This is a genomic window from Pseudomonas sp. NPDC085632 (assembly GCF_044541255.1).
Lineage (GTDB): Bacteria > Pseudomonadota > Gammaproteobacteria > Pseudomonadales > Pseudomonadaceae > Aquipseudomonas.
On record NZ_JBITSX010000032.1, the window covers coordinates 1 to 55,873 of the forward strand.

The 55,873-nt window shown below is 60.7% G+C and carries 52 protein-coding genes and 2 pseudogenes (1 of these 54 cut by a window edge); 23 read left to right on the forward strand and 31 right to left on the reverse strand.

The window, feature by feature from the left end:
• Positions 1-261 precede the first annotated feature (261 nt).
• Positions 262-555, reverse strand: a complete 294-nt coding sequence (locus tag ACIF4X_RS19120; RefSeq protein ID WP_007914623.1) for a hypothetical protein — start codon at positions 553-555, stop codon at positions 262-264.
• Between the two features lie 129 nt (positions 556-684).
• Between ACIF4X_RS19120 and ACIF4X_RS19125 the strand changes: the two genes are divergently transcribed.
• From ACIF4X_RS19125 to ACIF4X_RS19145, 5 genes are all read left to right on the forward strand, one after another.
• Complete coding sequence (locus ACIF4X_RS19125; RefSeq protein ID WP_397483322.1) at positions 685-987, forward strand: MazG-like family protein; 303 nt, start codon at positions 685-687, stop codon at positions 985-987.
• Entirely contained in the window at positions 987-1,736 is a 750-nt protein-coding gene (locus tag ACIF4X_RS19130; RefSeq protein ID WP_397483323.1) for a methyltransferase, read from the forward strand. The genes ACIF4X_RS19125 and ACIF4X_RS19130 overlap by 1 nt, the downstream gene beginning before the upstream one ends.
• Positions 1,737-1,748: 12 nt before the next feature.
• Complete coding sequence (locus tag ACIF4X_RS19135) at positions 1,749-2,363, forward strand: DUF4136 domain-containing protein (protein WP_397483324.1); 615 nt, start codon at positions 1,749-1,751, stop codon at positions 2,361-2,363.
• 54 nt (positions 2,364-2,417) lie between these two features.
• On the forward strand, positions 2,418-2,975 hold the full coding sequence (locus ACIF4X_RS19140) for a DUF4136 domain-containing protein (protein WP_397483325.1): 558 nt from the start codon (positions 2,418-2,420) through the stop codon (positions 2,973-2,975).
• A 204-nt stretch (positions 2,976-3,179) separates the two neighbouring features.
• Positions 3,180-5,168: a pilus assembly protein TadG-related protein gene (locus ACIF4X_RS19145; RefSeq protein WP_397483326.1), complete on the forward strand. Its 1,989-nt coding sequence runs from the start codon at positions 3,180-3,182 to the stop codon at positions 5,166-5,168.
• Here the strand turns inward: ACIF4X_RS19145 and ACIF4X_RS19150 are convergent.
• Together ACIF4X_RS19150 and ACIF4X_RS19155 are read right to left on the reverse strand one after the other, a co-directional pair.
• Complete coding sequence (locus ACIF4X_RS19150) at positions 5,165-7,918, reverse strand: PAS domain-containing protein (RefSeq protein ID WP_397483327.1); 2,754 nt, start codon at positions 7,916-7,918, stop codon at positions 5,165-5,167. The genes ACIF4X_RS19145 and ACIF4X_RS19150 overlap by 4 nt on opposite strands.
• Complete coding sequence (locus ACIF4X_RS19155; protein WP_397483328.1) at positions 7,915-8,358, reverse strand: TadE/TadG family type IV pilus assembly protein; 444 nt, start codon at positions 8,356-8,358, stop codon at positions 7,915-7,917. Before ACIF4X_RS19155 ends, ACIF4X_RS19150 begins: the two co-directional genes overlap by 4 nt.
• 75 nt (positions 8,359-8,433) lie before the next feature.
• Here ACIF4X_RS19155 and ACIF4X_RS19160 point away from each other — a divergent pair, with 75 nt between their 5' ends.
• From ACIF4X_RS19160 to ACIF4X_RS19170, 3 genes and pseudogenes are all read left to right on the forward strand, one after another.
• On the forward strand, positions 8,434-8,904 hold the full coding sequence (locus tag ACIF4X_RS19160; protein ID WP_397483366.1) for a prepilin peptidase: 471 nt from the start codon (positions 8,434-8,436) through the stop codon (positions 8,902-8,904).
• 126 nt (positions 8,905-9,030) lie between these two features.
• Positions 9,031-9,819: a response regulator transcription factor gene (locus tag ACIF4X_RS19165; RefSeq protein WP_397483329.1), complete on the forward strand. Its 789-nt coding sequence runs from the start codon at positions 9,031-9,033 to the stop codon at positions 9,817-9,819.
• A gap of 943 nt (positions 9,820-10,762) precedes the next feature.
• Positions 10,763-11,124 (forward strand): annotated as a pseudogene (locus tag ACIF4X_RS19170) (DUF6124 family protein).
• Positions 11,125-11,242: 118 nt separating this feature from the next.
• Here ACIF4X_RS19170 and ACIF4X_RS19175 read toward each other — a convergent pair.
• From ACIF4X_RS19175 to cpaB, 8 genes are read right to left on the reverse strand one after another with little or no spacing between them, the layout of a single operon-like run.
• A complete protein-coding gene (locus tag ACIF4X_RS19175; RefSeq protein ID WP_150730310.1) occupies positions 11,243-11,515 on the reverse strand; it encodes a DUF3613 domain-containing protein in 273 nt (90 codons plus the stop codon).
• A 10-nt stretch (positions 11,516-11,525) separates the two neighbouring features.
• On the reverse strand, positions 11,526-12,248 hold the full coding sequence (locus tag ACIF4X_RS19180; RefSeq protein WP_397483330.1) for a hypothetical protein: 723 nt from the start codon (positions 12,246-12,248) through the stop codon (positions 11,526-11,528).
• A 22-nt stretch (positions 12,249-12,270) separates the two neighbouring features.
• The gene (locus ACIF4X_RS19185; protein ID WP_397483331.1) at positions 12,271-13,155 is read right to left on the reverse strand and encodes a type II secretion system F family protein; all 885 of its coding nucleotides are present in this window, start codon (positions 13,153-13,155) and stop codon (positions 12,271-12,273) included.
• A 1-nt stretch (position 13,156) separates the two neighbouring features.
• Positions 13,157-14,041, reverse strand: coding sequence for a type II secretion system F family protein (locus ACIF4X_RS19190; protein WP_397483332.1), 885 nt, complete (start codon positions 14,039-14,041; stop codon positions 13,157-13,159).
• An 18-nt stretch (positions 14,042-14,059) separates the two neighbouring features.
• Positions 14,060-15,328: a CpaF family protein gene (locus tag ACIF4X_RS19195; protein ID WP_397483333.1), complete on the reverse strand. Its 1,269-nt coding sequence runs from the start codon at positions 15,326-15,328 to the stop codon at positions 14,060-14,062.
• A complete protein-coding gene (locus ACIF4X_RS19200) occupies positions 15,325-16,515 on the reverse strand; it encodes a CpaE family protein (protein ID WP_397483334.1) in 1,191 nt (396 codons plus the stop codon). Before ACIF4X_RS19200 ends, ACIF4X_RS19195 begins: the two co-directional genes overlap by 4 nt.
• Positions 16,512-17,729 (reverse strand): type II and III secretion system protein family protein, encoded by a 1,218-nt coding sequence (locus tag ACIF4X_RS19205; protein WP_397483335.1) that lies wholly within the window; start codon positions 17,727-17,729, stop codon positions 16,512-16,514. Before ACIF4X_RS19205 ends, ACIF4X_RS19200 begins: the two co-directional genes overlap by 4 nt.
• Positions 17,730-17,749: 20 nt before the next feature.
• Positions 17,750-18,694, reverse strand: coding sequence for a Flp pilus assembly protein CpaB (cpaB, locus tag ACIF4X_RS19210; RefSeq protein WP_397483336.1), 945 nt, complete (start codon positions 18,692-18,694; stop codon positions 17,750-17,752).
• Between the two features lie 340 nt (positions 18,695-19,034).
• Between cpaB and ACIF4X_RS19215 the strand changes: the two genes are divergently transcribed.
• The 5 genes from ACIF4X_RS19215 (at position 19,035) to ACIF4X_RS19235 (ending at position 23,112) form a co-directional block, all read left to right on the forward strand.
• Positions 19,035-19,235 (forward strand): Flp family type IVb pilin, encoded by a 201-nt coding sequence (locus ACIF4X_RS19215; RefSeq protein WP_238785282.1) that lies wholly within the window; start codon positions 19,035-19,037, stop codon positions 19,233-19,235.
• An 18-nt stretch (positions 19,236-19,253) separates the two neighbouring features.
• The gene (locus ACIF4X_RS19220) at positions 19,254-19,469 is read left to right on the forward strand and encodes a Flp family type IVb pilin (RefSeq protein WP_397483337.1); all 216 of its coding nucleotides are present in this window, start codon (positions 19,254-19,256) and stop codon (positions 19,467-19,469) included.
• Between the two features lie 72 nt (positions 19,470-19,541).
• Positions 19,542-19,949: a response regulator gene (locus tag ACIF4X_RS19225; protein ID WP_397483338.1), complete on the forward strand. Its 408-nt coding sequence runs from the start codon at positions 19,542-19,544 to the stop codon at positions 19,947-19,949.
• A 397-nt stretch (positions 19,950-20,346) separates the two neighbouring features.
• Positions 20,347-20,496: a hypothetical protein gene (locus tag ACIF4X_RS19230; RefSeq protein WP_397483339.1), complete on the forward strand. Its 150-nt coding sequence runs from the start codon at positions 20,347-20,349 to the stop codon at positions 20,494-20,496.
• 210 nt (positions 20,497-20,706) lie between these two features.
• On the forward strand, positions 20,707-23,112 hold the full coding sequence (locus ACIF4X_RS19235; protein WP_397483340.1) for an autotransporter outer membrane beta-barrel domain-containing protein: 2,406 nt from the start codon (positions 20,707-20,709) through the stop codon (positions 23,110-23,112).
• A 144-nt stretch (positions 23,113-23,256) separates the two neighbouring features.
• Here ACIF4X_RS19235 and ACIF4X_RS19240 read toward each other — a convergent pair whose 3' ends face one another.
• The 4 genes from ACIF4X_RS19240 to ACIF4X_RS19255 all read right to left on the reverse strand — a co-directional run bounded on the left by ACIF4X_RS19240 (position 23,257) and on the right by ACIF4X_RS19255 (position 29,163).
• Positions 23,257-24,927, reverse strand: a complete 1,671-nt coding sequence (locus ACIF4X_RS19240; RefSeq protein ID WP_397483341.1) for a ShlB/FhaC/HecB family hemolysin secretion/activation protein — start codon at positions 24,925-24,927, stop codon at positions 23,257-23,259.
• A gap of 134 nt (positions 24,928-25,061) precedes the next feature.
• Entirely contained in the window at positions 25,062-26,654 is a 1,593-nt protein-coding gene (locus ACIF4X_RS19245) for a collagen-like triple helix repeat-containing protein (RefSeq protein ID WP_397483342.1), read from the reverse strand.
• Between the two features lie 299 nt (positions 26,655-26,953).
• The gene (locus ACIF4X_RS19250; RefSeq protein WP_397483343.1) at positions 26,954-27,808 is read right to left on the reverse strand and encodes a MaoC family dehydratase; all 855 of its coding nucleotides are present in this window, start codon (positions 27,806-27,808) and stop codon (positions 26,954-26,956) included.
• Positions 27,809-27,810: 2 nt separating this feature from the next.
• A complete protein-coding gene (locus ACIF4X_RS19255; protein ID WP_397483344.1) occupies positions 27,811-29,163 on the reverse strand; it encodes a 3-oxoacyl-ACP reductase in 1,353 nt (450 codons plus the stop codon).
• A gap of 232 nt (positions 29,164-29,395) precedes the next feature.
• Here ACIF4X_RS19255 and ACIF4X_RS19260 point away from each other — a divergent pair, with 232 nt between their 5' ends.
• The gene (locus tag ACIF4X_RS19260; protein ID WP_397483345.1) at positions 29,396-30,673 is read left to right on the forward strand and encodes an acetyl-CoA C-acetyltransferase; all 1,278 of its coding nucleotides are present in this window, start codon (positions 29,396-29,398) and stop codon (positions 30,671-30,673) included.
• Positions 30,674-30,916: 243 nt separating this feature from the next.
• Here ACIF4X_RS19260 and ACIF4X_RS19265 read toward each other — a convergent pair whose 3' ends face one another.
• Positions 30,917-31,684: a methyl-accepting chemotaxis protein gene (locus ACIF4X_RS19265; RefSeq protein WP_397483367.1), complete on the reverse strand. Its 768-nt coding sequence runs from the start codon at positions 31,682-31,684 to the stop codon at positions 30,917-30,919.
• Positions 31,685-31,774: 90 nt separating this feature from the next.
• Positions 31,775-32,863 (reverse strand): annotated as a pseudogene (locus ACIF4X_RS19270) (cache domain-containing protein); the annotation flags it as partial.
• 447 nt (positions 32,864-33,310) lie between these two features.
• Here ACIF4X_RS19270 and ACIF4X_RS19275 point away from each other — a divergent pair.
• Complete coding sequence (locus tag ACIF4X_RS19275; protein ID WP_007914672.1) at positions 33,311-34,207, forward strand: PA4780 family RIO1-like protein kinase; 897 nt, start codon at positions 33,311-33,313, stop codon at positions 34,205-34,207.
• 336 nt (positions 34,208-34,543) lie between these two features.
• Positions 34,544-35,752, forward strand: a complete 1,209-nt coding sequence (locus tag ACIF4X_RS19280) for an MFS transporter (protein ID WP_397483346.1) — start codon at positions 34,544-34,546, stop codon at positions 35,750-35,752.
• Here ACIF4X_RS19280 and cueR read toward each other — a convergent pair.
• From cueR to ACIF4X_RS19295, 3 genes are all read right to left on the reverse strand, one after another.
• Positions 35,706-36,119 (reverse strand): Cu(I)-responsive transcriptional regulator, encoded by a 414-nt coding sequence (cueR, locus tag ACIF4X_RS19285; RefSeq protein ID WP_397483347.1) that lies wholly within the window; start codon positions 36,117-36,119, stop codon positions 35,706-35,708. The two genes, ACIF4X_RS19280 and cueR, sit on opposite strands and share 47 nt — an antisense overlap.
• On the reverse strand, positions 36,116-38,509 hold the full coding sequence (locus ACIF4X_RS19290; RefSeq protein ID WP_397483348.1) for a heavy metal translocating P-type ATPase: 2,394 nt from the start codon (positions 38,507-38,509) through the stop codon (positions 36,116-36,118). The genes cueR and ACIF4X_RS19290 overlap by 4 nt, the downstream gene beginning before the upstream one ends.
• Positions 38,510-38,712: 203 nt before the next feature.
• The gene (locus ACIF4X_RS19295) at positions 38,713-39,096 is read right to left on the reverse strand and encodes a hypothetical protein (protein ID WP_034154773.1); all 384 of its coding nucleotides are present in this window, start codon (positions 39,094-39,096) and stop codon (positions 38,713-38,715) included.
• 147 nt (positions 39,097-39,243) lie between these two features.
• Here ACIF4X_RS19295 and ACIF4X_RS19300 point away from each other — a divergent pair, with 147 nt between their 5' ends.
• Positions 39,244-39,441, forward strand: coding sequence for a cation transporter (locus ACIF4X_RS19300; protein ID WP_397483349.1), 198 nt, complete (start codon positions 39,244-39,246; stop codon positions 39,439-39,441).
• A gap of 169 nt (positions 39,442-39,610) precedes the next feature.
• Entirely contained in the window at positions 39,611-40,813 is a 1,203-nt protein-coding gene (locus ACIF4X_RS19305) for a multidrug effflux MFS transporter (RefSeq protein WP_397483350.1), read from the forward strand.
• A gap of 5 nt (positions 40,814-40,818) precedes the next feature.
• Here ACIF4X_RS19305 and ACIF4X_RS19310 read toward each other — a convergent pair whose 3' ends face one another.
• From ACIF4X_RS19310 to ACIF4X_RS19320, 3 genes are all read right to left on the reverse strand, one after another.
• The gene (locus tag ACIF4X_RS19310; protein ID WP_007914687.1) at positions 40,819-40,992 is read right to left on the reverse strand and encodes a hypothetical protein; all 174 of its coding nucleotides are present in this window, start codon (positions 40,990-40,992) and stop codon (positions 40,819-40,821) included.
• Between the two features lie 160 nt (positions 40,993-41,152).
• On the reverse strand, positions 41,153-42,166 hold the full coding sequence (locus tag ACIF4X_RS19315; RefSeq protein ID WP_397483351.1) for a zinc-binding alcohol dehydrogenase family protein: 1,014 nt from the start codon (positions 42,164-42,166) through the stop codon (positions 41,153-41,155).
• 30 nt (positions 42,167-42,196) lie between these two features.
• Positions 42,197-42,490 (reverse strand): putative quinol monooxygenase, encoded by a 294-nt coding sequence (locus ACIF4X_RS19320; RefSeq protein WP_397483352.1) that lies wholly within the window; start codon positions 42,488-42,490, stop codon positions 42,197-42,199.
• A 119-nt stretch (positions 42,491-42,609) separates the two neighbouring features.
• On the opposite strand from ACIF4X_RS19320, the gene ACIF4X_RS19325 reads away from it, so the two are divergent.
• The 3 genes from ACIF4X_RS19325 (at position 42,610) to ACIF4X_RS19335 (ending at position 46,098) form a co-directional block, all read left to right on the forward strand.
• Entirely contained in the window at positions 42,610-43,539 is a 930-nt protein-coding gene (locus ACIF4X_RS19325; protein ID WP_397483353.1) for a LysR family transcriptional regulator, read from the forward strand.
• A 317-nt stretch (positions 43,540-43,856) separates the two neighbouring features.
• Positions 43,857-44,591, forward strand: coding sequence for an ArsR/SmtB family transcription factor (locus tag ACIF4X_RS19330; RefSeq protein WP_397483354.1), 735 nt, complete (start codon positions 43,857-43,859; stop codon positions 44,589-44,591).
• A 124-nt stretch (positions 44,592-44,715) separates the two neighbouring features.
• Entirely contained in the window at positions 44,716-46,098 is a 1,383-nt protein-coding gene (locus ACIF4X_RS19335) for an MFS transporter (protein WP_397483355.1), read from the forward strand.
• 121 nt (positions 46,099-46,219) lie between these two features.
• On the opposite strand, the gene ACIF4X_RS19340 is transcribed toward ACIF4X_RS19335, so the two are convergent.
• The 3 genes from ACIF4X_RS19340 to ACIF4X_RS19350 all read right to left on the reverse strand — a co-directional run bounded on the left by ACIF4X_RS19340 (position 46,220) and on the right by ACIF4X_RS19350 (position 49,451).
• Positions 46,220-47,173 (reverse strand): adenosine deaminase, encoded by a 954-nt coding sequence (locus tag ACIF4X_RS19340; RefSeq protein ID WP_008082147.1) that lies wholly within the window; start codon positions 47,171-47,173, stop codon positions 46,220-46,222.
• 80 nt (positions 47,174-47,253) lie between these two features.
• Entirely contained in the window at positions 47,254-48,219 is a 966-nt protein-coding gene (locus ACIF4X_RS19345; RefSeq protein WP_397483356.1) for a 2-oxoglutarate and iron-dependent oxygenase domain-containing protein, read from the reverse strand.
• Positions 48,220-48,377: 158 nt separating this feature from the next.
• Positions 48,378-49,451 (reverse strand): BMP family ABC transporter substrate-binding protein, encoded by a 1,074-nt coding sequence (locus ACIF4X_RS19350; RefSeq protein WP_397483357.1) that lies wholly within the window; start codon positions 49,449-49,451, stop codon positions 48,378-48,380.
• Positions 49,452-49,726: 275 nt separating this feature from the next.
• On the opposite strand from ACIF4X_RS19350, the gene ACIF4X_RS19355 reads away from it, so the two are divergent.
• On the forward strand, positions 49,727-50,818 hold the full coding sequence (locus tag ACIF4X_RS19355) for a calcium:proton antiporter (RefSeq protein WP_397483358.1): 1,092 nt from the start codon (positions 49,727-49,729) through the stop codon (positions 50,816-50,818).
• A gap of 126 nt (positions 50,819-50,944) precedes the next feature.
• Here the strand turns inward: ACIF4X_RS19355 and ACIF4X_RS19360 are convergent, their stop codons facing one another.
• The 3 genes from ACIF4X_RS19360 to ACIF4X_RS19370 all read right to left on the reverse strand — a co-directional run bounded on the left by ACIF4X_RS19360 (position 50,945) and on the right by ACIF4X_RS19370 (position 53,659).
• Positions 50,945-52,303, reverse strand: coding sequence for an 8-oxoguanine deaminase (locus ACIF4X_RS19360; RefSeq protein WP_273916053.1), 1,359 nt, complete (start codon positions 52,301-52,303; stop codon positions 50,945-50,947).
• Between the two features lie 296 nt (positions 52,304-52,599).
• Positions 52,600-53,286, reverse strand: coding sequence for an SDR family oxidoreductase (locus ACIF4X_RS19365; RefSeq protein ID WP_194935572.1), 687 nt, complete (start codon positions 53,284-53,286; stop codon positions 52,600-52,602).
• Positions 53,287-53,308: 22 nt separating this feature from the next.
• Positions 53,309-53,659 carry a MerR family transcriptional regulator gene (locus tag ACIF4X_RS19370; protein ID WP_322845803.1) on the reverse strand — a complete coding sequence of 117 codons (351 nt, stop codon included), beginning with the start codon at positions 53,657-53,659 and terminating at the stop codon, positions 53,309-53,311.
• Between the two features lie 83 nt (positions 53,660-53,742).
• Here ACIF4X_RS19370 and ACIF4X_RS19375 point away from each other — a divergent pair, with 83 nt between their 5' ends.
• Complete coding sequence (locus tag ACIF4X_RS19375; protein WP_397483368.1) at positions 53,743-54,162, forward strand: hypothetical protein; 420 nt, start codon at positions 53,743-53,745, stop codon at positions 54,160-54,162.
• 73 nt (positions 54,163-54,235) lie between these two features.
• Here the strand turns inward: ACIF4X_RS19375 and ACIF4X_RS19380 are convergent, their stop codons facing one another.
• Both ACIF4X_RS19380 and ACIF4X_RS19385 read right to left on the reverse strand, forming a co-directional pair.
• Positions 54,236-55,162, reverse strand: coding sequence for an ABC transporter permease (locus ACIF4X_RS19380; protein WP_064118442.1), 927 nt, complete (start codon positions 55,160-55,162; stop codon positions 54,236-54,238).
• Positions 55,162-55,873: the 3' portion of an ABC transporter permease gene (locus ACIF4X_RS19385; RefSeq protein WP_397483359.1), read on the reverse strand. 395 nt of this gene lie beyond the right edge of the window; 712 of the gene's 1,107 nt are visible here — the last part of the coding sequence; its start codon lies beyond the right edge, outside the window; its stop codon occupies positions 55,162-55,164. Before ACIF4X_RS19385 ends, ACIF4X_RS19380 begins: the two co-directional genes overlap by 1 nt.

Genomic DNA, 55,873 nt, shown 5'->3' on the forward strand with positions numbered 1-55,873 from the left:
GAACTTGCAGATCGTTACGGCAGGTAAGAAGATCTAAAACCGTCCACCATGTCTCCGAACATGTGTCCACCATGTCTCCGGTACATACACTCCCAAAGGGAGAGGGGGCCGACCGAGGTGTCTGGCGTCATCCATCGACCTGAGAGAATGTGCCGATTATGGATTCGCTGAAGCTCGCTCAAGTCGGTGTAGCTCTTGAATATCCCCCATTCAGTCCCCTCTCCCTCCGGGAGAGGGCTAGGGTGAGGGGCTCTTGAAGGCCTAATGAATAATCCAGCTAAGCAACCACAACCCCAGCAACAACCAGATGATCCCGGCAATGATCGACGCATTCATGAACGCCCGAATCGCCGACCACAACAGCATCAGCCCGACGATCAGCGCGATGATGCTGATGATCGAGGTGTCCATCCCCAGCGTCTTCGCCAGCCCGTCGACAAAGTTGCCGCCGGCATTGCTCAGAATGTTGAACAGGCCACTGAGGCCATCGACGATAAACCGGATGACTGAACCGAGCGCTTGCCCGAGCCATTCGAAAAAGCTTTCTACCTGCATGTGTGCATCCTGATGAAAGAGCTGAGCCTTGGGCCACAACGCGGGTGGCCGAGTTCCCTGCATGATAGACGGTTTACGCTTGCCTTCATGCTGTATCCCCCCGAAGCTATACGCCTTCAGGAGAGCCCGATGAACCTTGTTGAACTGACCGAACGCCTGCACGCCATTCGCGACCGCAATGACTGGCGGCAATTTCACAGCCCGAAAAATCTGGCCATGGCCGCCAGCGTCGAGATGTCTGAACTGGTGGAAATCTTCCAGTGGCTGACTGAAGACCAGTCGCGCCAGTTGCCCCCTGACACACTCGCCCACGCCGGGCAGGAAGTCGGCGATATCGTGCTGTATCTGTTGCTGCTGTGCAGCGAGTTGGGGCTGGACATGAATGAAGTGGTGCGCGCCAAGCTCGCCGACAGCGAACGGCGGTTCAGCTGATGAGCGACCGGCATTTCGATCAGTTGGCGACGCGTTTCGCCGAAAAAATCTACGGTGGCGCCAAAGGCGCGATTCGTCTCGCGGTGCTACAGGCTGACCTGGCCGAAGCACTGCCGGATCGTCCGTTGCGCGTCCTCGACATTGGCGGCGGGCTGGGTCACATGTCGCTGTGGCTGGCCGAGCGCGGCCACGATGTGACCTTCACCGAACCGGCCGCGCCGATGCTCGAAGGCGCGCGCCAGCGTTTCGCTGAGGCCGGGCAAACCGCGACGTTCATTCAGGCGCCGTGGCAGGAACTGCTCGGGCAACTCACCGAACCGTACGATCTGGTGATCTGCCACGCCGTGCTCGAATGGCTCGCCGAACCCCACGCGATCCTGCCGGTGCTGCATCAACTGACCAAGCCCGGTGGCTGGTTGTCGCTGGCGTTCTATAACCGTGATGCGCTGATCTACCGCAACCTGCTCAAAGGCCATTTCAAGAAAATGCGCAAGAACAGCATGGCCGGGGAAAAGCAAAGCCTGACCCCGCAACAGCCCCTTGATCCACGGGAATTGGCAACGCAACTCGACGGCCTGTGGCGGGTCGAAACCCAGAGCGGGATTCGCGTTTTCCACGACTACATGCCGGTGGAGTTCCAGGCCCGCGCCGAACTCGTGGATGTGCTCGAGATGGAGCTCGCTCACCGCCGTCACCCAAGCTTCGCCGGGCTTGGGCGCTACTTGCACTGGATCTGCCGGCCGATCTGATCGGAGCGCGACATGAAAGCTCAATCCGCGTTATTGCTGATGTGTCTGGGGTTGGCTGCCTGCCAGGGCAGCAACCCGTACGTGGCGCAATCGCGGCCCTTGCCGCCGGCGCCGGCGCAAGCGGCCAACACTTTTGATCGCAGCGCCTATCCTGCGCCACCGCGTGATTACGGGCGCTACCGCAGTTGGGCCTGGCTCAACGGGCAACTGCCGCCGGGCACGGCGTGGGCGGATTCGGCGCAAGTGGCCGAAGCGGTGAGCAATGCCCTCGATCAGCGCGGCTTGCGCCCACTGCACGACAATCGCCCGGCCGACCTGTTGGTCAGCGCCAATCTGCGCCTGGAAACCCGTTTGCGTCAGGTCCAGGACGACTACGGTTATTACGGCGGCGGTTACGGCGGCTATGATCGATATGGTCGCGGTTACGGCATGTACAACACGGTGCCGATCGTGCGCACGTATTCCGAGCAAGTCGTGGTGGTGCAGGTCAATCTGTTCGACGCCGGCAGCGGTCAACCGGTCTGGAGTGCCAGTGCCGAAACCGCGAACAAGGGCAGCGAAATCGATCGCACCGATTCGATCCGCGAGGCTGTGGAAAAGGCCATGTCGGCGTATCCTCCCGGTTAGCTTCCCGCAAATGACAAGCTCTCGCAGGTTCATGTCTTCAACCGGAGAAAAACCATGTTCCGCCGTCTCGCTTTACTGGCCATCGCCGCGCTGCTCAGCGCCTGCGCCGCCAACCAGGTCAATCATGACTTCGATGCCAGCCGCGATTTCGCTGCCTATCGTAGCTGGAGCTGGAAAGACCCCGCCCTGCAATATCGCCCCGATGACCCACGAATCAAGAGCGACCTGACCGAGCAACGCATTCGCCAGGCAGTCGCCGACCAACTCGATCAGCGTGGCTTGCGCCCGGCGGCTGCGGGCGCCAAGGGTGACTTGAGTGTGCAGACTTACCTGATCGTCGAGGATCGTCAGCAGCAAGTGACGACCAATTACGGCGGCGGCTGGGGTGGCCCATGGAATGGCTATTGGGGCGCACCGATGTACAACGAAACGCGCAACATCACCTATAAAGTCGCGACCATCCAGATCGACCTGCTCGACGGCAAGGACGGCAAACTGGTGTGGCGTGGCAGCGATGAGCAGATGCTCGCCAACAAGCCGAATCCCGAAGATCGCAGCAATGCCATCCGCGAAACCGTCGGGCGGATTCTGGCCAACTATCCACCGCGTTGAGTCTGTTCAGAAAAAACGGGAGCCCCTGAGCTCCCATTTTTTTGCCCTGCGACGACCCCCGGTAGGAGCTGCCGAAGGCTGCGATCTTTTGATTTTGCTTTTTAGAGGCCAAGATCAAAAGATCGCAGCCTTCGGCAGCTCCTACGGGGGATTGCGCGTCTACACTCAGTTGCACCAATGGAGCTAGCGGCAAAGGAGTGCGCCATGTCGCCTCGTTCGCGATTCACCAGCCCGGCCCGGCAACAGGGGGCGATCGGCTTGATGGCGGCGGCCACCCTCAGTCTGGCGGTGGTGATGATGTTGCTGGTGGTCGACACCGGCCGCTTGTACATGGAGCAACGCAAATTGCAGCGGGTGGTCGACAACGCCGCCCTTGAAGCCGTCAGTCGTGGCGGTAATTGCCTGCCGGGCCTGAGCGCTGCCAGTTACGCCGGACAAAGCGCGGTACGCAATGGCTACATCGTCGATGCCGGCAACACCCTCGCCACCACGTGCGGCACCCTGGTGACGGCCGGCACCGGCCTGCGCACCTTCGCGGTAGATGCCACGCAGGCCGCCGCGGTCAAAGTCGTCGCCAGTCGCACGGTGACCACCAGTTTTGCCGGTGGCGTACAGGCCTTGTTCAGCGGCACTCCGGTCAGTCTCAATACCACGCTCAATGCCTCGGCGGTGGCCGCCAAACCGCAGCCGACGGTGGCCCAGCTGAATATTCGCAGCACCCTGGCCACTATCGATACGGCCCAGTCGAACATCCTCAACCCGCTGTTTTCCGGGCTGCTCGGCGGTAACGTCAATCTCACGGCGCTGGGTTGGGATGGCCTGCTGAACACCGACATCAACTTGCTCAAATACCTGGATCAACTGGCGATCAATCTCAACGTCGCGGCGGGAAATTACACACAGTTACTCAATACCCAAGCCACCGTCACGCAACTGATTCAGGCGGCAGCAACGGTGGTGCAACTCAATGGCGCGACCGCGCAGGTGATCACTGCGCTGGGCCAATTGCAGGTGGCGGCGATCAATGCCGCGCCGGTCAAACTGGGTGACATTCTGCAATTGCAGACCGGCACTACATCTGCAGGATTGGACGCCAATCTGCAACTGCTGCAGCTGATTCAGGGCGTGGTGCAACTGGCCAACAGCAAGAGTGCGGTGGCGGCAACGTTGCCGATCAGCGTGCTCGGGCTGGCGAATGTCACGGTGCGGGTGAAAGTGATCGAGCCGCCGCAGTTCTCTGCCATTGGCGATCCGGCGCGGGCCAAGGCGAATCCGTTGGGGCCGGATCGGATTTATGTCCGAACCGCGCAGATTCGTACGATGTTGTCGGTGAACTTGCCGGTGCTGTCCGGGGTGACCGGGCTGGCCAATGCGGTGGTCGGGCTGGTCGGGACATTGACCTCTACGGTCAATGATCTGCTGCATCTGAATCTGGTGGCGGTACTGAGTTCGGTTATCTGCATCGGCTGCCAGCAGTTGGATCCTCTGCTCCTGCCGTCGCCGAGAATCGACATCAGTCTGGATGCCGGCGGCGCTAAAAGTTATCTCACCGATTACAGCTGCCCGACGGACACGACCGGCACCAAGAGCCTGACCGCACACACCGTCACCTCGATTGCCGATCTCAAACTCGGCAATATCGACGCCACCAATGCGTTTTCATCCGCTGCCGAGCCGACGGTCGCGCCGCTGGCGCTGATCGATTTGGGGATTGCCACGTGCTACAGGGTCGCCGGGCTCGGCAGTTGCGATCCGCACTCTCATATTACCTATGGCGCTGGTGGCATCGCGATCATGCTCGACACGTCGGTCGCGCAAAGCTCCCAGGACCTGCTGTTTTCCAGCGGTACGCCGTTCGCCACGCCGGCCAACCTCAAATTGCCACCGAGTATCCAGTCGGCGGCTCCGACCAATAATATCGTCGGCAGCCTCAGCAACACGCTGGCGGGGATCAATCTGATTGTTTACAAACCGCAGAGCGGCAACCCGTTTGGCGCCATTGTCACGGGCGTTGCTTCGCTGATCAGCGATGTCACCAGCAAATTGCTGCCGGTGGTGACCAACCTGATCAGCCCGTTGCTCGATCCGCTGCTGAACAACCTGCTCAAAGGTTTGGGTATCAACCTGATGGACGTCGACGTCGGTGCCAACATGACGTGCGGCCAGACCGGCAAGGCCTATCTGGTGATCTAGGCATCCGGGGCAATCGGCAATTCGATGCAGAACCGTGCTCCCTCCACCGAGTTGCGCACGCTCAACTGGCCGCCCATGTTGTCGATGATGCCGTAGCTCACCGACAACCCCAACCCCGTGCCGACACCGATGGGTTTGGTGGTGAAAAACGGCTCGAAAATCCGCTCCAGCAAACGTGGGTCGATACCGCCGCCGTTGTCCTCGACCCACAGCCGCACGCTCTGCTCATCGCGTTCGGCATAGATCGCAATCCACGGTTTGAAGGTTGAATCCTTCTCGCGTTTGCTCAGCAACGCATCGCGCGCATTGACCATCAGGTTGATCAACACCTGCTCAAGCTGATCGACATAGCCGCGCACTTGCACCTCAAACCCGGTCTCGCTGATGCGCAAGTCCACGCCTTTGCCGCGCATGCCTTCGGCCAGCAGCGACAGCGTGCCTTCGATGGCAGACGCCGGGTTGAACAGTTGCTGCTCGATCTCCGAACGCCGGCCGAATACGCGCATGTGATCGACCACTTTCGCCGCACGTTGCACCTGCGCATCGATGCGGTTGAGCTTGTCGGTCAGGTAATCGATCTGTACATCACCGTTGCCCAGACGCTTGAGCACATTGACGATGGCCATGCGCATCACGTTCAGCGGTTGATTGATTTCATGGGCGAGGCCGGTGGCCATTTCGCCAAGGGTGGCCATTTTCGCGCTTTGCGTGAGTTGCTGTTGCGAGCGACGCACCTCGGTGTTGTCGCGGCCAACTGCTTGCACTTCGATCAATTGGCCGTGTTCATCGAACACTCCACGGTCGGACCACACCCACCAGGCGTGTTCGCGGCCGGGCAATTGCAGGCTGATTTCCGCGGTGCTCACTGGATGCTCCGCCGTCAGTGAGCCGAGGCGCTGGACGAACGCAGCACGTTGTTCATCGGACATCCAACTGCCCAGATCGACGCCCGGCAGTTGCTCCGGCGTGCATTCCAGATACGTCGCCAGTGGCCGGTTGCCGAAGGTCAGAATCAGATCCGGGCGATAGCGACAGATCATCGCCGGCGAATCCTCCACCAGAATCCGGTAGCGCTCTTCACTCTTTTTCACCTGCTCGGCCGCCAGAGTCGCTTCGGTGACGTCGAGCCACAAACCGACCGCTTCCACCGGCAGGCCGAGGTCATTACGCAGCAGTTTGGCTTCATCAAGCAGCCAGTGATAATCGCCGCTATGGTCGCGCATCCGATAACGTGCGCTTACCGAACCTTCACGCAGCAACTGGCGGCTGCGGGCGAAATACAGATCACGATCCTCGGGATGGATCATCTCGACCAATGCGCCGTCACCGCAATCCTCAAGGCTCCAGCCCAGCAAGGGTTGCAGGCTGGCACTGAAGAATGCCGGGATCAGCGCACCTTCGTGGTACTGCTGGACGTAAATCACTGCGGGCGAACTGGCGATCAGGTTGTCGAGCCGCGCATGTGCGGCGGCGGCCCGTTGCTGCTGGTTCTGGATGTCGCTGATGTCGAGCATGAAACCGACCAGCCGCCGCTGCTCAGCGTTGCCAATCACCTGGCCCTGCACGCGATACCACGTGGGCGCCTGCGCGGGATCACCACCGTGCAGGCGTACCGAGAGCGTCAGGGCCTCACCGTGTTGCTGCAAGGCCTGCAGACGGCTGCGCAGCTCTTCGCGGTCGGCGGGATGGATGTGCGTCAGCCACTCTTCCAGCAGTAATCCCCCAGGGTTCACCTTCAGGGCTGCGGCCAGCGCGGGCGCCAGTTGAATGTTGTTGTCGCCTGCAAGGATCTCCCACCAGCCGGTGCCCAGCAGGGTTTGCAGCGTTTCAATGCGTTCCAGTTGCAGGTGATGTTGCTGTTCACGCAGACGCCCCAGCAAAGGCCCGGCCAGTGCGCCGACCAGCGCCGTCCAGTCGCGCTCGCTCAGGTACGGCGCGGCGCTGTCCACGGGATAAAAACCGCAGAGCAGCCAAGCCACCACACCGCGTTCATCGCTGTACGGCACCGCGAAACCTTCGGCATTACCGAACAGGACTTGCACTCGCGAGTGTTCATCGAGGCCATGGTGCGCGCCGACACGCTGCGGCGCGGCACCGTTCAGGGCGTCCGGCGGCGTGCCCAGACGCTGGCCGTCATGCCACAGGGTCGGTGCATCGTGGGCGCGGTACTGCTGATAAATCTGCCAGCCCTGTTCCTCATCATCCAGCAGGGCCAGCGCCAGACAAGGGATGTGCCAGCGCTGGGCAATCACTTGCAATTGCTCGCTGACGATCACCGGCAAACGCAGTTGGCTGCACGCACGTAACTGTTCGCTGATTTGCCCGGCAATCAATTGGCAGGCATCACGCTGACGCGATTGTTGGCGTTCGAACAGCAAGTCAGCGATGTCGATCAGCTGCATCAGCCAGCCTTCGCCCTGCGGCTGCACCCAGCCGCGCAGGTGCACGGTGTGCTCGCCCAGACCGAAGAAGTCGAGGTCCAGCAAGAGCCCCTGCCACTCCCTCGGCCGACCTTCGATGGTCAACATGCTGTGGGGCAGCAGATAGGTACTGAGTGGCAAGGGTTGATCTTGAGGTTTGAACGGCGCCAGCAGATGCCGCAGCGGCCCGGCCATTTGCAGCACGCCACCGTCATCGTTCAGGTACAGGTGCAAGCCTGTCGCGGGGGAGCCGAGTGGGTCGGGCAATTCGTGGGTGGCGGGCGGTGTGCGTTTGAGCAAGCGCCCGAACAGTTTGTCCCCCGACGTCAAAATTGCAGACTCGACGAGGCGGTCAGGTAAGGGGGCAGATTGGGCACTGTGCCGATACCCGGCAGCACCAGAAACGGCATGACCTGATTGAGTTTGCTGACCGGGTAATTCACTTGCACCGTCAGCAGGCCGGAGGCGCTGTACTGGACACTGGTGTCAACGCCGACCACCAGATTGAAGATCGGCCGGATCCATGACAATTGCTGGGTCAGCGTAGCGTTTGCGGTGTTGATCACCACGGTTGAATAGTTGGGCGTGTTGGGGTCGACCGCGACACTGCGGCGTACCGCCTCGGACGTGGCCTGGTTGAACGATTGCATCATCACCAAGGGCAGGCTGTAACTGACCAGGCCGTAAAACACGGCGAAAAAAACGATGAACACCAAGGCGAACTCGATCGCCACCGCACCTTTTTGTGACTTCCGAAAGCCGGTTTTCATGAGTGCGTCTACCCTGACTGTCACTGCGTAGTATCAGCATAGAATCATTCCGCAAAAATGGACGGTTTTTACCGGATGTACAGTTTTCTCCTCCTGATCTGGCTGGGGCTGTGCGCGGCGCAAGACGCCCGCCAGCGGCGCATTGCCAATGGACTGACCCTCGGTGTAGCGGCGTTGGCGTTGATCTATCTGCTGTGGACTGGCAGCACCTGGCTGGGCGCTGATGCAGGGCAGGGCGGTTGGGCCTGCCTGATCGCACTGGTGCTGACCCTGCCGGGGTTTTTCATGGGCCGGATGGGTGCCGGCGATGTGAAATTAATGACAGCTCTTGGCCTTGCGACGGACGGTCTGTTCATTCTGGGCGTGTTTATTGGTGCGGGGGTCGCCAGCCTGATCTGGCTGCTGCTGGCGCCAAGAGTCTGGCTCCATATGAGTCAAGGGCTTAGAGAACGTCTGCGATATCTGGCCCCTGACCTGTCAAAAAAGCTGCCATTTGCGCCGTTCGTGCTGATCGGGTCGGTGCTCGCGCTGCTTTGGATCCATTAGTCGCCAAGCGCCAGTAGTCTTATGTACATAGTCGGAAAGTAGGTCTACTTTCAAAGGAACTGGTTATACAGCCAAAGGCTGGCAGTACAGGAATGGTCAGCTTTGGCCTGGGACATGGAGTAGCACGTGAACAAGCTTACGTCTGCGGTAAAAGTCCTCGTGGTCGACGATCAGCCATTGATCGTGGAGGAGCTGTGCGAGTTTCTTGAAAGTAACGGTTATCGCTGTGTGCCGTGTGAGTCGAGTCAGCAGGCGATTGAGCGTTTCAGTGAGGACGCGGAAATCGGTCTGGTGCTGAGTGACCTGCACATGCCGGACATGGATGGCATTCAGTTGATTCAGGCGTTGCAGCGGCTGTCCGGCAAGCATCGGGCGTTCGAGGCGATCATGCTCACTGGTCGTGCCGACAAGCAGGATGTGATCAAGGCGTTGCGTGCCGGGATTGCCGATTATTATCAGAAACCGATTGATATGGACGAGTTGCTTGAAGGGGTGCGGCGACAGGAGGTGGCGTTGCAGGAGCGGCAGAAGAATCTGCAACTGGGGCATTTGAATCAGAAGTTGCAGTATTTGTCTGAATCGATCGATGACCTTTATCAGGATCTGGACAAGGTGCGGCGCACTCCTTCGGCGGTGGTTCGCGATGTGTTGGGTGGTGAGCCTGTCGAGGCCGAGGCGCAGGAGATGCCGGCGATTTTCAATCAGTTGTCGCCGCGGCAATTGGATGTGGCGCGGTTGGTCGGTAAGGGGCAGACCAATTATCAGATTGCCTGTGAGTTGGGGATTACCGAGAACACGGTGAAGCTTTATGTTTCGCAGGTGTTGCGGTTGACGCATATGCATAATCGGACGCAGTTGGCTTTGGCTCTGTCGCCGAGTGCTTCTGCTGCGCGGCAGAGAGTTACGGCGCATTGACTTGGCGGCCTGTGGGCCGACCATGTTGTGGGTGGTTTGGGTGAATATCCGTTTTTGCGGGTGTTGCCGCTGGCGGTTCCGCTCTTACAGCGGGTCACTTTTTCAGACGCCGGAGTGCCGGCCCAGCAAAAAGTAACCAAAAGGCTGGGCCCCGGCGTTCGGCCCCTCGCTAGGGCTCGGGGTTCCTTCGTTCCGGGATCTATCCGGGGGCATCGCCTACGGTTTGCTTCGCTGCACCTCCTCTCGATGTGTTTGGCTTCGCCAAACGGTCGCTGCGCTCCCACCCCCGGATAAATCCCTCCACTCAGCCTGCCGAAGGGGCCAGCAGATCAAAAGCTGCAGCCGAGCTAACGCTCATCCTGTTGAGTGGTTAGGAGCGGGTGAGGGGCTTTTGATCTGTTTCAGAATCTGAATTCGACTCGGTATTCCATGTCGGCGTAGCTCTCCCAGACACCACGGTCAGTCCCCTCTCCCTCCGGGAGAGGGCTAGGGTGAGGGGCTTTTGATTTGTTTCAGAATCTGAATTCGCCTCGATATTTCACGTCGGCGTAGCTCTCCCAGACACCGCGGTCAGTCCCCTCTCCCTCTGGGAGAGGGCTAGGGTGAGGGTTGGCTTTTGCTGTTTAAATTTGTGTCAGATAACCGGAACCTTCCCACACTGTTTTCAGGTTGTCCGTCGGACGTGCGCTCTCTAGTCTCTGACTGTCGCTGAACACTCAGCGATCGGGTGTGAGAACCCGGCAATTTATGGTCATCCAGTTTCTGTGCACGCATAATCGCCGCCAGCTTGTCTGCTGTCTGCAATGTGTCATGGCGGCTGTGTGCGGGCAGACTTCGGTCTGGCCGGGTGTCCATAACCGGTATTCTCACCCCGCATACAGCAGCCACCTTTTGCCCCGTGAGAATGGCAGTGGGTGGCGGCAAAGACTTTGGAGTTGTTTCAATGGACAAACTGATCCCCGACCCACCCACCGAACCCACCACCCCGCTCGAAGAAGCCATCCGCGCCGACGACCTCGTCAAAAACCGCGAGGCCATCAAACGCGCCCTCGATTTCTATCTCTGTCCCGAACGTGAAAAGCCCCGGCATCCCAGCAGATGTTCCTCATCCACCCGAAAATCGACACCGAAAGCCTGCTCGCTCACGCCTGCGAATCCCTGGCCTCGGCCAACACGCTGGCGGGTAACTTTGCCGATCAACTGGGGCGGCCCGAGCGCAATACCGCGCTGGCGATTCAGCAGATCATCATGCTGGCTGAGCTGGCGGTAAACCGGGCACTGGATCGGGTGGATCCGCAGACCTGAACCGGCTGAAACACCGCGTCATCGTTCATCGCCAGCAGGCTGGCTCCCACAGGTGCAATGCATTTCAAAAGGTGGGAGCGAGCCTGCTTGCGAAAGCGCCCGCAAGGTCACCCCATCACTAATTTTTGGTCTCGATCTTCCCACCCGCATCCGGATCATAAAAATCCGGAATCTCATATTTGTACTTCTTCAACCAGCGCTGCATCGCCAGATCCCGTTCGGTCGCAGTTGCCGTTTGTGGCTTGGGCGAGGCGGCTTTGTTGCGGCTTTGCAGGACCAGCCAGCCTTCGGTTTCCTGTTGTTGCGCCGAAGCGGGGCCGGCGTCGATGGCGGCGGCGCTGAGGGGCAGGCTGAGCAGGGTCAGGTAGCACAGGCCTTTGAAGGGATGCATGGCTGTCTCCTTATTTGAGCGATGACGGCAACGGGTCGGCGACAGCGGCCACTTGATTGCTGGTGGCCGGTTTGGCCTTGACCGGGGCTTTGAGTTTTTCTGCGCGTTCCTGGGCTTCGGTGAATTGTTCTGGGGTCAGTTTGGCGCGGCTGACGATTTCGGCGGCTTGTGGCCAGTCGTTCTGGTACAGCAGCAGGGTGACCATGTTCATTGTCGCCAGTTGGTTGTTCTGTTTCAGTTCGATGGCGGTGAGGAACTCGAAACGGGCGTCGTTCAGGCGCAGTTGATTGAGATAGACCACGCCCAGGTCGTTGCGGATTTTTTCGTCGGTGGGGGCCAGGCGGGCGGCACGTTGCAGGTGAGCCTGGGCCTGGCCGTTGTCGCCGCGGGCGGCGTAGAGTTGGCCGAGTCCATGTTCGGCTTCGGCGGTCAGGCAGCCGCCGAGCAGGCCGCGGTACAGCGGTTCGGCTTCGCTGCGGCCGAGCAGCCGGTAGACCTTGGCTTTGCGCAGGCGCACTTCGCTGATGTTGTCCGGCAGGCTTTGCAGGTTGGCCAGGCTGGCGTGCAGTTTGCCATCGTTGGCCAGGTCGTCCGCGAGGTTCAGGGCCAGTTCCTGCTCCTGAGTCATTTTGCTGCAACTGGTCGGTGACAGCAGCGCTGTCCATGGTGCCTGACCGTCGGTGGCGCAACCACCGAGCAGCAACAGACTTGCCATGACTATCAGTACTTTCATCAAACGCTCTCCATGAGCAAGGTCAGTTGGCGAACGCCCGGGCAATGGCGGTGAAGCCCGGGCCGGCGAGGACGATCAGCAGTGCCGGAAACAGAAACAGCATCATCACCACCGACATTTTCGCGGACATTTTCGAGATGTATTCCTGCAGGCGCGTCAGGCGCCGGTCATCCAGCAATTGCTTGAGCGCCAGCAGCGATTTCATCGCGCCGCCGCCCTGTTGAATCAGTTGCTGAAGGATCACGCAGGTGTCACTGAACTCATCCACGGCGAGCATCACGGCGGTTTTGTTCAACTCCTGACCGAGTTCCAGGCCGCTGTCGACACGGGTCAGGATCAGGCGCAGTTCACTGGTCAGTTCCGGCAGCAGTTTTTGCGCTTCGATGCTGAGCACGCGCAGTGCTTGTTCGACGGCCATGCCGGATTCGAAAAGGATGCGCAGCAGTGGAATGAACGTCGACACCTCAACGGCGATGGTTTTCTGCCGCCGCGTCGCTGCGTAAGCCAGCAGACGTTTGGGCAGCAGATAGCCGCCGCCGGTGGCGAGCATCGGCACCAGCCAACGGTTGTCAGCCTGGGGGAAAAACACCTCTTGCAGAAAGATCGCCAAACCCAACGTCAGCAGTGGCGTGCCGATCTGGCAGGCGGCGTACAGCGCCCGTTCGTTGGCGCGGCGCCAGCCGATGCGGTTGAGCAGGGTCTGGGTTTCGCTGTCGATGCTCACCGAGCGTTGCCCGAACTTGCTGCTGCCCAGTGCGCGCAACCAGCTGCCGAAGCGGTTCTCGCGGACCAATTGTCCTTGCAGGCGCTGGTTGACCTGCCGCACGCGACGGCGCTCCACCAGCAGGTGATTGATCACCAGCATCAAGGCGCCAAGCAGCAACATCAGAGCCGCGAGCCAGACCATGTCAAACGCTCCGCAACATGCGCCACAGCGCCAGGCTTCCGAATACTTGCAACACGGCGGCGCTGATCAGCATGTGCTGCCCGCTCGCGTCGTTCCACATCCCGAGCATGTAGCCAGGGTTGGTCAGCATGAAGTAACTCACCAGCAACAACGGCAACGAGCCGAGCACCCACGCGGTCATGCGTGTTTCGCCGGTAAGGGCGCGCAGTTGCCGGGCGCCTTGATCGCGTTCGCGGATCAGTTTGATCAGGTTTTCGAGCAGCTCGCTGGCGTTGCCGCCGTAGCGATGATTGACCTTCAGTCCGAGGGCAAACATGCGCAGTTCGTCCTGTTCATAGAGTTCGGCAAAGTCGCTGACGGCATCCGGCAAGTTCACGCCCAATTGCACGTTGCGCTGGACCCGGCCCATGGCTTTTTTCAGCGGATCTTCGCTGGCTTCAATGCCGCCCATGACCGCGTCGCTCAGGGTGCGCCCGGACTTCAGGCTACGCACGGTGTGATCGAGCAACTGCGGCAGTTGCTCGATCATGCGCTTGATCCGGCGCTGGTAAAGGAAGGCGATGTACAGCCGCAACGTCAGTGGCGGTAAGAAGATCATCAGCAGCAGGCCGACCCAGTCGGCGAGAAAATAACCCAGCGCCATCGCCAGCGCCCACAGGCTCAGCCACAGGCCGAAACGCTCGGTCGGGCGGCCCAGTCCGGCACGCAGGAACATGCGTTCCAGTCCGACCCACACAGGTTTTTCAGGCGCCAGTTGCGGTTGCCCGGCGGCGAGCCGGTTGAGGACTTTTTCCGTGGCAGTTTTGCGCAGCCCCAGCAAGAACAGACGAATCGACAGCCCCAGCAGCATCAGGCAGATTACGATGAGAATGATCGGTCCCAGCATGCTCGGTGCTCCTTGCCGTCAGCCCAGATGCGTCTCGTGGCGCAGCTTGTCGCCGGCCGGATTGACGGCTTCGCGCAAGAAGCCGAAGCCCGTGCGGCGGTCGAGGCGGAACAGGGTGTTGGTGACGTAGACATCTTCGCGAATACCGACCACTTCCACCACTTCACTGACGCAGCGACGCCCGTCAGGCATGCGCGTCAACTGGATGATCACGTCGAGGGCGGCGCAGATCATCTGGCGCAGCGTGCGTTCGGCGATGGAACGGCCCGTCAGGCCGACCAGTGTTTCCAGGCGCAGCAGGGCATCCTGCGCATTGTTGGCGTGCACGGTGCTCATCGAACCGTCGTGGCCGGTGTTCATCGCGGTGAGGACGTCGACCACTTCGACGCCGCGAATCTCGCCGAGGATGATCCGGTCGGGGCGCATCCGCAGGGCGTTACGGATCAGGTCGCTGGCCTTCACTTCACCGTGGCCTTCGGCGTTCGGTGGACGGGTTTCCAGGCGCACGACGTGAGGGTGGCCGAGTTGCAATTCGGCAACGTCCTCGATGGTCACCAGACGTTCGTGCGGGTTGATCAACTGGCTGAGAATGTTCAATAGCGTGGTCTTGCCGGTACCGGTGCCGCCACTGATCAGGATGTTACAGCGCTTGCCGACCGCATCCTGAAAAAACTCGAAGATCGACAGGTCGATGGTTTGCATGGCCATCAGGTCGCTGCTCTTGAGCATGTCCTTGCGAAATTTACGGATTGACAGGCAAGGGCCATCGAGGGCAATCGGCGGAATGATCGCGTTGACCCGGCTGCCATCCGGCAGGCGTGCATCGACCATCGGCGAAGATTCGTCGAGGCGCCGGCCGAGTGGCGCGAGGATGCGCTGCATCACGCGTTCGACGTGATGCGCATCGATAAACCGCAGGTCACTCTGGTGCAGCACACCGTCGCGTTCGATGAACACCCGGTGCGGGCCGTTGACCAGAATCTCGGTCACTGACTGATCGCGCAACAACACTTCCAGCGGCCCGAAACCGGTGAGCTCGTCGACGATCTCCTCGGCCAGGCGCTCCATTTCGTAGCGGGAAATCGCCAGGTGCAAACGCGCGATGTACTCGGCGACTTTGTCGGTGACAAATTGCGCGAGTTGTTGGCGTGAACCTTCCAGCAGGTTTTTGCCGGACTCTTCGAGGGCGTCGATGATGTAGCGATGCAGGACCAGTTTCAGGCCTTCGTGATCGCTGTTGCCGACGCCGTTGCGCGGCGCCGCGCCGAAGAGTTTTTCTGCGCTCATGAGGTGCCTCGCAAGCGGTCGAACCAGGTGACTTTAGGCTTGGCCAGGCCCTCGGAACGTTTGGCCAGACGTTCACCGAGGGCGCGCAGGCTCTGGGTGAGTTTTTCCCGCGGGGCCAGATCGAAGAGGCTGACGCCCTGGTTCTTGGCGTTCAGGCGCACTTCCGGGGTGAGGGCCAGCGTGGCGATCACTTCCAGGTTGAAGGTCTTGCCGAGGGTTTCCGAATTGGGCGCGACGTTGCTCAAGTAGCGATCTATCAGCAGGCGTCCGTGGTCGAGTTTCATGCCTTTTTCGCGCCACAGATTGAGCACGGCGAGGTTGCGTCGGCAGTTGAGCACGTTCTGATCGGTGTACCAGAGCAACTTGTCGCAGTGGCTGACAAAGGTGCGCAACGCTTCGCTGTCGGTCTGCCCGGTGAGGTTCACGACGATGTGCTGGAAGTGCTGACGCAGGGCGCTGAGCAACATGTACAGCTCGGCGGCGCTGGTGTTTTCCAGCGGTTCGTCGTTAGTGGCGTAGGCGAGAATCCGCAGGCCGGCTTCGGCGCTGGTGAAGGCGCTGTCGATCAACGTGGCGTCGAGCCTGCGCAAGTGGCGCAAGGCATCGCCGAAGTGAAACGAACTCTCCAGCCCGAGCAGGGCGAGGCTGTCACCGCGCGGCAAACCGAGATCGAGCAACAAGGTCTGCTGACCGCTCTTCTGCACGACCAATGCCATGTGGTTGGCCAGCAGTGCGCCGTCGGAACTGCTCTGTACGCCGTACATGACCGTGAGGCCACCCAACTGCGTGTTCGGTGCCACGGGCGGCAGGCGTTTGCTCAAGCGCCGGACCAGCCCGGCGACTTCACTGGAGCGCGAACCGTAGGCGACAAAATCCCGGGCGCCGGCGCGCATCGCATTGAGCACCAACTGATTGTCCATGCCGTCACCAAGGGCCACGATTGCCAGCATCGGTTTGGCTTCCAGCGCGCCTTCGATCAACGCGCTCTGGGCGACCACGTGCTCGCGATCCAGGCCGACGAATACCAGGCTGGCAAAGGTGACGTCGACCAGCGCCAGCAGTTCGTCAAGGCTGCCGCCACCGGCGCTGACCACCTGACCGAGGGGCGCGAGTGCGCCCTGCAGCCACTCCAGATCGGTGCTGTTGCGGGTGATGGCGAGAAAGGTCTGGCTCAGGCTCTGGCTCATTGGGATAACCCGCTGCGCTTGTCGAAGTTGCCGTTCTCGAGGAAAAACATGCGGTAGAAATTCGGGTCGTAGTTGCGCAGTTTTTCTCCGGGCAACGACGGCAGCTGTGCGTCGGCGGCCAATGGCTGCACCAGATGCGGCGTAACGATCATCAGCAGTTCGCGCTCCTCGCGTTTGATCTGCGAGCCTTTGAAAAAGGCGCCGAGCACCGGGATGTCACCGAGGCCGGGAAACTTGTTCACTTGCGAGCTGTTGGTGGTGCTGATCAAGCCACTGATGACAAAGCTTTCGCCATCGCCCAGTGACACGCTGGTGTCGGTGCGGCGTATGGTCAGGGCCGGCACGGTGGTGCCGGCGATCTGCACCGCGTTGCTGAAGTCCAGTTCACTGACCTCTGGGGCGACCTTCAGCGCGATGCGATCGCGGCCGATGATGGTGGGTGTCAGGGTCAGGCGGATGCCGAATTCCTTGTATTCGATCGAGACGTTGTCGCTGCCGGAACTGGGCACCGGAATCGGAATTTCACCGCCGGCCAGAAAACTCGCGCTCTGCCCGTTCAGCGCCACCAGACTCGGCCGTGCGAGGGTGTAGGCGAAGCCGCTGGTTTCCAGCGCGTTGATGATCGCCATGGTTTTGCCGCCGATCCACGAGAAGTTGAACAACGAGTTGTCCACCGGCAGGCGGGGCTGCGGCACCCCGTCAATCGGGGGCAGGGTGCCGGGCGAACCGAAGAGGAAATTGCCGCGCGTGCCGATCAGCGAGGCGGTGGCTTCTTTGAGTTTGGTCCGGCTGACTTCGACGAAGCGAATATCGGTCTGTACCTGGGACGGCAGGCTTGGATCATCTGAGGGCAGAGCACTGTTCAACGCGGCGGTGGCGGCGCCCTGCACGAACACCATGCTCTGGCGCGGCTCGCTCGAGCACGACGTCCAGACCATCAGGCTGGTGGCGCCGGGCGCCACACCCGTGAGTAAAAAGGACGAGCTGTCATTGGCGTGTACGTCGGCGATTTTCGGATCGCCAATCGCCAGGCGAGTAATTGCCACCGGGGACTGCACGTCCTGCTGAAAGCCTTCGCCGATTTCGATCACCGGCGGCATGCGCCCCAGTGCCGAACAATTACCGACCGCCGCCACCGCGGCGTCCATCGACAGGCCCATCAGTAACAGGGCGCGCAGCATGGGTTTGAATGTCGGCCTGAAACGACTCTGCATGCCCTTGGATCCTTGCGCAGTCATGGGTTTTGTTGGGTGATCTGATTGCCGCGAATGATTTCCACCGCCGGCCGAGCCGTGCCCCCGGAACCGCCGCTGGCTGGCGTTTTCGGTGTGCCGCTCAAGGCCAGTTGGGTGAACTGGACAAGTTGTCGGCTGGCGGTGTCGAGATGGGCCGTGGACTGGTCGTCTTCACCGGCCCAGTATTTGGCCAGGCGTTGTTCTTCGCTGCTGCGCACGGCCAGGCGCAAGGTGCCGGCCTGCGTGGCGAGCATCAGGCGACTGAGCAGTTGTTCCGGCACCGCCAGCACCACGGTGCGCGCGGCGATGCGGCGTTGATCCTGTTTGAGTTTTTCGTCAGCGCTCAGGGCCGGTGAAGCGGGTTGGCCGTCATTGGTCAGGCCGTACTGATCACCCACCCCAAGCACGCGCATGGCCGGTAGAACGATCTGCGCCGACTGTTCCAGATTGCTGGAGTCCTGGCGCAGATAGAGCAGCACATCGACGTAATCGCCGGGGATCAATTGCCCGGCCGCGCCGATCACTTCGTCGACCGCCACGGTCAATGCGCGCTCATCGCGGTGAATCATGCGTGCCAGTGAACCGCCGGCGGTGAAGCTTTCATCGTTCAGCCAAGTGCCGGCGCTGAGGTGCCGCCAGGGTGTGCGGCCGACGGCCTGGTCGACGTTGCTCAAGCTGCCGGCCGGTGCACTGCGCAGTTTTTCCACCGCGACATCGGCCGCCGTCAGCGCGGTGAACGGCGGCACATCGTGCAGCAACACCACCACCGGTTGACGGGTCTGGTCTTCGGCGATCGCGACAGTTTTTTCAACGGTGACGGCTGGGGCAACGGGCGCTTCGGCGACGGGTGCCGGTTGACGACTGAGCACCAGTCCCCAGTAGCCGACAAAAATTGCTCCAAGCATAAGGATGGCTGCAAGGCCCATGGTGACGCGACTGTTCATGACGGCTCTCCCTTTCCTGCTGCACTACCCACCGCACTTGCTAACGAGAGAAGTTCCCAATCCGGCAGCTATGAACATGCAACTATTTCGCTATTTCCACGCTAGCTGATCCAAGCCAAAACGCCATTACTGACAGGAAAATAACCCACTAAAGTATGAGTCTTGGCCAATTAACAGCAGCAATCGGCAACTTCGAGATGTGATTAATCCTTTGTGATTAATCCGTTCTTACAGTTGTTGGGTGGGAGTTTGTTGACAATGCTCAAATGGCACGGTGGAACCTTGCCGCTGTAGTGCGACATCGGCGCCAGAGGCGCGAAGGAGTGGATGTATGTTCCAGATGATTGTTGATTATTTGACGGCCAGAGTTCGTCTGTTAATTAGAAACGAGGAAGCAGCATCGGCGATCGAGTACGCGATTGTGGTGGCGATGGTTGCCGTTGTGGTTGTGGCCTTCGTGACCCCGCTTGGTAACCGGGTGCTGTTCTACTTCAACAACATCTTGACCGGACTTGGCGGCACTGCCGTGACCAGACCCTGAAGACTGAGGAGAACTGCGATGCTCTTTGAGTACCTGATGATTCGTGCCCGCAGTTTCCTGGCCAATGACGACGCAGCCTCCGCGATCGAATATGCGATTGTGGTGGCGATGGTGGCGGTGGTGGTCATCGTGTTCGTTACGCCGGTGGGTGGCCGTGTGCTGGTCATGTTCAACAACTTGCTGGTGGCGTTGGGTGGGACGGCCGTGTCGACCACACCTGCGCCGTCCTCCTGAGCTGAACGAAGCTCAATGCCCGGCTGATGTCGGGCTACACTCGGGTTTACTTTCAGTTTTCAGGGATTGCCCATGAATGCTCCTTTGCTGCCGCGCCAACAGTTGCTTCTGGTTGACGATGAAGAGGACGCGTTGCTGGAGTTGGCGGAGTTGCTGGAGGGGGAGGGGTTTGTCTGTCATACGGCGACGTCGGTAAAGCTGGCGTTGCATCATTTGACTCGTCACCCGGATATCGCGTTGGTGATCACTGATTTGCGTATGCCGGAGGAGTCCGGGATGTCGTTGATCAAGCGCTTGCGTGAGCATACTTCGCGCCAGCATTTGCCGGTGATTGTGATGTCGGGGCATGCGGATATGGAAGATGTCAGTGACCTGTTGCGGTTGCAGGTGGTGGATCTGTTTCGCAAGCCGATTTATTACCTGAGGTTGTTGGAGACTTTGGATAATCTGTTTCCCAAGCCTAAGGTTCAGGTTGGCTGAGGTTGAACTCGGCGGCCTTTGGGCCGACCGTGCTTTGGGGGTTTTTGGTGAATATCCGTTTTTTTGGGGGTTGCGGCTGGCGGTTTCGCCCTTACGGCGAGGCACTTTTTCCAGACGCCGAAAAAGTACCCAAAAAGGCTTGCTCCTACGTGCGGCCCGCTCGCTAAAGCTCGGGGTTCCTTCGCTCCGGGATCGATCCGGGCGCAGCGCCTACGGTTTGCTTCGCTGCACCTCCTCTCGCTGTGTTTGGCTTCGCCAAACGGTCGCTGCGCTCCCACCCCCGGATCAATCCCTCCACTCAGCCTTCCGACGTCGCCCGTGGATCAAGATCAAGATCAAGATCAAGAGCTGCAGCCGAGCTAACGCTCATCCTGTTGAGTGGTGAGAAGCAGAGGTGATGTGGGTGTGGTGCACTGCTCTTGCTCTTGCTCTTGCTCTTGCTCTTGCTCTTGCTCTTGCTCTTGCTCTTGCTCTTGCTCTTGCTCTTGCTCTTGCTCTTGCTCTTGCTCTTGCTTTTGCTTTTGCTTTTGCTTTTGCTTTTCTGTAGGCGTGAGCCTGCTTGCGATGGCGGTTCGACTGCTGGTCGGGTTCTTGAGAATTTGGCGCCATCTCTTTGACTTTTTGGTGGTATCAAAATGATGGCTCCTGTAGATTCCCCGCGCCCGAGCCAGGACACATGGCGGGCCGGTAGGGATGCCTGTATGAATACGTGAACCCTGCTGAAACTGTTTTTCATGTTTTGGAAGGGAATCTCGTTTTGAATACTTCTTGTCTGCGCCGCTCTTTGCTGGCGCTTTCTGTGGCGGCTGCCGTTGTTCGGGCTCCGGGTGTCGGGGCTGTCACCCTCAATTACGATCTGGGCACAGGCCCGCTGGTCAGCGTCAAGCAGACCTACGATTTTCTCAATCTCGTGGGCACGGCGAATGTTGTGGAAAGCTCTACGTCGACGATGACCAGCGCGGCGCAGTTCACTGGGTTGTCGGTTAACAGCGAAATCGTCAACAAGGCCAGGATCACTATCGATGGCGCCACCCACGGTGTCGGGATCGACATCGCGCCGGCGGCGGGCGTGTCGTGGGCGCGGCTCGGTTCCAACTTCAGCAACGAGGGCTCGGTGACGGTCAACGGTCTGGCTGCGAGTGGTGAATCGACGGGTATCGCGTTGAGGGACATTCCGGTGCGTGGTGCTTTCCTGAACTCAGGCCCGATCACCGTGAGCGGTAATAACGCCACCGGGGTTTCGCTGATCAACAGCAGTTTTGGTAGCGGGGTGATCAACGCCGGCGCCATCGTCGTCAACGGCACCAATGCTCGTGGGCTTTATCTGGAAAACGTCACGCTGCCCGGCCCGGTCATGAGCCGGTCAACACTCAGGGCCACCGGCAGTGGCGCCGAAGCCATAGTGTTGAACGGGATGCAGCTTGTGCCTGCATCGTCTGCGAGCCAATACGGTCTCTACAACTACGGCAACGTATACGGGGAGAGCATCGGCATTCATGTGTACAACCAGCCCGCAGGACAAGGTCCGCTCAACATTGTTCAGTCATACGGATCGATCACGGGTGGTACGGCGGCCATTAAAGTGGACGATGGTCTGAGTTACTTTTACTGGAATTATGGCGAGGTCAAAGGCGACCTGTTGGGTCTGACCGGGGTGTCGATTGATGGCGAGGTCAGCTTCGATGGCGCGACGATCAAGTCCGGGTATGTCACCGTTCAAGAAGGCACTCTGACCCTGGCGCGGGCGCACACCACGATCGTCGGCGATCTGGACATGGAAGAAGCGGACTCGGTGATTGCGATGTCGGTCGGCAATGACACCGACATCAACCGAGCGATTCTGACCGTCACCGGCACCACCGAGATCGCGCCGGGCGGTCATGTGCAATTGCAGGCGCGCTCCAGCGATTTTCGCACGGCCGCCGGTGGCAACCGTTACACGTTGATCCGTTCGGGCAATCTGATCGGCGGCGAAAACCTTACGGTCGAGTCGACCTCGGCATTGCTTGAAGTCAAAAGCTATGGCGTTGAGGGTAACGACGTTAAGGCGCTGGTCAGCACCAAGTCGCAAGAAGTGTTGACGCAAAATACTCTCGATGCCGGTGGTAGCCCAAACGCTGCTTCTGCGCTGGTCGGACTGTCGGCGTCGCTGATGTCTCGTCTCGATGAACAGGATCCGGTGTTCCAGGCGTTTGCCAATGCCGGCACCGACACGCAACTGGCGCGGCTGGCCGAGACACTCAGCCCGGACGTCAGCCGTGGCGTGCTGCACGCCGCCACCAACAGCCAGACGCTGGTTTCTGACGTGATCAACGACCGCGCCAATCGTGCCCGCACGGTCACCGGCAGCCTGGCAAAAGGCGTCTGGCTGCAAGCCCTCAGCAGCGATGCCGATCAGGATGCCCGTCGCGGTGTCGCCGGTTATGACGCCGACAGCCACGGGATTGCCGTTGGTGCCGACGGTCAGTTGAACGCCGATACATCGGTCGGTCTGGCTTACAGCTACCTCGACACCGATGTGAAATCCGATCTCGGCAGCAAAACCAAAGTGACCGGCCATGCGCTGACGGTCTACAGCAATTGGCTGCACGACAACTGGTTCGTCGACGCTTCGCTGATGTATGGCTGGAATGACAACGAATCCAAACGCTACATCGCCGGCACCCGCGCCAAAAGCGATTACGACAGCGATGTATTCGGCGTCAGCGCCTTGGCCGGTTATACCCTGCGCCTGACCCCGGGTGTGGTGCTGGAGCCGCAGGTCGGTGCGCGTTACGCCAACGTCGGCATGGATTCTTATCGCGAGAAGGGCAGTTCGGCAGCGCTGAATGTCGGCAGCCAGCGTTACGAAGTCGGTGAGATGGGCTTCGGTGCGCGCCTGGCCGCCGATTTTGCGCTCGGCACCGGCAGTCTCGAACCTGAGGCGAAAGTCATGGCCTGGCATGACGTGATTGGCGACAAGGTTGCGACCTCCTCATCGTTCGTACTCGGCGGCGATTCATTCACCAGCCGTGGCACCACACCCGTGCGCGACAGCTATGAACTGGGCCTGGGCGCCAACTACCGGATGGGCGCGTGGAGTGTCGGCGGTTCGTACAACTACGTAACGGCCAGCGGTTTCAATGCCGACGGCTTTACCGCGAAGGTGCGTTACGCGTTCTGATCCGCATCACGCAAAACCTGTGGGAGCAAGCCTGCTCGCGAAGACGGTGTTTCAGTCAACAGAACGGTTGGCTGATCCAGCGCTTTCGCGAGCAGGCTCGCTCCCACAGTTGTTTTGACTCAGGGGCGCAGTGCAATCCCGGCCCTACAACTGATAACTGAAACTGATGCTGTACCGAGGCTTGCGATTGAACGTATCCAGTGCTTCATCGGACATCGCCTTCGCTGCTTCCAGCGCAATGTTGTAGTACTTGGCATCGCCAAACCGTAACCCGATCGCGGCCGATGAAAGATTGTTGGCCTTTACCGGCAGTTCATTGAACCAGCTGCGCGAGCGATCGAGCACGACATACGGTTGCAGGATGCGCACCCAGTTGCCGTCGCGGTTGTAGCTGTAGTTGATCTCGTACGCTACCCCCCAGCCCTTGTCGCCGGACGCTTGATCGTCGGGGTAACCGCGACCGAAATTCTGCCCGCCGAACACCGCTCGCTCGCTGTCCGGGAGGGTGTCGTCGCTCCAGTACAGCGCGGCCGACAGCACGCCTTGCCAGTTGTCGAAAAACTTGTCGCTCTGCACGCCGGACAGCCGCACGCGGAAGAAGTCGAGGTCGATGGCGTCGTTGTTGGTTTTTGCGCCCATGCTGTCAAGGCCTTGGTACACACCGCCGCTGAGGATTCGCAGTTGGCGGGCATCGGCCTTGCGCCAGTCGCTCTCGAAGGCGAGGGCGCGGATGTCGGTGCGCTCTTCGACGCTCAGCGGAAAGCCGACCACGTTGTAGCGGGTCTTGTCGTTGACCGCGTAAAGCCTTGAGCCGGCTGTCAGCAGTTCGTTGGAAGCGGCAATCAGCGGCAATGTGAAACCGATCGAGTAGCGATCGTTTTCGCGGTGCGGTTTGAGTTGCAGGCCGTTGTCGAGCACGACATTGGTGCCGGGGTCGGCGCGGTAGCGTGAAGCCGACAAGGCCAGTTGCGCGCCCTCGTCATTGACGAACTGGTTGTAGTCGAGGCGGTAGTAATGTTCGTGATCGTCACCCGGCGGAAACAGCCCGCTGAGGCTCAATTGCTCGCCCATCGAGGTCTGCGAGTTACTGCCGACGCCGAGCAAGGCCTGGGTGCCGTTGCGGTTGTCTTCGGTGGTGCTCAGCGTACTGGTGAAGGGTTTGCGACTGGCCTGGGCGACCAAAGTGGTGGCGCCGTCGGTGGTGCCGGGCGGTGGTACCTGGGCCTGTATTGTCACGCCGGGGATGCGGGTCATCAGTGTGGTGTAACGTTCGAAAGTCTTGCGGGTCAGTGGCCGTTCGGCCTGGATTTTCGCCGCCAGTTTATCGATGAGTCCTTTGACCCGGCCAACATCGCCCTGCATCTGGATATCCCGTACGTAACCTTCCACCAGGACCACGCGCGCTACGCCGTCATTGAAGTTTTGCTGCGGCAAGAACGCGTACGACAGCAGGTAACCGTCCTGCTGATAGCGCCGGGTGATGTTACGGGTGGCCTCGATCAGATCGGCGAGTCGGGTCTCATGACCGATCAGCGGTTTGTAGATTTCAGCGAGTTCGTTGAGCGGGTAGAGGGTTCCGCCTTCGATCTGCACGGTTTGCAGATTGATTTTGGTGTCCATCAACAGCGGTTGCGCGGCGGCGGCACCGGCGTCCGGAACTTGCACGGGCGCGGCGCTCGGGCGATAGGCGTCGGCCGGCAGGTTCGGCACGGGCAGGTTGCGGATGGTTTCGTTGCTATTGAGAAAACTGGGCAGGGTGTCGGCGAGGGCGGCGGAACTGAGACTGAGGAACAGCAGGGATGCCAGTACGCGCATAGGACACTCCATGGTCAGATCACAGCGCAGGGCTGATTTCTCCTAAGAAAAAAGGCGGAAGACTCGTGGGAATCTTCCGCCCTCAACCAAGCGTAGGCGCTGTAGGTGAGGCCGTCGAATCGGCCAGGTGCAATTTAGCGTTTGTTGCCTCCCAGGGCGCCGGTGAGGCCGCCGACGATACCGCCCAGGCCGCCTGCCCCACCGGTGGTGCCCCCGCTGGCACCGCCGTTGACCAGGCCGCCGACTGCTGCGACGGTACCGCCGACGTTTGTGACCAGACCACCGACTGCAGTGGTGACCGGGTTGTTGGTCGCGGCAATGGTGTTGCCGATACTGCTGACCGCACCGCCAACCTGGCCGGTGAGACCGGCGACGGGTGATCCGATACCTGTCGCAGCGCCGACTTGTTGGGTCACGTTGGTAACAGCGCTGGTGACGGGGTTCAGGCCATTGCCCAGGGTGGCGCCCACCGTGGCCAGCGGTGAAGTTGTCGCGGTGATCGGGGTGCCCGATCCGCCCAGCACGGTGTTGAGCGACGCCACGGTATTACCCAGGCCGACAGCGGTAACGCCACCCGCGCTGACGACGCCATTGGTATTCCCGGCATTCAAGCCTGCGCCAACGTTGACCACGGCACCGCCAACGGTTTGCAACAAACCAGTGCCGCCGAGGCCACCGCCCAAGCCACCACCCACTCCACCGCCAGTACCTGAGCCTGTGCCGTTGGACACCAGACCACCGGCCTTGCCGACCGCGGTGCCGGTATTGCTCAAGGCACCGCCGAGCGTGTTGGTCAGGGCATTTCCGTTCCCCGCGTCGGTGACCTTGTCACCCAAGGTGTTCACCGCGCCACCGACTTTCGCCACCACGCCTTTGAGCGGATCGCCCAGGCCGGTTGCATCGCCGATCTTGTCCGTTGTGCTTTCAACCATGGCGATCACCGGCACCAGGCTACCGCCGAGTTTGTTTGTCAGCTGACTGGTCGGACCATTGGTCAAAGTGGTATCGAGGGTATTACCGAGCATGGTGACTTTCTCACCGACACCATCGAGCAGCGGCGCGACCTTGGTGACCACTCCGCCTACCACCGGAACGCTGCCGGTGGCGGTCGCCAGTTTACCGCTGAGATCGGAAACGCCGTTGCCGACATCGGTGACCACGCCGCCGACCGAAGCGACGGTGGTGGTCAGGCCTTTAGGGTCGGTGGCCAGTTTGCCGATGCCGTTGCCGATGCCATCACCCAGGGTGGTGACGACGTTGCCGGCAGTGTTGGCCGCACTTTGTACGACGCCACCGACAACCGGAACGGTGCTCAGGGAGTCGCCGATCTGGCCAACGCCATCGCCGACGCCAGCGACGGTTGTGCCGACATCCTGCACCAGCGTGGTGGTCACCAGCGGTGTGGTGGTTGGATTAGTCGGGTTGGTTGGATCAGTCGGGTCGGTTGGATTCGTCGGGTTGGTCGGATCGGTGCCGCCAGTACCGCCCGTGCCACCGGTTCCACCCGTACCTCCGGTCCCGCCAGTGCCGGCAGTATCACCGGTGCCACCCGTGCCGCCAGTACCCGAGGTACCGCCGGTACCGCCCGTGCCGGCGGTACCGTCCGCCGCAGAACTGCCGGAACTGCTGTGATGGCCGCCACCGCCGCTGCTGCAACCGGCGAGGCCAAGGGAGAGAATCAATGCCAGAGCGATTGCTGATTTGCACCACACGTCTTGAGTTTTCATGATTGAGATTCCTTGCACCTGTCACAACGTACGTTGTATTCGATGGCTCGCCGGTCTGTTGCCGGTGATGCCTTCGCCCGTTGTGCTCAATCTCAGTCCAGGGGCAGGTTTCAGACCATTCTCAAGTTGGTATTAACGCCTTTATATATAAGGTGAAGTTCAGCGCCTAAGGACTAATACCCAGGATATAGCCGCATAAAAAAAGGCCTTGATAATCAAGGCCCGGGTTTTTTCGGCGGAGGAGGAGAGGGCGGGAAAAACTTAAGTGATATACACACAATTAACGGTGTTCCGGGTGCTCAGGCAATCGGTTGCCATTGCCCGACCATGTGTTCCAGCTCGTTCGCACCGACCAGACGCAATTCACCACTGGACCCCGCCGCACTCGCGAGTAATGTCACCTCACTGGGCAAGCGCACCGGTTTGCGAAAGTGCACCGCGATCTCGAGATTGGCCTTGGGCAAATGATCGCTCAGCGCCGCGAGCGTTCGCGCCTTGTTCCACAGACCATGGGCGATGGCTGTCGGGAAACCAAACAGCTTGGCACTCGCCGCGCTCAAGTGAATCGGGTTGTAGTCTCCGGACACTTTGGCGTATTGCCGGCCAATGTCGGCCGGAGCGTTCCAGCGCGCCACTTGCACCAGCGATTGCGAGGGCTCCCAGGTCTGCTCGACAGCTTCGCCCTCAAGCTTGACGCCGCGACAGAGCATTTGGCTTTCGGCTTCCCACAATGGCCCGAGTTGATCATCCAGGGTGGTCAATACGTCGAACGTCGCGCCTTTGGGGTGTGGTTGCAAGTTGTGTACGCGAACGCTCACCTGCGCCCGACTGATCCCGCCCATCGGGCGCAACACGCGAATGCGGTTGCTCAAATGAATCAGTCCTAACAGGGGAAACGGAAACTCTCTGGCGGTGAGCAATTGCATCTGCAACGCAAAGGCGAGGATATGCGGATAGGTCGGTGGCAGCAGACCGTCATCGACGAATCCGCAGACCTTGCGATAGGCCTCCAGGCGTTGGCCATCGACATCGACCCAGCAGCGCAAACCGCTGTCAGGCAATTGCGTGCCGGTGATTTTCCGTCGTGTCGCCGCCCGTGCGTACAGCCCCGGCAGACTCGGTTCGCGATTCAGCGTATGCCATTCGATGCTCATGCCTAAGCCCCCAGAACACTTTGTCCACAGACCCGCAGCGCCTGCCCGGTGAATGCGCCGGTGCCCGGTTGCGCCAACCACGCGACCGCTTCGGCGACATCCTGTGGCAAGCCGCCCTGGCCCAGCGAACTCATGCGCCGCCCGGCCTCGCGCAGGCCGAACGGGATGTGTGCGGTCATCTGCGTCTCGATAAAACCGGGCGCGACGGCGTTGATGCTGATACCGCGTTCCAGCAGTGTCGGTGCCCAGGCTTGTGCCAGACCGATCAGCCCGGCCTTGCTCGCGGCGTAGTTGGTTTGCCCGCGGTTGCCGGCGATGCCGCTGATCGAGGCCAGCAGAATCACCCGTGCATCATCGTGCAGCGTGCCGCTGTCGAGCAGCGCTTGAGTCAGCACTTGCGGCGCATTGAGGTTGACCGCCAGCACCGCGTCCCAGAATTCCGGGGTCATGTTGGCGAGGGTCTTGTCGCGGGTGATACCGGCGTTGTGCACCAGAATATCGAGGCCGTCAGGCAGTTGTTCGATCAGTTGCGTGGCGGCGTCGGCGGCGCAGATGTCCAGAGTAATGGCGCGGCCACCGAGACGCGCGGCGAGGGCTTCCAGATCGGTTTTCGCCGGTGGCACGTCCAGCAGAATCACCTCGGCACCGTCCCGGGCGAGCGTTTCGGCAATGGACGCGCCGATCCCGCGCGCGGCCCCGGTGACCAACGCCTTGCGCCCGGCCAGCGGGCGCGTCCAGTCAGTCACTGGCGTCGCACAGGCTGTCAGGCGAATCACCTGGCCGGAGACAAACGCACTTTTTGGCGAGAGGAAAAACCGCAGCGGGCCTTCCAGTTGATCTTCCGCCCCTTCGCCGACGTAGATCAGTTGCAGCGTGCCACCACTGCGCAGCTCTTTGGCCAGCGAACGGGAAAACCCTTCCAGCGCTCGCTGCGCACTGGCGGCAAACGGTTCGCTGAGGGTTTCCGGCGCACGGCCAAGAATCACCAGGTGCGCGCTGTGCTCAAGGTTCTTCATCAATGGCTGGAAGAATTCGCGCAGCTGTTTGAGCTGGTCGGTGTGCAGCAGTTCGCTGGCGTCGAACACCACGGCTTTGAGTTTCGGGCCGTGGCCGGGAATCCATTCGGTGGCCGTTGCCGGTTGTTCGCCGTAGCGGTAAATGCCGTCGGTCAAACGGTTGGCAAAGGCACTGATACGCTCGGCCAGCGGCCCGCCGCCGATCAGCAGCGCACCTTCCACCGGCCGCAGCCGTCCGGCCTGCCAGCGCTCCAGTCGCACCGGCGACGGCAGACCCAGCGCCCCGACCAGACGATGGCCGATGGACGAGTTGGCGAAGTCGATATAGCGGTCAGACATGGAACGCTCTCCAGAAATTGGGGTTCAAAGTGTGGACTATCGATGGCAATCAATCGTTCGATCCACGCAATAAGGCCTACGCTAGAACAGCAGAGTAGACCACCGATCCTGTGGGAGTTGGCTCGCCAGCGATGGCGGAGTGTCAGCCACGGAAGATATTGGATGTGCCGACCCCATCGCTGGCAAGCCAGCTCCCACAGGGCTCTATGTAAAATTTGAAAAGGAGTTATTCATGAGTCAGCTGCGCCGCGTCGCGATCATCGGCGGTAACCGTATCCCTTTCGCCCGCTCCAACGGGCCGTACGCCACGGCCAGCAATCAGGCAATGCTCACCGCCGCCCTCGAAGGCCTGATCGAACGCTACAACCTGCACGGCCAGCGCATCGGCGAGGTGGTGGCGGGCGCGGTGCTGAAATTGTCACGAGATATGAACCTGACCCGTGAATGCGTCCTCGGCTCTCGCCTGTCTCCGGCCACGCCCGCCTACGACATTCAGCAAGCCTGCGGCACCGGCCTGGAAGCCGCGATCCTGGTGGCCAACAAGATCGCCCTCGGTCAGATCGAGAGCGGCATTGCTGGCGGCGTCGACACCACGTCGGACGCGCCGATCAGTGTCAGCGAAGGCCTGCGCAAAATCCTCCTGCAAGCCAACCGCGCCAAAACCACCGGCGACAAGCTGAAAACCTTTCTGCAACTGCGGCCTCAACACCTGATCCCGGAATTCCCGCGCAACGGCGAGCCGCGCACCGGCTTGTCGATGGGCCAGCACTGTGAGTTGATGGCGCAAACCTGGCAGATCCCGCGCGAGGATCAGGATCAACTGGCTCTCGAAAGTCACCACAAACTGGCTGCGTCCTACAGCGAAGGCTGGCACAACGACTTGATGACGCCGTTCCTTGGCCTGACCCGCGACAACAACCTGCGCCCGGACCTGACCCTGGAAAAACTCGCGACGCTGAAACCGGCCTTCGAAAAAAGCGCGAAAGGCACGTTGACGGCGGGCAACTCCACCCCGCTCACCGATGGCGCGTCTGTGGTGCTGCTCGGCAGTGAGGAATGGGCGAAGGCGCGTGGCTTGCCGATCCTCGCGTATCTGCGTGACGGCGAAGCGGCGGCGGTGGATTTCGTCAACGGCGCCGAAGGCCTGCTGATGGCGCCGGTGTACGCTGTGCCACGTTTGCTCGCACGCAATGGCTTGACCTTGCAGGATTTCGATTACTACGAAATTCACGAGGCATTCGCCGCGCAAGTGCTGTGTACGTTGAAAGCCTGGGAAGACCCGGAGTACTGCAAAACCCGCCTGGGCCTCGACGCGCCGTTAGGCTCGATCGATCGCAACCGACTCAACGTGAAGGGCAGTTCGCTGGCGGCCGGGCATCCGTTTGCCGCAACCGGTGGGCGCATCGTGGCGAACTTGGCGAAGTTGCTGGACGCGGCGGGGAAGGGCCGGGGGCTGATTTCGATTTGTGCGGCGGGCGGGCAGGGCGTCACTGCCATCATCGAACGCTGACGCTTGAAGAGCACCTCACCCTAACCCTCTCCCGGAGGGAGAGGGGACTGATTGGGGGATGCTTCAGAGTTACGCCGACCTGAGAGAGCCGTGCTGAATCCAGAATCGAACCGATTTGGAGAATTCTGCCAGTCCATAATCGACGCGGTATTTCAGGTCGATGCATGCCGCCAGACACCTCGCTCAGCCCTCTCCCTCCGGGAGAGGGTTGGGGTGAGGGTGGCTGTTGAGGTCGCAACAATCTCAGGTACGAAACCGTCTGACCAACCCATCCAGCTCATTCGACAACCCTGCCAGACTCTGCGAATCCAGGCGCGCCGAGTTGGCCAGTTCCGCCACCAACTGCGCATCGCCATGAATCTGGCTGATGTGCCGATTGATGTCCTCAGCCACTTGATGCTGTTCTTCAGCGGCGGTGGCGATCTGTGTGTTCATGTCACGGATCACGTCCACTGACTCGCGGATCTGCCCGAAGCTCGCGCGCGCCTCGCCGATGCGCGTCACGGACTGCTGCGACACCTGCAGGCTGGCGTGCATCTGTTGCGTGACCTGACTGGTGCGCTTGGCCAGATTGCCGAGCAGACCATCAATTTCTGCCGTCGAATCCGCCGTGCGTTTGGCCAGTGCGCGCACTTCATCGGCGACCACGGCAAAGCCGCGTCCCTGTTCACCGGCGCGCGCCGCTTCAATGGCGGCGTTGAGCGCCAGCAGGTTGGTTTGTTCGGCGATGGAACGGATGGTGCCGAGGATCGACTGGATATCGTTGCTGTCGCGCTCCAGTTGCTGCATTGACTGCGCCGACTGCTCCAGCTCCTGACTCAGTTGATCGACGCTGTTCACCGCCGCATCAATTTGCTGCTGGCCTTGACGGGCCTGACGCTGACCGCTGTCAGCGGAGTCCGCCGCCTGACTGCACGAACGCGCGACTTCGTTGGCGGTGGCGACCATTTCGTGGAACGCGGTCGAGACCATGTCGACGGCTTCACGCTGGCGCCCGGCCGCTTCGGCCATGTCGCTCGACACTCGGGTCGAACTCTGCGAGGTCGCGAGGATTTTCCCGGCAGCGCCGCCGATGTGCTGAATCAGGCTGCGGATCGCGGTGAGGAACTGATTGAACCAGTTGGCCAATTGCGCGGTTTCGTCGTTGCCACGGATGTCGAGGTTTTTGGTCAGGTCACCTTCACCCTGCGCGATGCCTTCCAGACCGCTGGCGACGCTGCGGATCGGGCGCACGATCAGGCTGGCGAAACTGGCGCCGACCACGGCGAACAGCACGGCCAGCACGGCAGCGATGATCGCGATCAGCCAGGTCAGTTGCGTGGCGGCACTCATCACATCGCTTTGCTTGATCAGGCCGACGAAGGTCCAGCCCAACTGTTCCGACGGCCAGACGTTGGCCATGTAGCGCTCGCCGTTAAGCTCGACCTCCACCAGACCTTTGCCAGCCTTGGCCAGTTGCGCATAGCCCTCGCCGAGACTGTCCAGCGGCTTGAAGTTGTGTTCCGGCTGTTTCGGATCGACCAGCACCGTGCCGCTGTTTTCCAGGAGCATCAGGTAGCCGGTTTCGCCCAGCTTGATCTGTTTGACGATCTCGGTGAGCTGCTTGAGCGTCACGTCGATGCTGACCACGCCACCGTTGCTGCCGAGTTTGTTGTCGATGGTGCGCACAGTGCTGACGTAGGTCGCATCGTCCTGCGCCCAGTAATAAGCGGCGGTACGCAACGGCTTGCCCGGTTTGGCCTGGGCGGCCTTGTACCACGGGCGCTGACGCGGGTCGTAGTTGTTGAGCTTGGGATCGTCCGGCCACGACACGTAACCACCGGCGGCGGTGCCGACGATGGCGTAGGCGTAAGCCGGGTGGGCGTTGCCCAGGTCCTGGAGGAACGCAAAGACCTTTTTGTCCATCTCGCCTTGGGGGATGGATTCGGCGTTGGCGCTCATGTAGGTCTTGAGGCTGTCGTCGGTGTTTTTGATCAGCGGTTGCGACGCCAGGTAATCGACGTTTTGGCTGATACCGTCAAAAAACAGCTGCATGGCATTGCTGACCTGACGGATCTCGCGACCGCTGCTGTCGACAAAGCTGTCCCGGGCATCGCTGCGCAGGTTCATCACCACCAGGGTCGCGACCAGCACCACCGGCAAGCAGGCGATGATTGCAAACGCCCACGTCAATTTCTGTTTGATGTTCATCCGCGCTCCATATTTTCTTGTAGGCCCACGCAGTGCAGATGACTTGTGGTTTATTGGCAGCCGAAAACGTTGTGGATCACCCGTTTCCCTGAGTGCGACATCGCTGATTGTTTTGGAACGATTGTCGGACAAATCCCTCTGTCATTGAGGACTTCGGCTGCAAAACAGGGAAATTGAGGCGACTTTGCAAAAATCTTCCGAAGGGTCATCAACCAAATGTCAGATTCTGTCGCAAATGCCCTTGAAGACATGTACCAACAAGTACAACAGGCTCGGCTATGATTCTCGACGGTCGATGCGCGAACGCAGAGTTGGCCCTGTTTAATCCGGCACAGTGTGTGCATTCTCAACGTTCACAGGTCGGCAACCCCTCCCCGTGATGCGAGGATTGCCGTATAACGAGTGACATTCGCGTGTTTGGTAATAAAGGACCCACAATAAAAGCTGATGAAGACTCCAAAACGCATTGAACCCCTGATCGAGGACGGTCTGGTCGACGAAGTGCTGCGCCCACTGATGAGTGGTAAAGAAGCAGCTGTTTATGTGGTGCGCTGCGGCAATCAGTTACGTTGCGCAAAGGTCTACAAGGAGGCGAACAAACGCAGTTTCCGCCAGGCGGCCGAGTATCAGGAAGGCCGCAAGGTGCGCAACAGCCGACAGGCTCGCGCAATGGCGAAAGGCTCCAAGTTCGGTCGCAAAGAGACCGAAGACGCTTGGCAGAACGCCGAGGTGGCGGCGCTGTTCCGTCTGGCCGGTGCCGGCGTGCGGGTGCCCAAACCCTACGACTTCCTCGACGGCGTGCTGTTGATGGAACTGGTGGCCGACGAGTTCGGCGATGCTGCGCCGCGTCTGAACGACGTGGTGCTGGAACCGGATCAGGCGCGCGAGTACCACGCGTTCCTGATTTCGCAGATCGTGCTGATGTTGTGTACCGGTCTGGTGCACGGTGACCTCTCGGAGTTCAACGTGCTGCTGACGCCGACCGGTCCGGTCATCATCGACCTGCCGCAAGCCGTCGACGCTGCCGGTAACAACCACGCGTTCAGCATGCTGGAGCGCGATGTCGGTAACATGGCTTCGTACTTCGGTCGCTTTGCGCCGGAATTGAAACTGACCAAGTACGCCAAGGAAATGTGGGCGTTGTACGAAGCCGGCACCTTGCACCCGAACAGTGTGCTGACCGGTGAGTTCGACGATCCGGAAGACCTGGCCGACGTTGGCGGGGTGTTGCGCGAGATCGAAGCGGCGCGCCTCGACGAGGAGCGCAAGCAGGCCATCCGTGCGGCGGACGACGAGCCGAAAGGCAAGTCCGACGAACCACCGCCACCACCGTGGATGCAGTGATTGCTTGATGAGAAACCCGGCTTCGGCCGGGTTTTTTGTTTGAATCAGAATCCTTGGAAGCCCAGAAGCCCCTCACCCCAGCCCTCTCCCAGAGGGAGAGGGAGCCGACCGAGGTGTCTGGCGTATTTCATCGACCTGAAATAACGAGTCGATTATGGAATGGGCTACCGCGTTGATTATGGATTCGCTACAGCACGTTCAGGTCGGCGAACCTCTGAAGCATCCCCCAATCAGTCCCCTCTCCCCCTGGGAGAGGGTTAGGGTGAGGGGCCTCTTTCGGATCAACGCAAATTCACGTCTACTGTCCACCGCTCCACCCACACTCAAGGACTGAATGTGACCACCCCCCGCAACACCCACCTGATCGTCACCGCTCGACTGATCTCCGATTTCGGCGCCTTCCTCAACATGGTCGCGCTGGCCACCTACGTCTACCTGCTGAGCAACAGCGCCATGAGTGTCGGAATCTTCCTCGCCAGTCGAGTCGGCGGGGGGATATTGGCCAGCCTGATTGGCACCGCGTTTTACCGTCGATGCAGCGGACGCGCACCGCTGATCGCGTTCGATCTGCTGCGCGCCAGCGTGCTCGGTTTGCTGTTGATCGTGCCCGTCAGCCAGCAAGCCTTGTTGCTGCCAATGATCGCTTTCGGTCTGGGCCTGGGCAATTCAATGTTCGCCATCGGCCTCAACAGTCAGTTACCGCGTCTGATCCCCGCCGAGCAATTGCTCAAGACCAACGCCTGGATCACCTCAGCGTCATCCGCTGCGATGGTCGGCGGTAGCCTGGTTTCAGGTTTGCTGGTGGCGGGCTTTGGCTTTGAAACGGTATTCGCCCTGAATGCGCTGACCTATCTACTGGCTGCTTTGTTGATTGTGCCGCTGCGGTTCGAGCCGGCGAGCGCCAACGTCGCACCCGAGCGCGGCGAATGGACCGCACTCAAGCAAGGCCTGCGCTCTGCACCGGTGATTGCCGCGATGCTCGCGGTGACCATGGCCGACACCTTGGGCAGCGCCGCACACAACGTCGGCTTTCCGATCATCTCGAAACTGCTTACGCCAGAGTCGGCGAGCACCACGCTGGGGCTGATGCTCGCCGTGTGGGCCAGCGGCAAACTGCTGGGCGCGCGAATCGCCAGCCGTCTCAAAGGCTCAGACAACATCAGCCTCGAACGACGGTTTTTCTTCGGCGTGGCATTGATGTCCTGCGGCTTTATCCTGATGTTCCAGCAACACAGCCTCTACGGCTTGCTACTGTTTTCCTTGCCGGCAGGGTTGGGCGATGGCTTTTCCGAAGTCGGGCTGATGTCGCGTCTGCAACGTGAGCCCGAGCATTTGCGCCTGCCGGTGTTCAGCTTCCTGACCTTGCTGCAAATGACCGGTTTCGGCGTCGGCATGCTCATCGCCGCGCCGTTCTACGGGTGGTGGACGCCGGGTGCCGTGGTCATGCTGTTCCACGGCATTCCCCTCGGCACATTGCTGACGGTGAAAGTGCTCGCCCTCAAGCGCGGACGGGTTGCGCGCAGCAGCCCGACGCCAGTTCCTTGAGGATCGGGCAATCGGGGCGATGGTCGCCGTTGCAGTGCTCGACGAGGTCTTGCAGGGTGTCGCGTAACTCGCCGAGCTCGCGAATCTTCTGATTCAACTCGTCGATGTGCTGGCGCGCCAAGGCCTTCACATCGGCGCTGGCGCGTTGGCGATCCTGCCAGAGGGTCAGCAGTTTGCCGACCTCTTCCAGCGAAAAGCCCAAGTCCCGCGAGCGCTTGATAAACGCCAGCGTGTGCAGGTCATCGTCGCCGTAGACCCGGTAACCGCTGTCGGTGCGATGGGCTGCTTTGAGCAGACCGATCGACTCGTAATAGCGGATCATTTTCGCGCTCAGGCCACTGTGTCTGGCTGCTTGGCCGATGTTCATCGGTGTTCCTCCAGATCCTTGGGTTTCCAGGTTTTCAACAGTAGCGCATTGCTCACCACGCTGACGCTCGACAGCGCCATGGCCGCGCCGGCCAGCACCGGATTGAGAAAACCGAACGCCGCCAACGGAATGCCGATCAGGTTGTAGACGAAGGCCCAGAACAGGTTCTGGCGGATCTTCGCGTAGGTCTTGCGGCTGATCTCCAGTGCCGCCGGCACCAGCCGTGGGTCGCCGCGCATCAAGGTGATGCCCGCCGCGTGCATGGCCACGTCGGTGCCGCCGCCCATGGCGATGCCGATGTCGGCAGCGGCGAGGGCCGGGGCGTCGTTGATGCCGTCACCGACCATGGCGACCACGCCGGTTTTTTTCAGCTCGGTGACGGTCGCGGCTTTGTCCGCCGGCAGCACTTCGGCGTGGACATTACTGATGCCCAAGGCCTCGGCGACGACTTTGGCACTGCCGCGATTATCGCCGGTGAGCAGGTGGCTGTGGATATCCCGGGAGGCGAGTTGTTGCACCGCTTCCAGCGCGCCGGGTTTCAAGGTGTCACCGAAGGCGAACAAACCGAGCACGCGCGGCTGAGGACTTTGCTCGATCAACCACGACAACGTGCGGCCTTCGGCTTCCCAGGCGTTGGCGGATTCGGCAAGGTCACCGGCGCTCAAGCCGCTTTCGTCCAGCATCCGCCGATTGCCCAGCGCCAGACGCCGACCGTCGAGATTGCCGGCGATGCCGCGACCGGTCAGCGACTGGCTGTCGCTGATATCAGGCACGTTCAACCCTCGTTCCGCTGCGGCATCGAGCACCGCTTTGGCCAGCGGGTGTTCGCTCCCGCGTTGCAACGCGCCGGCCAGTTTCAGCAACGCGTCTTCATTGCCATCCACCGCGCTGAAATGGGCGATGCGCGGCGTGCCGGAGGTCAGCGTGCCGGTCTTGTCGAACACCACGCTGCTGACTTCATGGGCGCGTTCCAGCGCCTCGGCGTCCTTGATCAGAATGCCATGGCGTGCCGCTACACCGGTGCCGGCCATGATCGCCGTCGGCGTGGCAAGACCCAGTGCACACGGGCAAGCAATGACCAGCACCGCGACAGCATTGATCAGCGCCGTTTCCATTGGCGCACCGTAGAGCCACCAGCCGATCAGTGTCGCCAAGGCAATCAGCAACACCGCCGGCACGAAGATCTGGCTGACTTTATCTACCAGTTTCTGAATCGGTGCCTTGGCCGCCTGGGCGTCTTCCACCAGACGAATAATCCGCGCCAGTACGGTTTCCGCGCCGAGTGCCTGAGTGCGCACCAGCAAGCGTCCTTCACCGTTGATCGCGCCACCGGTGACCTTGTCGCCCGGTTGTTTCGGTACCGGCAGGCTTTCGCCACTGATCAGCGCTTCATCGGCATGGCTCTGGCCGTCGATGACTTCGCCGTCGACCGGAAAACGCTCACCGGGTTTGACCAGCACCAGATCGCCCAGGCGCAGGGCGCTGATGGCGACATCCTGCTCGCGGCCGTCGATCACTTGAATCGCCCGCTCCGGACGCAACGCTTCGAGGGCGCGGATGGCGCTGGCAGTCTGGCGTTTGGCGCGGCTCTCCAGGTATTTGCCAAGCAGCACCAAGGCAATGACCACCGCCGACGCTTCGAAATACAGATGCGGCATGCGCCCGGCAGCGGTGGCCCATTCGTAAAGACTCAGGCCGTAACCGGCGCTGGTGCCGAGGGCGACCAGCAAGTCCATGTTGCCGGCGCCAGCGCGAACGGCTTTCCACGCCGCTACATAAAAGCGTGCACCGAAAATGAACTGCACGGGCGTGGCGAGGGCGAATTGCGCCCAGGCCGGGAGCATCCAGTGAATGCCGAACGGTTGCAGCAACATCGGCGCCACCAGCGGCAGGGCGAGGACGATCGCGCAGATGAGTGCCCAGCGTTCATGTTTCAGCCGCAGTTGCTGGTTATCGGTTGGTGGGTGTTCGGCTTGCCAGACGCCGGCTGAGTAGCCGGCCTTGCTCACCGCGTCGAGCAGGCTTTGCGGATCGACCTGGCCAAGTAGTTCGAGGTGCGCACGTTCGTTGGCCAGGTTGACGCTGACGCCTTTCACCCCAGGGACTTTGTTCAAGGCGCGCTCGACGCGACCGACGCAGGAGGCGCAGGTCATGCCTTCGATATTCAATTCGATAGTCTGCTGCGGCACGCTGTAACCGGCGCGTTCAACTGCCTCCATCAAGGCCGGCAGGCTGTCGCCGGGGGCCTGCACGCGGGCCTGCTCGGTGGCGAGGTTGACGCTGACAGCACTGGCGCCGCTGACTTTGCTCAAGGCCCGCTCGACACGTCCGGCGCAACTGGCGCAGGTCATGCCGGCAATCGGCAGATCGAAAGTGATGGAATCGGACATCGGTCGTACTCCCTGTAGTAGATGCCTACAAGGATCAACCTTGCCATGCGGGCAAGGTCAAGCGCCAATCTCAAAAGCAAAAGATCTGATCGTTCCCATGCTCTGCGTGGGAATGCCTCTTGTGACGCAGAGCGTCACGCTTCGGGACGCAGAGCGTCCGTGGCTGCATTCCCACGCGGAGCGTGGGAACGATCTCGACTTACTTAATATTCGAGATCGGCGCGCTTCAGGTAGACGCCTTCCGAATTCATCGCCAACCGATACTTCAGCACATCACCGGCGTGCAACTTGATCTCCTGCGACCCCGGCGCGAGCATCCCCGGATTGCAGCCGGCGACCTGTCCCGGCAGCAACTTCAAGCGCAGCGAAACAGTGCCCGGCGGCAGGTTGAAGGAAATGCTTTGCTCCTGCAGCAGTCGCGCCGACAGCTGATCCTGGATGTACACGCCGATCTCGCAGGAAGTCGACACTTCCAGACGCTCGCGGGAAATAATCAGCACCGCATAATCCTCACCAGCGGCTTGCACTGTAGGAATTGCGGCAAAGAGGCTGAGAAAGCCAAACAGGCTGAAAGCTGACCAGCGCATGGCTGAATCTCCTGAATCGAGTCATTGATGTACGCAGCTTGGCCGAGCGCGGCGCCGATTGCCAGCCCGGCAGTTTATTGAAGAACTTGACCTTGCCATCGTGGCAAGCTCGAGACTGCCGGCAACCTCACTCAAAGGAGTCATTCCATGCAAGTGTTCAACGTTCAAGGCATGTCCTGCGGTCATTGCGTCAAAGCCATCACCAACGCCGTCCAGGCCAGGGATCCGGCGGCCAGCGTGCGCGTCGATCTGGCGGCGAAAGAGGTCGGCGTGGAAAGTGCGTTGAGCGCCGAACAAGTGATTGAGGTCATCAGTGAAGAAGGCTATGCCGTCAAACTCGCCTAAAAGCAAAAGATCGCAGCCTTCGACAGCTCCTACATTGGAATGCGTCCTGTAGGAGCTGCCGCAGGCTGCGATCTTTTGCTGGTTTTATAGTTAGCGAGCTATCGGAATGTTCAAGGCGTCCGGGCGCGGCTAGACTGTCGGGCTGCCGACTTGCCAACCTGGATGCCTGATGAACTTCCGTACCATTCTGATTCTCGGTGCCTTGACCGCCTTCGGGCCCTTGGCGATCGACTTCTATTTACCTGCCTTTCCCTCGATGGCGCTGGCGTTCGGCACCGACGAGAAACACGTGCAGATGACTTTGGCGGCGTATTTCGCCGGTCTGTCCATCGGCCAGTTGCTTTATGGCCCTGTAGCGGATCGTTTTGGCCGACGCATCCCATTGCTTGTGGGGCTCACGCTGTTCACCCTGGCATCACTGGCCTGCGCTTATGCGCCGAACCTGGAATGGCTGATCGGCGCACGTTTCGTCCAGGCATTGGGCGGCTGCGCGGGGATGGTGATTTCCCGGGCGGTGGTCAGTGACAAGTGCGACGCGGTGGGTTCGGCGAAAGTCTTCTCGCAACTGATGCTGGTGATGGGCCTGGCGCCGATTCTGGCGCCGATGCTCGGCGGTCTGCTGGTCAACACCACAGGCTGGCAGTCGATCTTCCTGGTGCTGACCGGGTTCAGTGCACTGGCCGGATTGGCCGTGGCGCTGGGGCTGCCGGAAAGTATGCCGGCGCACATGCCGCGCCAGCCGTTGTCCGGCGCACTGCGTCAGTACGGGCGCTTGCTCAAGGATCGGGTTTACCTCGGTCATGCCCTGACCGGTGGCATCGCCATTGCCGGGATGTTTGCCTACATCGCCGGTTCGCCGTTCATCTTCATCAAACTGTATGGCGTACCGGCCGAGCATTTCGGCTGGCTGTTCGGCACCAACGCGGCGGGCTTCATTCTGGTGGCGCAGGTCAATGCGCGGCTGTTGGCCAAGCGCGGGCCTGCGTTCCTGCTGTCACGGGCAGTCTGGGTTTATCTCGCAGCCGGGCTGACGCTGCTCGCGGTCAGCGCTTTGCACACCGAATCCTTGTGGCCGCTGCTGATCCCATTGTTCATCTGTGTGTCGAGCCTGGGTTGCATCAGTCCCAACGCTGCCGCTTGCGCGATGAACGGCCAGGGTGGACGTGCCGGCAGCGCTTCGGCGTTGCTCGGTTGCATGCAGTTCAGCGTTGCGGCCGGGGCGTCAGCGTTGGTGGGGGTGTTGCACGACGGCACGGCTGTACCGATGGCGATCGTCATCAGTATTTGCGGTGTGCTGGTGGTGAGCGTCGCGATGCTCACCCGGCGTCTGCAAAACGCCCGGGCGTTGGCGCAAGCTCAAGCCGAAGCCTAGAAAACTCAGCCGGCGGCGCGCTGCTGGCTGCGGTCGGGAATCTGGTGGGGCGCGCACAGTCGCGCTTCGAGGGTGCGGGTGAAGGCCAGTGCCTCGGCTTCACTGCGGAATGTCACGGCGTGTTGGTCCAGACGAACCTGCCATTGAGACTTTGCCACTTCTTTTATCAGGATCTTCATTGCTGACCTCCCTTGCGTAAAAGATGTATCGCAGAGGTCTCGATTGTAGACCTGAATACGATCGCAATTGTGACAAGGGTCAAGCATCGGACTGACGGCAAAAAACAGCGCAGCCCCGCCCACCGCTCTAGGTCCGGCGAGGGCTGCGATGTGCGGTTTTTTAGAAACCTTCTAAAACAATTTTCCCCTTGGCTTTGCCACTTTCCAGCAGCTCATGGGCACGACGCAGGTTCGCCGCATTGATCGTGCCGAAATGCTCGCCCACCGTGGTCTTCAACGTCCCGGCATCAATCAGTTCAGCCACACGATTAAGCAGTTTGTGCTGTTCGATCATGTCCGGTGTCTCGAACAGTGAGCGGGTGTACATGAACTCCCAGTGCAACGACAGGCTCTTGCGCTTGAGTTTGCTGATATCCAGCGACTTCGGATCATCGATCAGCGCCAGTTTGCCTTGCGGCGCCAGCGCTTCGACCAGTTGATCCAGGTGCTGGTCGGTCTGGGTCAGGCTGGCGACGTGGGTCACGCTGTCGATCCCGGCGCGCTTGAGTTCTTCGCTCAGCGGCTGGCTGTGATCGATGACCAGATCCGCGCCCAGCTCTTTGACCCAGTCGCGGGTCTGCTCACGGGACGCGGTGCCGATCACTTTCAGTCCGGTCAATTGCTTGGCCAACTGAGTGAGAATCGAACCCACACCACCGGCCGCGCCTACGATCAGCAGACTCTGGCCTTCATCGGTTTTGCCTTCGCGGATTTGCAGGCGTTCGAACAGCAATTCCCACGCGGTGATCGCGGTCAGCGGCAGCGCGGCGGCTTCGGCAAAACCAAGGGATTTCGGCATATGGCCGACAATGCGCTCATCAACCACGTGCAGTTCACTGTTGCCACCGGCACGGGCGATGGAGCCGGCGTAGAAGACCTTGTCGCCGGCCTTGAACAACGTCACCTCACTGCCGACAGCCTTGACCACACCGGCAACGTCCCAGCCCAGCACCTTCGCCGCGCCGTTTTCCGGTGCCACGTTCTGCCGCACTTTGGTGTCGACCGGGTTGACCGAGATGGCTTTGACTTCCACCAACAAGTCGCGCGGGCCGGCTAGCGGCTCTGGCAGTTCGATGTCTTGCAGGGCTTTGGCGTCGCTGATCGGCAAGGATGCGTAATAGGCAATGGCTTTCATGAAGGGCTCCGTACAGTTAATAGAAGAAAATCAGGCAATCGCACCGAGGCGCTTGAGCTGGAAGTGTTCGATGGTGTGACCGGCGCTGGCCTGGAAGTGTAGAAAGTGTGCGCTGGCGTTATGCGCCTCAAGAATCGCTTCGCTGGCCCAGTGTTCGATCACATAAAACACCTGCGGGTCGGCGAGGTCGCGGTGCAGGTCGTACTGGCTGCAACCGTCTTCGGCGCGGCTCGGCTCAACCAGTGCGCGCAGGCCCTGTTCGAGAAGGTCCTGTTGACCGGGTTTGGCGATCAGGGTGGCGATGGCAGTGAATGGCTGGGACATGCTCGGCTCCAAAGAAGCGGGATGAATTCGATGGAGAGATGATTGGCTATTTCTCTACGAGATAAAACCGGCTAAAAGAGCAGTCTCTTTCAATATTTTTTTGATAATCGAGGCTGACCATGCTGCGTTTTGACGACTTGCAGTTGTTTGTCCGGGCGGCGGATCTGGGCAGTCTTTCGGCGGCTGCGCGAGTAATGGACATGTCTGCGGCCGTGGCCAGTGCGGCGTTGAAACGGATCGAACAGCAGTTGGGCGCGCGTTTGCTCGCTCGCTCGACTCGCAGCCTGCGCCTGACGGCCGAGGGCGAAGGCTTTCTCGAATACGCACGCGCGGCGTTGAGCAACCTCGATGAAGGCCGGCGCTTGCTGGCCAGCGGGCAAGATCAGGTCAGTGGGGTCTTACAGTTGTCGGCACCTTCGGACTTCGGCCGCAATCTGTTGCTGCCCTGGCTCGACGCGTTCCAGCGCGAACACCCGAAGCTGACCGTGCGCTTGCTGCTTGGCGACCGCATTGCTGACCTGTTCCGTCAGCCGGTGGACATCGCCTTGCGTTATGGCGAGCCGGAAGACTCAAGCCTGGTTGCCTTGCCCATCGCCCCGCACAACCGTCGTGTGCTGTGCGCCTCGCCGGCGTATCTGGCCCGACACGGCGAACCGCGCCAGCTCGAGCAATTGGCCCAGCACAACTGCCTGTTGTACATGCTCGGTAGCCGGGTTCATGACCATTGGAGTTTTCATGACGGCAAACGTGAGGTCGGCCTGACCGTCAGTGGTGACCGTTTCAGTGATGACGCCGACGTGGTGCGCCTGTGGGCGGTGGCCGGCGCCGGAATCGCCTACAAGTCCTGGCTGGACGTGGGCGCCGATGTGCTCGCCGGGCGTCTCAAAGTGCTGCTGCCGGAGCTGCTGTGTGAGCGCGCACCGCTGAATTTGTTGTGCGCCCATCGCGCTCAATTGAGTAAGCCGGTGAACCTTCTGCGGGAAATGCTCGCCAGCCGATGCGCTGATTTGAGTAGTCAATTTCCCGCTTTTCCGAAAGTTGATCATTAGTCGCAGGTAAATAGAGAAATTTCTGTCAGGAACAATCACCACCTGCGCAGGCCCCGGCGCGGGACGCGCGGGCTAACCCGCTTATACTAGCGCCCGCCTCACGCCAGCACCGACACCCCGGCCCGGAGACCCTTGCACCGCGTCGCCAGTCTTCGAGTGACGGTCGCGCAACTGCTGCGGGTTCTGTGCCGGAGCAGGCTGCGTCAGTGGCTTGCCTCGCCCCGGTTCATGGCGATTTTCGCGTCTTGGCCGATGACTCATTAGCGGCCAAGATGTCTCCGAGCAGTAGACGATACGATTCAACAGGGAGTGAACACATGGAACATGCACCTTGCATCAGCCAGATCGCCACGTTGCTGGCCGACCCCAAGCGCAGCGCGATGATGTGGGCGTTGATGGATGGCTCGGCCCGGCAAACCGAGGAGCTTGCGCTACTGGCAGGGCTGTCGCCGTCGTCGGCCAGCGCGCACTTGGCGCGGCTTTCCACGGGTGGTCTGTTGAAGGTCGAAGTCCGCGGTCGCAAACGGTTTTTCCGTCTCTCGGCACCGGAGGTCGGCGCTGCGATAGAAGCGTTGGCCAGCGCTACCATCGCCAGTGCTCCGAGGGAGATTCCCGAGGTATTCAAACGCGCCACCCCCATGGCCAAACCGCAGACCGCGCCGTCCTCGTTGTTGCGTGCGCGTTTTTGCGATGACCACCTCGGCGGCACGCTGGCGGCGGATCTGTATCAGCGGTTGCTCGATGCCGGCTGGATCGAGCAGCTTGAACAACGCGTCGTGGTGACCCACAAGGGCGCGAAGTTGTTGGCGGGGCGCGGCGTGTTCATTCAAGCGCTGGCCCATCGCAACGTACAAGTGGCATGTGCCTGTCCGGACTGGAGCGAGCGTCGTCCGCACATGGGCGGCTCACTGGGCGCCGCGTTGCTGCAGTTGTTCATGCAGTCCGGTTGGCTGACCCTGCCCAACGATTCCAGAGCCTTGCAATTGACGGCCACTGGCCAACGGGAACTGCACCGCTTCGCCAGGGAAACCGAGCTGGAAATGGCGTTGTAGGGCACTCGCATTCGACGTCAGCATTCTGGCGTCGTCCACGGCTGCGAACAGGTCGCATCCAGCACCGACGCCTGAGCGCTATCGCGCACACTCGATCCGGGGACATTTCGGATGGGGAGGCGGCATGGACACACACGGCTACAGCGCAGCAGAACGCTTGGAGCGACTGCCGATCAGCGGTTATCACCGGATCATTTTCATCATCATTGCCTTGGCGTTTTTCTTCGACTCCATGGACCTGGCGATGATGACGTTCCTGCTCGGCTCGATCAAAGCCGAGTTCGGCCTGAGCAGTGCGCAAGCGGGGCTGCTCGCCAGTTCGAGCTTCTTCGGCATGGTCGTGGGCGCATCGCTGTCGGGCATGCTCGCCGACCGGTTCGGGCGCAAACCGGTGTTTCAGTGGAGCATCGTGCTGTGGGGCGTGGCCAGTTATCTGTGTTCAACGGCGCAAACGGTCGAGACGCTGACGCTGTTTCGCATTCTGTTGGGTATTGGCATGGGCATGGAATTCCCTATCGCTCAATCGATGCTGTCGGAGTTGATACCGGCGCAACGGCGCGGGCGCTACATCGCGTTGATGGACGGCTTCTGGCCGCTGGGGTTTGTTGCCGCCGGGGTGCTGTCGTATTTCTTGCTGCCGCTGATTGGCTGGCGCGACATCTTTCTGGTGTTGGCCGTGCCGGCGGTGTTTGTCCTGGCGATCCGGTTTTTCATTCCCGAATCGCCGCGCTGGCTGGAGCAGGCCGGCAAGCATGAGGCGGCGGACAAGGTATTGAGCGGAATCGAAACGCGGGTGCGCGCCTCTTTAGGCGGTGCGTTGCTGCCGGAGCCGATTCGCTTGCCGCGCACGGTGACGCCACCGGGCACGTTCTTCTCGGCGCTCCAGCAGATCTGGTCGCCGCAGTATCGCCAGCGCACCACGATGATCTGGAGCCTGTGGTTTTTCGCATTGCTTGGCTTTTATGGGCTGACGTCGTGGCTGAGTGCATTGCTGCAACAGTCGGGATTCGCCGTGACGCAGTCGGTGTATTACACGGTGCTGATTTCGCTGGGCGGGATTCCCGGGTTTCTGATGGCGGCGTGGCTGGTCGAACGCTGGGGGCGTAAACCGGTGTGCATCGTCACGTTGCTCGGCGGCGCGGTGATGGCGTTTCTGTATGGGCAGAGCGCGGTGTTTGGTGGCAACGTGGCGCTACTGATCAGCACCGGGCTGTTGATGCAGTTTTTCCTGTTCGGCATGTGGGCGGTGCTCTACACCTATACGCCGGAACTGTATCCGACGTCGGCGCGGGCGACCGGTTCGGGCTTTGCCTCGGCGATCGGCCGCGTGGGTTCGCTGCTCGGGCCGTTGGTGACCGGGCTGGTATTCCCGATTACCGGGCAGGGCGGGGTGTTTGCGCTGGGCGCGGCATGCTTTGCGATAGCGGCGGGGGTGGTGTGGCTGTTCGGGATGGAGACGCGCGGTAAAACCCTCGAAGAGCTGACTGAAAGCCAAATCCCAGGCTAAACAAAGAACCCACTGTGGGAGCGAGCCTGCTCGCGAAAGCGGAGTGTCATTAAACAAAAATGTTAACTGACACTCCCTCTTCGCGAGCAGGCTCGCTCCCACATGGGCTATTCGGTGTTGTTTATGGTTTTACCAGGCGCGCATCCAGGCTGTTCTGCGCCAGGCGCTTGGCCTGATCCTGGGTCATGCCCAAATGCTCATGCAGCGCGTAGAAGTTCTCGGTCACATAACCACCGAAGTACGCCGGGTCATCGGAGTTCACCGTGACCTTCACGCCACGCTCGAGCATGTCGAGAATGTTGTGCTGGGACATGTGATCGAACACGCAAAGCTTGGTGTTCGACAGCGGACACACGGTCAGCGGGATCTGCTCGTCGATGATCCGCTGCATCAGACGCTCGTCTTCGATAGCGCGTACGCCATGGTCAATGCGCTGGATTTTCAGCAGGTCGATGGCTTCCCAGATGTACTCCGGTGGGCCTTCTTCGCCAGCGTGAGCGACGGTCAGGAAGCCTTCGTGGCGGGCACGGTCGAATACACGCTGGAACTTGCTCGGCGGGTGGCCCATTTCGGAGCTGTCCAGACCGACGGCGACAAACGCGTCACGGAACGGCAGCGCTTGATCCAGGGTTTTCTCGGCCTCTTCTTCGCTGAGGTGGCGCAGGAAGCTGAGGATCAAACCGCTGGTGATGCCCAGTTGCTGCTCGCCATCCTTCAATGCCGCCGCGATGCCGTTGAGCACCACTTCGAACGGGATGCCCCGGTCGGTGTGGGTCTGCGGGTCGAAGAACGGTTCGGTGTGGATCACGTTCTGTGCTTTGCAGCGCAGCAAGTACGCCCAGGTCAGGTCGTAGAAATCCTGCGAGGTGCGCAGTACATCAGCGCCCTGGTAATACAGGTCGAGGAATTCCTGCAGGTTGTTGAAGGCATAAGCCTTGCGCAGGGTTTCCACGTCGTTCCACGGCAGGGCGATCTTGTTGCGTTCGGCCAGGGCGAACAGCAGCTCGGGCTCCAGCGAGCCTTCCAGGTGCAGGTGCAGTTCAGCCTTGGGCAAGGCGTTGAGCCAGTCGTACATATTCTTTTCTCATCAGGTGCAATGACGGCATTCTACAGATGCTCACCGAAACAATTGGCAAAACCTGACCAAGCGATCCATCAAACGGCTTCCTGCTCACGGCGATAGGCGTAGGTATCGGCGAAGCGCGACAGCAGGAATTCGGCGCAGGTGGTTGTCGGATATTTCGCCGGATGCTGTGCGTCCTGACATCCGGGCAGGCATTCGATGCGCGTGTCCGGGTGCGGCTCGGCGAAGAACGGCATCGAATAGCGATCGACCCCGAGCGGACTGATTACCCGGTGCGGGGTCGAGCGATAACGGTCATTGCTCCAGCGCGCCATCATGTCGCCGAGGTTGACCACGAAGGTGCCATCGATCGGTGGCGCATCGATCCATTCGCCTCGCACATTCTTGACCTGCAAGCCACCGGCGCTGTCCTGATAGAGCAGGGTGATGCAGCCGTAATCAGTGTGCGCGCCGGCGCCTTGCTGCTCGGCGGAGCTGGCGGTGTGGCGCGGTGGGTAGTGAATCATGCGCAGAACGCTGACCGGGTCAACGAAGCGGCTGTCGAAAAAATTGCGTTCGATGTCCAGCGCGAGGGTCATTGCCCGTAGCAGGGTTTGCGCGAGGGCCTGCATGTCGAGGTAGTGCTGCTCCATCAAGTCTGCCCATCCCGCTTGCGCTGGATGACGGTTCGGCCCGCGCAGCGGTTTTTCGGCGAGCACGTCGGGATGGTTGGCCGGCAGGTGCAGGCCCATGTCGAAGGTTTCTTTGAGGTCGCTGGGTTTGCTTGGGTCGAGTTGTTCGGTGGCGATGGCGCCGTAGCCGCGATGGTGACGGGTTTGGGTGATGTCGATCTTGAGTTTTTCTGTTGCGGGCAGGGCAAAAAAGCGTTGGGTGTGATCGAGCACGGTGTTGATGCGCTGCGTTGAAATCGGATGGCCCTTGATGTAGAAGAAACCCCACTCGCGGCAGGCGAGATCAATTTGTTCAGCCACGGCAGGCCAAGCGTTTTGATCGTCGCTGTACAGCGGGCTGATATCGATGATCGGAAGACTGTTCATGCACGGGTCCTGGAGAAACGCAGACTGGAGAACACTGAAGAACTCTGTGGGAGCTGGCTTGCCAGCGATGAGGCCATCACATTCAACATCAATGCTGCCTGTCAGACCGCTATCGCTGGCAAGCCAGCTCCCACAGGGTCGGTGTGTTTTGCGGAGGATTACTTCGGCATCTCAGCCTTCATGCCTTCAACGTAATAGTTCATCGACGCCAGTTCCGCATTGGTCGCACTCACGCCCGCCGGGATTTTTTCGACACCGGCCTGATCCTTGATCGGCCCGGTAAACGGCTGCAACGCGCCGCTTTTGATATCGGCAATGATCTGCTCGGCCTCGGCTTTCACCGGCGCCGGCACCAGGTTGCTGATCGGCAGTTCAACCGTGCCTTCCTTCAGCCCGCCCCAATAATCCTGCGATTTCCACGTGTGATCGATCACGCTCTGCGTCGCCTGAATGTAGTGCGGCGCCCAGTCGTTGACGATCGAGGTCAGCACCGCTTTCGGCCCGAAGTGTGCCATGTCCGAGGCGTAACCCACCGCGTACACGCCACGACGTTCGGCGGCCTGAATCGGCGCGGGGCTGTCGGTGTGCTGGAACACCACGTCGACACCCTGATCGATCAGCGCGTTGGCCGCGTCGGCTTCCTTGCCCGGGTCGAACCAGGAGTTGACCCACACCACTTTGATCTCGGTGCCGGGGTTGTACTTGTTCAGCGCCAGTTGAATCGCGTTGATGTCGCGGATTACCTCGGGGATCGGGAACGAAGCGACATAACCGATCTTCTTGGTCTTGGTCATCTTCGCCGCGAGGAAACCGCCTACATAGCGCCCCTCGTAAGTGCGCGCCAGATAGGTGCCGAGGTTCTTGTCCTGTTTGTAGCCAGTGGCGTGTTCGAAGGTCACCTTGGGAAACTGCCTGGCGACTTTCAGCGTCGGGTTCATGTAGCCGAAGGAGGTAGTGAAGATCAGGTCGTACTTGTCCTTGGCCATGTTGCGGATCACCCGCTCGGCGTCGGCGCCCTCGGCGACGTTCTCGACGTAGTTGGTGGTGATCTGATTGCCGAATTTTTCGGCGAGTGCCTTGCGCCCCTGCTCATGCTGATACGTCCAGCCGTGGTCACCGATCGGGCCGATGTAGACGAAACCGACCTTCAGCGGATCGGCAGCGCTGGCGCTCAGGCTGATCCCCAGACCGAGGGCGGCGCACAGCAGTTTTTGCAGCGGACGTATTTGCATGAACTCGAACTCCATTTTGTTGTGTGTGGTCAGGGCCAATGCAAATTGCTGACCAACAAGACAACAAACAAAAAAGATCGCAGCCTTTGGCAGCTCCTACATGGCAATGCACAACCTGTAGGAGCTGCCGAAGGCTGCGATCTTTTCAGCGCCAGAACCAACGCAGTGCAATTCAACGGATTCACGCTATCGCTTGGTGCGCTAAGGTGTAACGAAACGTTAGCGCCGCCCCGCAGTCAGTAGCTCATTCGCTCTCTTTGGCAAAAAGGCCCGCCATGCTCTCGATCCTCAAGCAAGAAAGCTTTCTGCTACTGGCCGTCATCGCCGCGTGCGTCGCCTATCCGCTGGAACACTGGCTGCTGCACAGCGGCCAGATCGTCGCGCTGATCGGCGGCCTGGTGCTGATCGCCTTCATCGTCGCCGCCTCAATGCGTGTCGCTCATCAGGCCGAATTGCTCGCGGAAAAAGTCGGCGACCCGTACGGCACGATGATCCTCACCCTCGCCGCCGTGCTGGTGGAGGTGGTGATCCTCGCGATCATGATGAGTAACGAAGCCTCGGCAACGTTGGTGCGTGACACGATCTACTCGGCGGTCATGCTCGACATCAACGGCATCCTCGGCCTCGCGGCACTGATGGGCGGAATCAAGCATGGCGAGCAGTCCTACAACGACGATTCGGCGCGCAGCTACAGCGTGATGATTCTCACCGCGATGGGCGTGTCGATGGTGGTGCCGGAATTTATTCCCGAGGCGAACTGGAAGATTTATTCGGCGTTCACCATCGGTGCGATGGTGGTGCTTTACGCGTTGTTTCTGCGCATGCAGGTCGGGCCGCACAGTTACTTTTTCAGCTACAGCTACCCGGACAAGCGCCGCAAGAAAGAACCCGTTGAACAGGAGCCGAAACCGGTCAGCCTGGCGCTGTCGATCGCCATTCTGGTGTTTGGTGTGGTGGTGATCGGCGCACTCGCCGAAGTGATGTCGAAGACCCTCGATCTGGGCCTGGAAGGCACGGGCGCACCGCCGGTGATCACGGCGATTCTGGTGGCGGCGATTTCCGCTGCGCCGGAGATTTTGACCGCGTTGCGCGCAGCGCTGGCTAACCGTATGCAGTCGGTGGTGAACATTGCGATGGGGGCGTCACTGTCGACGGTGATTCTGACGGTGCCGGTGATGGAGGCGATGGCGCTGTACACCGGCCAGCCGTTTCAGATGGCGATGACGCCGGTGCAGACGGTGATGATTTTCCTGACGTTGATCGTCAGCGCGATCAACCTGAATGACGGTGAGACCAATGCCATCGAAGGCATGACGCACTTTGTGCTGTTTGCGACGTTCATCATGCTGTCCCTGCTCGGCCTTTGATATTGATCGTTCCCACGCTCCGCGTGGGAATGCCGCCATGGACGCTCTGCGTCCGCTGCTGGGACGCGGAGCGTCCCGAGATGCATTCCCACGCAGAGCGTGGGAACGATCATATGGGGAGGGGGATCAGGTACCGGCGATCAACTGGCGCGCCGCCTGGCTGTGATCGGCGATCAGGCCTTTCAAATCGAGGCCTTCAACCTGGCCGTCAACCACGCGCCACTTGCCGCCAATCATCACCCGGTCCGCACGATCGGCGCCGCACAACAACAGCGCCGAAATCGGATCATGGCTGCCCGAGAAGCGCAGCTCATCAAGCTTGAACAACGCCAGATCCGCCTGCTTGCCCACGGCAATTTCACCAATGTCGGTGCGACCCAAAAGGCTCGCCGAACCCTTGGTCGCCCAGCCCAGCACGCGTTCCGGGGTGATCTTCTCGGCGCCGTAACGCAGGCGCTGGATGTACAGCGCCTGACGCGCTTCGAGAATCATGTTCGACGCATCGTTGGACGCCGAACCGTCGACGCCCAGACCAAACAACGCACCGGCGTCAGTCAGATCGATACTCGGGCAAATGCCGGAAGCCAGACGCATGTTCGAACTCGGGCAATGGCAAATGCCGGTGCCAGCCTGACCCAGGCGGGCGATTTCGTCCGGGTTGAAATGGATGCCGTGGGCCAGCCAGGTGCGTGGGCCGAGCCAGCCGACACTGTCCAGATAATCAACGGTGCGCAGGCCAAAACGCTGCAGGCAGAAGTCTTCTTCGTCGAGGGTTTCGGCCAGATGCGTGTGCAGACGCACGTCGAGCTTGTTCGCCAGTTCGGCGCTGGCCGACATGATTTCCGGGGTCACCGAGAACGGCGAGCACGGCGCCAGGGCGATCTGGATCTGCGCGCCATCGCCACGCTCGTGGTACTCGTGAATCAGGCGCTGACTGTCGTCGAGAATCACCTGACCCTCCTGCACGGTCTGCTGCGGCGGCAGGCCGCCGTCCTTCTCGCCGAGGCTCATCGAACCCCGGGTGAGCATGGCGCGCATGCCCAGTTCACGCACGCTTTCGACTTGCACGTCGATGGCGTTCTCCAAGCCATCCGGGAACAGGTAGTGGTGGTCGGCAGCGGTGGTGCAACCCGACAACAGCAATTCGGCCAAAGCGACTTTGGTCGCGAGGGCGAGTTTCTCAGGCGTCAGGCGCGCCCACACCGGGTAAAGGGTTTTCAGCCACGGGAACAACGGCTGATTGACCACCGGCGCCCAGGCGCGAGTCAGGGTTTGATAGAAGTGGTGATGGGTGTTGATCAGGCCAGGCAGGATCACATGCTCGCGGGCATCGAACACTGCATTGCACGGCGCCGACGGCTGTTGGCCGGCAGCCAGCACTTCGACGATGACACCGTCTTGCACGACAAGGCCGCCACGGGCATCGAGCTCGTTGGAAGTGAAAATGGCGAGGGGGTTTTTTAACCAGGTACGGGTCGCGGGCATGTTGCCGGCTCCTCTGAAAATGGGGTTCAGGGTTGCCAGCTCAGTGATGCCCTGTCTGCTGATCCAGGGTCGCCGCGGGGACGAGGTGCGCAGTTTCGAACAAAACGCCGCATGGGGCAAGCCCAACCCGATGTGATCCGACAACGCGCATTCCAAACAAAATGCGCAACCCTGTAGGAGCTGCCGGAGGCTGCGATCTTTTGATCTTGTTTTTGACAATCAAAAGATCGCAGCCTTCGGCAGCTCCTACAGTTAGCCAGTCATGCAGGTATTCAGGGGAGTCTGATTTTCGCTGCTTACCAGGGAATCGTTTCACCCTTGTAGTTGATGAAGTGATGCCCACCCTTGCCGGTATACGCGTTCACCTGATCGACCAGCCCGCGGGTGCTGGTTTCGACATCCAGATCCGCGCCTTCGCCGCCCATATCGGTCTTCACCCAACCCGGATGCAGCGACAACACCGTCATCTTCTGCTCGCCCAATTGCGTGACAAAACTGTTGGTCATCGAATTCAGCGCAGCCTTGCTCGCCTTGTACAGCGCCAGCTCCGGCGCGTCCGGCACCGTCACGCTACCCAGCCCGGAACTCATGAACGCCAGCACACCGCTGCCGTCACGAATCTGCCCGGCAAAACGCTGGGCCAGATTGATTGGCGCCACGGCGTTGGTGAAAAACAGCTGACCGACTTCGGCCAGTGTCGCGCCGCCCGGGGTCTGATCGGCCGGGCCTTTGACCCCGGCGTTGACGAACAGCAGGTCGAACGTTTCGCCCTTGAGTTGTTGGCTCAGAGCGATCACCGCTTGCTGATCGTCCATGTCGAGCTTCTCGATCCGTACCTTGCCCAGCGCTTGCAGCGCCTCGGCGTTTTGCGGATTGCGCACGGTGGCGGTGACTTGCCAGCCGTCGGCCAACAGGGTTTTCACCAGACCGAGGCCCAGGCCCCGGGAGGCGCCGATGATCAGTGCGTTTTTTGCAGACATGATGGGCTTCCTTGATGAATGAGGATCATGGATTCAATGGACAGGCCTGACCGAGCCGAAGTTGCAGCTCTTGCCGCAGTACGTCGAGTTCGCGCATGCGGGTTTCGATCAGTTGCAGTTTGTCGCGCAGCAACTGCGCCACGGCGCTGTCCGGATCGGGCGCGTTCCACAACGCAGCAACGCTGTCACCGATCTCGCCGAGGGTAAATCCCAGGCGTTGCGCGGTTTTGATATAGAGCACCAGTTGCACCATCTCCGGCGGATAGTCGCGGTAACCGTTGGCACTGCGTTGCGCCGCGATCAACCCGCGCTGCTCGTAGAAACGCAGGGTGTCACGGCTGACGGCGCTGGCCTGGGCTAATTCACCGATACGCATGCGGGCTCTCAAAACAGCTGTTGACCCTGGAGCATACTCCAGGCTTTACCGTGCTTGCTCCCTGAATTTCTGGAGCATGGATGATGTGGACTTCAACGCAGTATCGCCACGTGGTGCGCGGCAGCGCCTGGCATGACCTGATCGTCACGGCAGCGTTTGCCACGCCGTGGAGTTTTGCTTTTGTGCACGGGTTGTTGAGCGCACTGAATTTGCCGGGTGAGCTGCCGGCGTTTCAACCTGTGCATCTGTTGATGGCGAATCTGTTGGGTTCGCTGGTGTGCGTGTGGGCGGTGCTGCGGATTCGTGATCCGCAGGCGCTTTATGGACGCTATGACGCGGTGGCCAGATTTCTTTTTGCGGCTTGGCAGGCGTATGCCTTGGTCCATGGCGCCAGTTCGATTCTGCTGTTTTTTCTGGTCTTCGAACTGGCGTGGGGCATTGCTCAGGTGTTGCCTGTCAGGGCCTCATCGCTGGCAAGCCAGCTCCCACAGGTTCAGTGTTGATCACGGATTTTGTGCACGACATAGACACTGTGGGAGCTGGCTTGCCAGCGATGGGGCCATTGAAATCACTACATTAATGCCCCGCCTGCCAAGGCTGCCCCAACGAAACCGGCGCATACAACCGCGTCCGCAGCGCATCGCGCGACAACAGCACCAGCACCACAATCGTCGCCACGTACGGCAGCATCGCCAGCAAACTCGATGGGATCGCCAGCCCCAATCCCTGCGCCACCAAATGCAGGATGCTGGCGAGGCCAAACAAATAAGCCCCAAGCAACAACCGCCACACCCGCCAACTGGCAAACACCACCAGCGCCAAGGCAATCCAGCCACGCCCGGCAGTCATGTTCTCCGCCCACATCGGCGTGTACGCCAGCGACAAATAAGCCCCGGCCAACCCGGCCATCGCCCCGCCAAACAGCACCGCCAGCGTACGCACGGTCAGCACCGGCAGCCCCATTGCACTTGCCGCATCCGGGTTCTCACCGACCGCTTGAATGATCAGCCCGACACGACTTTTGATGATCACCCACGCGACCAGCGCAAACAGTGCGAACGACAGGTACACCAGCAAATCCTGCGCGAACAACATCCGCCCAATCAACGGAATCTCACTCAAATAAGGAATCGCCAACGGCTCAAAACCGGCCAGCGGTTTCCCGACCCAAGCCGCGCCGACAAAGGTCGACAGTCCGACACCAAAAATCGTCAGCGCCAACCCGGTCGCCACCTGATTGGCGTTGAACACCAGCGCCACCAAGGCAAACAGCGACGACAGCAACATCCCGGCCAGCATCGCCAGCAACACGCCCAACCACAGGTTGCCGCTGTTCAGCGCGACGATGAAACCGATCACCGCGCCAAACAGCATCATCCCTTCCTGACCGAGGTTGAGCACGCCGCTCTTCTCGCAGATCAGTTCACCCAACGCCACCAGCAGCAGCGGCGTGCCGCACCGCACCATGGCGTAGAAAATATTGCTCAACAGATCGATATCCATCACAGCGCTCCGGCGGTTACGGCGGTGGTCGACGTGCGCTTCACCCAGCGCAGTTTCAGACGTGGCCGATAGAGAATCAGCACGTCACAGGCGAGCAGGAAAAAAAGCATCATTCCCTGGAATAACTGGGTGATCGCCTGCGGCAGATTCAGGGTCATCTGCGCGCTCTCACCACCGATGTACAACAGCGCCATCAACAGGCTGGAAAACAGAATCCCGATCGGATTCAGGCGCCCGAGAAACGCCACGGTGATTGCCGCATAGCCGTAACCCGGGGACACCTGCGGCACCAATTGGCCAATCGGCCCGGTCACTTCGCAGACCCCAGCAAGCCCGGCCAGACCGCCGCTGATCAACAGCGCCAGCCAGATCAAACGCTTCTCGCGAAAGCCGACAAATCCTGCCGCCCGCTTGTCCAGTCCAAGCACTTTGATCTGGAAGCCGACAAAACTTTTCTGCAACAACACCCACACCGCCACCAGAGCGAGCAGGGCGAAATACACCCCGGCATGCACGCGGCCATCCTCCATCAGCAGCGGCAAACGACTGGCGTCGCCGAACATCGCCGACTCGGGAAAGTTGAACCCGGCCGGATCTTTCAACGGCCCATGGACGCAGAACAACAGCAGGTTCAGCGCGATGTAATTGAGCATGATGCTGGTGAGGATTTCGTTGGCGTTGAAGCGCGTGCGCAACCACGCGGTGAGCCCG

Excerpts from the sequence above, each read along its gene's own strand:
- ACIF4X_RS19240 (WP_397483341.1), bottom strand. The coding sequence starts at position 24,927 with ATGCGCGTACTGGCATCCCTGCTGTTCCTCAGTCTCAGTTCCGCCGCC.
- cueR (WP_397483347.1), bottom strand. The coding sequence starts at position 36,119 with ATGAACATCGGCCAAGCAGCCAGACACAGTGGCCTGAGCGCGAAAATG.
- ACIF4X_RS19335 (WP_397483355.1), top strand. The coding sequence starts at position 44,716 with ATGGACACACACGGCTACAGCGCAGCAGAACGCTTGGAGCGACTGCCG.
- ACIF4X_RS19320 (WP_397483352.1), bottom strand. The coding sequence starts at position 42,490 with ATGTCCCAGCCATTCACTGCCATCGCCACCCTGATCGCCAAACCCGGT.
- ACIF4X_RS19325 (WP_397483353.1), top strand. The coding sequence starts at position 42,610 with ATGCTGCGTTTTGACGACTTGCAGTTGTTTGTCCGGGCGGCGGATCTG.
- ACIF4X_RS19290 (WP_397483348.1), bottom strand. The coding sequence starts at position 38,509 with ATGTCCGATTCCATCACTTTCGATCTGCCGATTGCCGGCATGACCTGC.
- ACIF4X_RS19310 (WP_007914687.1), bottom strand. The coding sequence starts at position 40,992 with ATGAAGATCCTGATAAAAGAAGTGGCAAAGTCTCAATGGCAGGTTCGT.
- ACIF4X_RS19220 (WP_397483337.1), top strand. The coding sequence starts at position 19,254 with ATGCTCTTTGAGTACCTGATGATTCGTGCCCGCAGTTTCCTGGCCAAT.
- ACIF4X_RS19135 (WP_397483324.1), top strand. The coding sequence starts at position 1,749 with ATGAAAGCTCAATCCGCGTTATTGCTGATGTGTCTGGGGTTGGCTGCC.
- ACIF4X_RS19305 (WP_397483350.1), top strand. The coding sequence starts at position 39,611 with ATGAACTTCCGTACCATTCTGATTCTCGGTGCCTTGACCGCCTTCGGG.
- ACIF4X_RS19200 (WP_397483334.1), bottom strand. The coding sequence starts at position 16,515 with ATGAGCCAGAGCCTGAGCCAGACCTTTCTCGCCATCACCCGCAACAGC.
- ACIF4X_RS19250 (WP_397483343.1), bottom strand. The coding sequence starts at position 27,808 with ATGAGCATCGAATGGCATACGCTGAATCGCGAACCGAGTCTGCCGGGG.
- ACIF4X_RS19215 (WP_238785282.1), top strand. The coding sequence starts at position 19,035 with ATGATTGTTGATTATTTGACGGCCAGAGTTCGTCTGTTAATTAGAAAC.
- ACIF4X_RS19155 (WP_397483328.1), bottom strand. The coding sequence starts at position 8,358 with ATGAAAACCGGCTTTCGGAAGTCACAAAAAGGTGCGGTGGCGATCGAG.
- ACIF4X_RS19195 (WP_397483333.1), bottom strand. The coding sequence starts at position 15,328 with ATGAGCGCAGAAAAACTCTTCGGCGCGGCGCCGCGCAACGGCGTCGGC.
- ACIF4X_RS19140 (WP_397483325.1), top strand. The coding sequence starts at position 2,418 with ATGTTCCGCCGTCTCGCTTTACTGGCCATCGCCGCGCTGCTCAGCGCC.
- ACIF4X_RS19130 (WP_397483323.1), top strand. The coding sequence starts at position 987 with ATGAGCGACCGGCATTTCGATCAGTTGGCGACGCGTTTCGCCGAAAAA.
- ACIF4X_RS19120 (WP_007914623.1), bottom strand. The coding sequence starts at position 555 with ATGCAGGTAGAAAGCTTTTTCGAATGGCTCGGGCAAGCGCTCGGTTCA.
- ACIF4X_RS19355 (WP_397483358.1), top strand. The coding sequence starts at position 49,727 with ATGCTCTCGATCCTCAAGCAAGAAAGCTTTCTGCTACTGGCCGTCATC.
- ACIF4X_RS19185 (WP_397483331.1), bottom strand. The coding sequence starts at position 13,155 with ATGGTCTGGCTCGCGGCTCTGATGTTGCTGCTTGGCGCCTTGATGCTG.
- ACIF4X_RS19125 (WP_397483322.1), top strand. The coding sequence starts at position 685 with ATGAACCTTGTTGAACTGACCGAACGCCTGCACGCCATTCGCGACCGC.
- ACIF4X_RS19175 (WP_150730310.1), bottom strand. The coding sequence starts at position 11,515 with ATGCATCCCTTCAAAGGCCTGTGCTACCTGACCCTGCTCAGCCTGCCC.
- ACIF4X_RS19340 (WP_008082147.1), bottom strand. The coding sequence starts at position 47,173 with ATGTACGACTGGCTCAACGCCTTGCCCAAGGCTGAACTGCACCTGCAC.
- ACIF4X_RS19265 (WP_397483367.1), bottom strand. The coding sequence starts at position 31,684 with ATGGCCGAAGCGGCCGGGCGCCAGCGTGAAGCCGTCGACATGGTCTCG.
- ACIF4X_RS19245 (WP_397483342.1), bottom strand. The coding sequence starts at position 26,654 with ATGAAAACTCAAGACGTGTGGTGCAAATCAGCAATCGCTCTGGCATTG.
- ACIF4X_RS19300 (WP_397483349.1), top strand. The coding sequence starts at position 39,244 with ATGCAAGTGTTCAACGTTCAAGGCATGTCCTGCGGTCATTGCGTCAAA.
- ACIF4X_RS19260 (WP_397483345.1), top strand. The coding sequence starts at position 29,396 with ATGAGTCAGCTGCGCCGCGTCGCGATCATCGGCGGTAACCGTATCCCT.
- ACIF4X_RS19230 (WP_397483339.1), top strand. The coding sequence starts at position 20,347 with ATGTGGGTGTGGTGCACTGCTCTTGCTCTTGCTCTTGCTCTTGCTCTT.
- ACIF4X_RS19160 (WP_397483366.1), top strand. The coding sequence starts at position 8,434 with ATGTACAGTTTTCTCCTCCTGATCTGGCTGGGGCTGTGCGCGGCGCAA.
- ACIF4X_RS19375 (WP_397483368.1), top strand. The coding sequence starts at position 53,743 with ATGTGGACTTCAACGCAGTATCGCCACGTGGTGCGCGGCAGCGCCTGG.
- ACIF4X_RS19180 (WP_397483330.1), bottom strand. The coding sequence starts at position 12,248 with ATGAAAGTACTGATAGTCATGGCAAGTCTGTTGCTGCTCGGTGGTTGC.
- ACIF4X_RS19275 (WP_007914672.1), top strand. The coding sequence starts at position 33,311 with ATGAAGACTCCAAAACGCATTGAACCCCTGATCGAGGACGGTCTGGTC.
- ACIF4X_RS19295 (WP_034154773.1), bottom strand. The coding sequence starts at position 39,096 with ATGCGCTGGTCAGCTTTCAGCCTGTTTGGCTTTCTCAGCCTCTTTGCC.
- ACIF4X_RS19360 (WP_273916053.1), bottom strand. The coding sequence starts at position 52,303 with ATGCCCGCGACCCGTACCTGGTTAAAAAACCCCCTCGCCATTTTCACT.
- ACIF4X_RS19190 (WP_397483332.1), bottom strand. The coding sequence starts at position 14,041 with ATGCTGGGACCGATCATTCTCATCGTAATCTGCCTGATGCTGCTGGGG.
- ACIF4X_RS19345 (WP_397483356.1), bottom strand. The coding sequence starts at position 48,219 with ATGAACAGTCTTCCGATCATCGATATCAGCCCGCTGTACAGCGACGAT.
- ACIF4X_RS19380 (WP_064118442.1), bottom strand. The coding sequence starts at position 55,162 with ATGGATATCGATCTGTTGAGCAATATTTTCTACGCCATGGTGCGGTGC.
- ACIF4X_RS19145 (WP_397483326.1), top strand. The coding sequence starts at position 3,180 with ATGTCGCCTCGTTCGCGATTCACCAGCCCGGCCCGGCAACAGGGGGCG.
- ACIF4X_RS19315 (WP_397483351.1), bottom strand. The coding sequence starts at position 42,166 with ATGAAAGCCATTGCCTATTACGCATCCTTGCCGATCAGCGACGCCAAA.
- ACIF4X_RS19370 (WP_322845803.1), bottom strand. The coding sequence starts at position 53,659 with ATGCGTATCGGTGAATTAGCCCAGGCCAGCGCCGTCAGCCGTGACACC.
- ACIF4X_RS19225 (WP_397483338.1), top strand. The coding sequence starts at position 19,542 with ATGAATGCTCCTTTGCTGCCGCGCCAACAGTTGCTTCTGGTTGACGAT.
- ACIF4X_RS19205 (WP_397483335.1), bottom strand. The coding sequence starts at position 17,729 with ATGCAGAGTCGTTTCAGGCCGACATTCAAACCCATGCTGCGCGCCCTG.
- ACIF4X_RS19330 (WP_397483354.1), top strand. The coding sequence starts at position 43,857 with ATGGAACATGCACCTTGCATCAGCCAGATCGCCACGTTGCTGGCCGAC.
- ACIF4X_RS19255 (WP_397483344.1), bottom strand. The coding sequence starts at position 29,163 with ATGTCTGACCGCTATATCGACTTCGCCAACTCGTCCATCGGCCATCGT.
- ACIF4X_RS19350 (WP_397483357.1), bottom strand. The coding sequence starts at position 49,451 with ATGCAAATACGTCCGCTGCAAAAACTGCTGTGCGCCGCCCTCGGTCTG.
- cpaB (WP_397483336.1), bottom strand. The coding sequence starts at position 18,694 with ATGAACAGTCGCGTCACCATGGGCCTTGCAGCCATCCTTATGCTTGGA.